Origin of the sequence: Streptomyces sp. NPDC048417, from assembly GCF_040651615.1 — a bacterium.
GTDB lineage: Bacteria > Actinomycetota > Actinomycetes > Streptomycetales > Streptomycetaceae > Streptomyces.
In genome coordinates, this window is the sequence record NZ_JBEZKI010000018.1 from 1 (window position 1) to 55778 (window position 55778).

The following is a 55778-nucleotide window of genomic DNA, read 5'->3' on the forward strand; positions in this document are numbered from 1 at the left end:
GGCTACGAAGCCGTCCCGATCGCCTACTACACCGGTTGCGACTCCGCACAGACGGCAGGCCACGACGCCAGCATCACCATGGCCGAGCTGACGCGTGCCGCTCACCGCACACCCTTCGCCGTCCTCGCCCCACCGGGGAGACGTGCACCCGCATACGCACGCACCTGGCCCGACGAGCGGGTCGGCGTTCTCCAGGCGTACGTGGCGCCCGACGCACAGCGGGGGAGGTGACCGCGTGTCCGCGACCGAGACCCTGCAGGTCGCCGCAGGCAGACGCCTGTATTTCCAACTGGGAACCACCCTGGTGGTACTTGCCGCCGCCGGCGCGGTGCTCGCCGCGCACCGGGCCACGCTGGACAGCGGCACCGACCGGCTGGCCGCCGCCGACGGGGAGTGGCTGGTCCTCGCCTGCCTCGCCGCCGTCGCCACATGGGTGTGCGCGGCAGTGGCGCAGCAGGGCGCGGTGGTCGAACGCCTGCCCAGAGGGCGGCTGGTGGCGGCGCAGTTCGCGGCCGGTGCCGCCAATCACCTCCTTCCGGCGGGGGCCGGAGCGGCGGTGGTCAATCTGCGGTTCCTGAGGCGGTGCGGGCTGTCCACTCGGCGCTCGGCGACCGCGCTGGGGGTGAAGGCGGCCGTGGGCGGGATCGTGCGGTGCGTGCTGGGCGTAGTGCTGCTGGTCGCCTCACCCGGCACGGTTCATCTCTCGGCTCGGATCCCGCATGTGCTGGTCCTGCTGCCGGTGGCGGCCGGAGCCGTCGTGCTGGCAGTCGCGATCAGCCGCCGCCTCCGACGAGTGGTGAGCCGGGCCTTCGCCGACGTACGCGACGTGCACCGGAGCCGGGCGCGGGCCTGTGCGTTGTGGGGCGGGTCGGTCGCGTTCGCTCTGCTGCACGCCGGGGTGGTCGTCGCCGTGGTCCATGCCATCGGTCTCGGCCTCCCCACCAGCCGGGTCGTCATGGCCTACCTGGTCGCCAGTGGCGCGGCGGCGCTGCTGCCCACGCCGGGCGGACTCGGATCGCTGGACGCGGCGCTCGCCTTCGCGCTCACGGAGGCCGGGGCGCCGGGATCAGCGGCGGTCTCGGCGGTGCTGGGCTACCGCCTGCTGACCGGATGGCTTCCGATGGTTCCCGGGCTGCTGGTCCTGGCACTGCTGGCCCGCCGCTCGGCACTGTGAACCGCCCGCCTGACTCGTGCTCCTCCTCCCGGTCCTGTGAGTCCGGTTTCTCAGCCCTGCGGATCCGGTTGCCGTTCCAGCCGGTACCCGTGCCCGCGCAACGTAGTGATCTCCGGCAGCCGGGTGGGCTGTTCGCTCGCCTGCGCCGCCTCGGTGAGCCTCCGCCGCAGGCTCGCCATGGTCACGTCCAGGGTCTTGGTGGAGCCGAACCAGTTCTCGTCCCACACCTCGGCCATCAGTGTCTCGCGCGAGACCGCCTCGCCGACCCGCTCGGCCAGCACCGCGAGCAGGTCGAACTCCTTGGCCCGCAGCGGGACGTCGACGCCGTGCAGTGCGCAGCGCCGGGCGGGGACGTCGACGACCAGGTCGCCCAGCCGCACCGGCTCCCGGGCCGGCGCGGCCACCGCGTGCCGCCGCAGGTGCGCTCGCAGCCGGGCGAGCAGCACGGTCAGGCTGAACGGCTTGACCAGGTAGTCGTCGGCCCCCGCGTCCAGCCCTGCGATGATGTCGATGTCGTCGGTCCGTGCCGTCAGGACGACGATCAGCAGGTCGGGGAGGCGGGCGCGCAGCTGCCGGGCGACGTCCAGGCCGTCCATGTCCGGCAGGCCCAGGTCCAGCAGCAGCACGTCGTACGGTCCCCGCGCTGCTTCCGTCAGCGCGCCGGCTCCGGTGCGGCACCACGTCGGAGCGTAGTCGTGGCCGCGCAGGCCGGTTTCCAGGTGGCGGCCGATGGTTTCGTCGTCCTCGACGACGAGGACGCGCAGTCGGCTGCGGTCCGGTGCGGCGGGCATGCGCATGGTCGACAGCCTAGGAGCCGCTGGGGCGAGGGGCTCGTCGCCGGTGTACGCCGTGTTCACAGGTCGCGGAGCTCTTCCACGGCGGGGCGGTGGCTGCCGCGGCTGCCGTTGAGGGCCGCGGCGAGGACGGCGGCGAGGGCGGCTGCCCCGGTGAGCGCCAGATAGACACCGGGGATCGACAGAGCCGCCGGCGGGGGATCGAAGACCCCCGTCAGGACCTTGACCAGCATTTCCGACAGGGCCCAGCCGATGAGGGCGCCTCCGGCCAGACCGCCGGCGGCCAGGAGCAGGGCCTCGGAGAGGACCATGCCGCGCAGGTGGCGTGGTTGCGCGCCGAGGACGGTCGCGATGGCGAAGGTGCGGCGGCGTTCGGCGAGTCCGAGGGCGAGGACGAGGCCGCCGGATCCGGCGGCGAGCAGCACGGCGAAGGCGAGCTCGATACGGGTGAGGCCGGCCAGGTCGACGGAGGTCAGGCTGGTGCCGACGGTGCCGCGGGTCTGGGTGAGGTCGGTGACGGTGGCCCGGGTACCGAGCTGCTTGCGCAGCTGGCCGGCGATCTGTGGCTGGTTCGTGCCACCGGTGTCGAGGAGGAAGGCCCCGACCGCGTCGCTGCCGGTGGCCTTGGCGATGTAGGAGGCGTTGGCGACGAAGAAGCTGTCCTTGGGGGCGGTGGGGAACTCCTTGGCGATACCGGCGTAGTGGAAGGGGACCGTGCGCAGGGCCTTGGTGCGGGCGTCCTGGATACGCAGGTTGAGGGTGTCGCCGGGGGAGAGCTGGAAGTCGTTGACGGTCTCGACGCTGACCAGGAGGTTGTCCGGGCGCTGCGCGAGGCGGCGCATCAGCTGGTGGGCGGTGCCGCCCGCGAAGTAGGCGTCCTGGAGGGAGGTGGCCTTGGCGATGGTGTCCGGTCGGACGCCGTAGAGGTCCTGGAGGTCGGAGCCGACGTAGGCGAAGCGGTGCTGGAGGGGTTCGGCGTGCCGTACGCCGGAGAGCTTCAGGCTGTTCCCGGCGGTGGGTGGGACCTGGGTGCCGGGTGGTTCGGTGACGGTGACGTCGGCGCCGTTGGTCAGCCGGGCGTCGACCTCGGCCTGCTGGTGGTAGGTGGCGTTGAAGACGGCGGTGGAGATCGCGAAGGAGACGGCGAGGGCGAGCAGGACCACCGACCGGGCGAACGGGCGGCGGCGCCGGGCCAGGACGGCCGCGGTGGTGCCGGCCAGGGTCGCGGTCAGCGGCCGGACCAGCCGGGCCAGGGCGGGTCGGCCGTGGGCGAGGGCGAGCAGGGTGAGGCGCCACAGCAGCAGGGCCGCGCCGATCCACAGCAGGGCGGGGCCGAGGAAGGCCCAGTAGGACACCGAGATGCTGGGCACGCCCTCGGGCGCGAGGACGAGCGCGTACTGGTTGGCGGAGGAGGCGCGGAAGACGAGCCAGGAGCCGATCAGGAGGGCGAAGTCCAGGCCGTAGCGCATCCACCAGGGCGACCGGGAGCGTCGTACGTCCTCCTGCTTGCGGGTGTCGGCGACGGTGACCGCGCGCAGGTCCCGGAGTGCGGGGACGAGGACGGCGCCTGCGGCCACCGCGGCTCCGAGGACGAAGGCGACTGCGTACCAGACTGACCAGGATCCCGCGCTCGCGCCGAAGGAGGCGGTGCCGAAGGCGAGGCGGCCGGTGAGGGCTGCGATGCCCAGTCCTGCCAGGCCGCCGAGGAGGCCGATCAAGGCGGCCTCCAGTCCGGCGAGAGCGGTGATTTGGCGGGGCCGCAGCCCGCGCAGTCGTAGCAGCCCCTGTTCCTGCCGGCGCCGTTCGCCGCCGGCCGAGGCGACTGCCACCGTGAGCGCGGCGGCCAGCACGCCACCCGGCAAGCCGAGGAAGAGGAAGAGGATCTGGGCGTACAGGGCGTCCTGGCGGGCGGAGTCCAGGGCGGCGCCGACGTTGTCGCCGACCAGGGCGGTGCCCGCGGAGCGGGCTTCGAGGTTGTGGGCGGCGCCGGTGACGGAGGTGTAGGCGGCGGCGGGATCGGAGGGCAGCCGGGTGTTGTCGCGGGTGGCGTGGATCTGGGTGGTGACGCCGGTGGCGCCGCGGGTCAGGGAGGCGAACTGGGCGGCGGGCAGCAGGACGACGTTGTCCGGGGGCGCGGTCGGCTGGGACTGGCTGGGCGCGCCGACGGTCTGGAAGAGGGAGTCGGCCTGGGGGAGGTCGACGACACCGTCCACCTTCACCTGGCGCGGTGCGGCGCCGGGCAGCTGGATGCCGATGGTGTCGCCGGGGGCGGCGTGCAGGTTGGAGGCGGTCTGCTGGGCCAGCAGGACGCCGGTGGCGGAGCCGGAGAGTGTGCGGATGGCGTCGGGGAAGCGGGTGCGGTAGCCGTCGGGCAGGCCGAGGGCCATGCCGGGACCCGTGGTCTGGGTGCTGCCCTGCACGCGAGCGGTGAAGCCGTTGGTGTGCGCGAAGCCGACGGGCAGGGCGGCGCGGGTGCCCGGGGCCCTGCCCACCAGGGACAGGACCGAGTTCGGGTCGGCGCCGGGCTGCACCTGGACCTGCCAGTCCACGGCGACCGAGCGCACAGCACGCTGGGTCATGGTCGCCTTCGACGCGGTGAGGAAGGAGCCGAGCGCGGCGACCAGGGCGACCGCGAGCGCGATGCCGGTCAGGGCGGCCAGGAGCCGTCCGGCGCGGTGGCGGGCCAGCCCGCGGGCCCATGCGGCGATCATGACACTTCCTCGGGTGCGAGAGGTGCGAGCAGCCGTCCGTCGCGCATGCTGCGCCGGACGGTGAGCCGGGCGGCGACGGCCGGGTCGTGGGTCGTGACGACGAGGGCCGCGCCGGTGTGGTCGGCGGCCGTCAACAGGGCGTCCAGGACGCGGGCGCCGGTGGCGTGGTCGAGGCGGCCGGTGGGCTCGTCGGCCAGGATCAGACGGGGCGCCTGGGCCAGGACCCGGGCGGCGGCCACCCGCTGGGCCTGGCCGCCGGAGATCTCCTCGGGGAGCCGGTCGGCCAGGTCCGCGGCGTCCACGAGGGCGAGTGCCGCGAGCGCGCACAGTCGCGCCTCGCCCTCCGGACGATCGGTGAGGACCAGGGGAAGGGCGGTGTTCTCGGCCACGTTCAGGGCGGGGATCAGGCTGTCGCCCTGGAAGACCAGACCGATGTCGTACGGCCCGAGGGAGGCGCCCCGGGTGACCGTGCCGCTGGTGGGCTGTTCGAGCCCCGCGAGCAGGTGCAGCAGCGAACTCTTGCCCGACCCCGAGGGACCGACGACAGCGAGCCGGTCCCCGGCCCGTATCTCCAGGTCGGCCCCGTGCACGGCCACCACCGACTCTACTCCCCGGCCGAAGGTCAGGGCCGCGTCCGCGCAGCTGACGAGCATCTCATCCGACGACATCGCGCGCCTCCCCGCGGTCTTGCGGCCGGGTGTCGGTGGCCTTCCCGTCCATCAGGGTGATCACCCGGTCCGCGACGCGGACGGCTTCCCGGCTGTGCGTGACGATCAGCACCGCGCACCCCTCCGCGGCCCGCTCCCGCAGCATCGACAGGACCAACTGCTCCGTCTCTCCGTCCAGTTCACCGGTCGGCTCGTCGGCCAGCAGAACGGCGGGCGCGTTGGCCAGCGCCACGGCCAGCCCGGCCCGCGCCAGCTCTCCACCGGACAGCTGGCGCGGCAAGGCGTGCGCCCGGGTGGCCAGCCCCACCCGGGCCAGCAGTTCCTCGGCCGGTACGCGGGTCCTGCGTCCCTGCGCCCGCTGCGGCAGACGGACGTTGTCCCGCACACTCAGGTGCGGCAGCAGGTTGCGGGTCTGCAGCAGGACGCCGACGTGCCGGGCCCGCAGCCGGGCCCGCTCGGTCTCGGGCCGGTGGCTGATCCGTACGCCGTCGACGTGGACCTCCCCGCCGGAGGGCTCGTCGAGTCCGGCAAGGCACGCCAGCAGGGTCGACTTGCCGGCCCCGGACGGGCCCACGACCGCGACCGTCTCACCGCGCCGTACCTTCAGGGACACCCCGCGCAGCGCGAGTGTCTCCTCCTCCCCGGCCCGGTAGAAGCGGTACAGCTCGCGGGCCGTGAGGACATCGTCGGAGCCGCCGCCGGTGTGTGTGCTGTCGGACATGGGGCTCACCGCCAGGTGAAGGAGTCGCTGACGGTGCGCCACGGATCGACGTTGTCCGCCTTGACCGGTCCGGACAGGGTCAGGTCCACCTCGTGCCCCGCGCGGTAGAACGCGTACCGCTCGAAGGCGTCCCGCACCACCTTTCCGGTGACCGGGTCCTTCGCCGAGTCCCCCTGGTAGGTGAGCAGGACCACCCGGCCGGCGTGCCGGGTCACCTCACTCACCTTGGGCGCGGCGAACTTCGGCACCTGGGTGCGGAGTTGGGGTACGACCGTGTTGGTGACCGAGCCGACCGTGGGTGCGCCGGAGGCGGAAACCGCAGCGATCTTCACGGTGTTGAGTTTGTCGGTGAACGCGGTGGTGCCGCCCTGGCCGGTGCGGGCCCAGCCCTCGGGCACCTTCAGGGTGAAGCCGGTGAAGGATCCGCCGGTCGGCCGGTAGGAGACGTACACCTGGTTGTCGGGGATGTCGCCGGGCGGGTTGGACTCGGTGGGCGCCGGCTTGTTCTGTCCGCTGACGGTGGTCGAACCGGACGCAGGGCTACCGGAGCCGGCGTGCGACCCGGAACCGGAACAGCCGGCGGTCACCGCCGCCACGACGCTCAGCCCGACGACGGCGTACGTCCTTGTGTGTGCTGCCATGGCCACTGCCCTCCAGGGGTGTCCTCGGACCGGACGGTCATGGCACCGACGCTAGGAAGCCGCCGGTTAACGCCCCGCTCGCCGAGGGTTAGACGACGGCAAAAGCGTGTGGCGCAGTGCATCCGCCCAGGTGAACGGCCCGCATGATGAGGACATGAGACAGCGCGTGGTGCGAGTCGCCCTGACCGTCGCTCTGGTCGCCGTCGTCCTCCTCGCCGTCCCGCTGGCCCTGGCGATCAGGTCGTCCCTGTACGCCGACCAGCGCGACACCCTGGAACGGTCGGCCCTGGCCGCGGCCGTACATGTGAGCCCGGACTACGTGACGGGCGATCCGGTGGAACTGCCCGCGCCCCCGTCTGGCGGGCATCTGGGCCTGTACGACCCTCAATTGCGACTGCGCGCGGGCAGCGGCCCCAGGTCTGGAGACACCCCGGTCCGGCAAGGCCTTGGCGGTGAGGTGGTACGCGGCCGGGCGGGCCCGGACCTCGTGGTGGCCGTACCCGTCTCCCACGCCGAGAAGGTGATCGGCGTCGTACGGGCCTCATCTCCCGCCGTTGCCGTACGGAACCGGGTCGCCGTCGCCTGGCTGCTGCTGCTCGGCGTGGCCGCGATTGCGCTGACCGTCGCTGTCCTTGTCGCCCGCCGTCAGGCCCGGGTGCTGGCCGCGCCGCTGGAGGACCTCTCCCGCCAGTGCCGGGCGGTGACCGAAGGCGACCTGAACGTACGGGCCGCCCGGAGCAGCATCGCCGAGATCGACCAGGTCGCCCGCACCCACAACGAGATGCTGCACAGCCTTTCGAAACTCCTGCGCCGCGAACGTGACTTCACAGCCAACGCCTCCCACCAGCTGCGCACCCCGCTCACCGGCCTGCAACTCGCCCTGGAGGCGGGCCTCGCCCAGGACGACGACGCCCGGCTGCGGCCCGTACTGGCCGAGGCGCTGGCCACCACACAACGCCTGCACCACACAGTGGAGGAGGTGCTGCGCCTGTCCCGCTCCGGAGAGATGGCTCGCCCCGCCGCCGGGACGGTCGCCGTACGACAGCTGCTGCGGGAGACGGAGGAGCGATGGCACGGCCTCTTCGCCCAGGACGGCAGACGCCTGGAGTGCGCCACCCAGGAGACACGGGCCGACATCCGGGTTCCGGGCGCGTCCGTCTCGGAGGTGCTCGGCATCCTGCTGGACAACGCCCGGGTGCACGGGCGCGGCACGGTCCGGGTGGCGGTGCGGGACCTGGAGGATGCTCTCGCCTTCGATGTGAGCGACGAGGGCGCCGTGACGGGCGAGTACCCCCGGCTCTTCGACCGTGGGCGCACCGGCGACGGGGAGGGGACGGGCATTGGCCTGGCTCTCGCCCGTGACCTGGCCGTCTCGCTCGGCGGCAGGCTCTCCCTGACCAACCGACACCCGGCCACGTTCACCCTGCTCCTTCCCGTCGACCAGGATGAGACACAGAGGACAGGGACACCGGGGTGAGACGGGCCGCGTACCGCGCCGAGAGGCCGGCCGGCGAAACGTAGGGACGTGCCACCGGAACTGGCCTCTGTCCTCGGTCAGGGCGGTGACGTGGTCGGCCTTGGTCACCGTCGTGCATTGACGATCAGGGCAGGGTGGCGGGACTGAGCGCCGGGGTGTCGTGGGCGGCGCGGGGGTGGGACAGGGCGAGGTAGCCGACCAGCGCGGCGCACACCAGCGCGGCGAGGATCGCCGTGGTGCCGAAGCCGACGCCGATACCGAGCGGTTTGTCCATGCCGAGCCAGTCGGCGAGCGAGGCGCCGAGGGGGCGGGTGAGGACGTACGAGGCCCAGAACGCGGCGATGGCGTTGAGCCCGGCGAAGCGGTGCAGCAGCCACGGCACGAGGATCGCCGCGCCGAACAGCAGCGCGGAGTGCACGAATCCGAGGTCGAGATAGAAGCCGGTGAGGTCGCCGGCGGCGGTGCCCAGGGCGAAGGTGAGCATCACGGTCAGCCAGTAGAAGACCTCGCGCCGGCGCGTGGTGACGGAGTGGATCGACAGCGTGCGCTCGGTCGCGTACCAGGCGGCGAAGCACCCGGCCAGGGCGATTGCGTACCCGGTCGTCGTGACCGGCAGGGGCACGTGCAGGCCGACGCGGAAGCAGTCGGCGGCGGCGGTGCCGAAGACCGCGATCATCGCGACGGTGAACCAGTACGGCGCGGGGTGGTAGCGGGAGGCGCGGAACTGCCACCAGAAGGCGCCCACCAGGGCGGCGGCGCTCGCCCCGGCGGACAGCCACAGGCTCCACTGGCCGAGGAAGTCGGAGGTGGCCTCACCCATGCCGGTGGTGAGGACCTTGACGATCCAGAAGAGCGCGGTGGCCGCGGCGACTTTCGTCGGCGCATTCACCGGTGTTTCCTTTTCCATTTCCGGCCCTCTGCTTCCCTGTGATTTATCTGTGTCGTTTTCCGGATGTTGTCCTTCCGGCGAGGTTAGAAATACGGGCGGGAGCGGCGCGTCAGCCGATGGTCGCTACTTTCCGCAGGTGTACGACCTTCGGTTGATGTCCCGTCGGCCTGTGTCCCGTAGCCTCGGACGCGTGATTTCGATCGGCCCGGAATTCCTGGAGCATGTACGTCGGCCGGCCCTGGCGCCCTTGCTGGTGTTCGGGCCGACCCTCGTCTGCGCCGCCATGGCGGTCCACGAATTGCTCTACAACCGCTCCAGTGCGGTGGACTGGACACTGGCGGCGGCAGTGATCGCGCCGCTGGTGTTGCGCCGCCGGGGCCCGGTCGCCGTGTTCTGGTGCTGCTGGCTGGTGGCCGTGCTGACGTGGGCCCTGGGCACGGTCTCGCTCGCCGAGCTGGCGGTCCTCGTCGCCCTGTACACCGTCGCCGCCGAGCGCGGCCTGCGGTACTCGCTGAGCGCGGCGGCCGCCGTCGCGGCCGGTGCCGGTGTGGTGGCGGTGCGGTTCGGGCCGCCGGGCAGTGTCAATGACGTCGTGGTGGTGCTCGTCGGCCTGGCTGCGGCGGCCTTCTTCCTGGGGACGACCGTGCGGGCGCAGAGCCGCTACCTGGCCTCCGTCGAGGACCGCACCCAGCGACTGGAGCAGGAGCGTGCCCAGCAGGCCCGGCTGGCCGCGGCGGCCGAACGCACCCGTATCGCACGGGAGATGCACGACATCGTCGCCCACGGGCTGGTCGTTGCCGTCGCCCTCGCCGAGGCCGCCGCGGCCACGACGGCGACCGATCCGGACGGCGCCCGCGACAAGATGCTCAAGGCCGCCTCGACCGGCCGGCAGTCCCTGACCGGCATGCGCCGCCTGCTCGGCGTCCTGCGGGCGGAGGACGGAGCCGACCGGGCACCGCAGCCGGACCTCGGCTCGCTCAAGACCCTGGTGGACGAGACCCGCCGCACCGGCCTGGACGTCCGGCTGACCGAGACCGGCACTGAGCAGCAGCTGGACGCCGAAGTGCAGACCACGCTCTTCCGGATCGTGCAGGAGTCACTCACGAACGTCGTCAAGCACGCGCCGGAGGCGTCGACGGTCGACATCGTCCTGCACCGCGATTCCTCCAGGGTCGCCTTCACCGTCACCGACGACGGCAGACCGGTCGCCGGCACCCGCCCGCGCACCGGCAACGGTCTGACCGGGATGCGGGAGCGAGTCGCCCTGTTCGACGGCGACCTGACCGTGGGACCCACCACCACGGGCTGGACGGTCTCCGGCGAGCTGAAGCTGAGCGAGCCGCGATGACCATCAAGGTCCTCCTCGCCGACGACCAGGCGCTCGTCCGCATGGCGTTCCGCAGCCTGCTCGGCACGATGCCGGACATCACGGTCGTCGCGGAGGCAGCAGACGGCCGGCAGGCCGTCGACCTCGTCCGGCGGACGACACCGGACGTGGTCCTCATGGACGTCCGCATGCCCGTGATGGACGGCATCGAGGCGACCCGCCGGATCGCGAGCGCCTCGCCCTGCCGCGTCCTCATCCTGACCACCTTCGACCTCGACGAGTACGCGTTCGAGGGGCTGCGGGCGGGGGCCTGCGGATTCCTCCTCAAGGACGTCGTCCCGGCCGTGCTGCACGCGGCGATCCGGGCCGTGGCCCGCGGCGATGCGGTACTCACCCCGCGCATCACCCGCGACCTCGTCGACCGCTTCGCCAAGGCCGCGCCCTGGCCGCGCGACGAGGTGGCCGGCGCGCTGTTCGCCCAGCTGACGGCCAGAGAACGGGACGTCTTCCACCTCATCGCGACTGGCCTGACGAACGCGGAGATCGCCCGGCACCTCCGTCTCACGGAGGCCACCGTCAAGACCCACATCACGCGCATCCTGGCCAAGCTGCAACTCCGGGACCGGGTCCAAGTGGTGATATTCGCCTACGAACACCAGCTGCGCCCGCACGGAGTCTGACCGCTCGCGCCCGCGAGCGGCGGTAAGAGACGGACGCCTTCCCGGTGGGTGATTTCACGCAAACCGCTTACCGACTACAACCTTGTAGACATCAGGTGAACTGTAGATGATCGATACGGGGCGTCCATTCGTCCCTGCCCTGAACGCGGAAGCGTGACCTCCGTGCCGGGGTGGTCGGGCGAACCTCCGGCTCGGCGGAACCTCGCCGTTCCAGCTTACCTCTACATGATGTAGTGGATGGCTCTCGGGTGGTCGGTCATATGTGGTTGCCGCCCGACGGAGGAGAAGCAGAGGAGGCAGTCCTTGACTGACACCCATCGTGGCGGAATGGGCGTCGAGATCCCTCGTCGTGCCGCGACGCACCTGGCGGCACCGCCCCCGACCCGGGCCCCAGCCCTCGGTGTCCCGGACTCCGGGCCCCAGCAATGGCATCGGGGTATGACGCTGGTGGCCACGATCAGCCTGTTCATCGGCACGCGCGCCGCCTGGACCACCGCGATGGCGTCGAGCCCGCCGATCGCCGCCGTCATCTCGGTCTGCTACGCCTCGATCCTCGTCTGCGCCGTTCTCGGCCTTCTCGTCCGCACCCGCCGGGCGCTGATCCGGGTCGACGCGGCCGTGCTGGTCACCGCCGTCGCCCTGGTCATCTGCGGCTACCTGCTCGACCACGCCGGCACCGACGAAGCCGCGCTGACCTCCCAGGCCGCGAACCAGATCCTGCACGGCCGACCGGTCTACGGCCAACCGTGGCCCTGGTTGTTCACCACGCACGGCGTCGGGATCACCAAGACCATGTCCGGCGGCGCCGACTACACGTACGGCTATCCGCCGTTGACCGCCCTGCTGGCCGCACCGGTGCACGCCGTCCTCCACTCGACAGCAGCCGCGACCCTGGTCCCCACCCTGGCGCTGCTGGCTTCCTCGGTCCTGCTGTGGTTCCTGCTGCCGGCGCCCTGGCGATCCGCCGGCACGGCCGTCTGTCTCGGCTTCGGCTTCCTGCCCCACTATGCCTACGCCGGCTACCCGGCCATCACGGCCCTCGCCCTGCTCGTCCCCGTCGTGGTCCGCTGGCCCAGCACGGGCGAGGGCGGCCACCTCGGGCCAGGAGGCGTCCTGCGGGGGGCCTGTCTGGGCGCCGCCTGCGCTGCCCAGCAACTCGCCTGGTTCCTCACTCCGTTCCTCCTGATCGGCCTGTACGCCGTCCGGCGCGGCGAACTCGGCCCCCGCCGCGCCCTCGCGGTCACCGCCCGCTACACGGCCACCGCCGCCCTCACCTGGTCCGCAGCCAACGCGTACTTCGCCGTCCAGGACTTCCCGGCCTGGCTGAACGGAATCCTGCTGCCGCTGGAGCAGAAGGCGATCCTGCACGGTCAGGGCGTGATGGGCATCTCCTACTACTTCACCGACGGCAGCAGCCGCCTCGACTACTACTCCTACGGCAGCCAGTTGCTCCTGCTCGGCCTGCTCGCGGCCTCGCTGCTGTACGTCCGGAGACTGGGCCCGGCTCTCACCGTCCTCCCGTGGGTTGCGTTCTACCTGGCCACGCGCTCCCAGGACGGCTACTTCCTGATGATGACCCCGCTGTGGCTGGCGGCCGCCGCCACCGTCCCGGCCGCCGCGTTCGCCACCGCCTGGCAGCCACGCCTGCCCCGCCTCACCGGCCGCCGCGCCAAGGCCGTCGTCGCGGCCGGGCTGCTCGCCCCCGCCCTCGCGTGCGTCGTGATCGCCGCCGCGAGCCCGCCGCCACTGCACATGAGCCTCGCGCCGCACTTCGCCAAACACGGGTCACGTGTCGGTGTCACCACCATCGACGTGCGGGCCGTCAACACTACCGGTACGGCACTTGAACCGCACTTCGCGAGCCGTACCGGCCAGGGCGCCTCCAACTGGTGGACGATCGCCTCAGGCCCCACCGTGCTGGCCCCGCACGCCTCCGCGGACTATCGGGTGGAGCCCGAGGGGGGGTTCCGCGCGATGCCCGGTGGCCACGGGCCCGGAACCTATCTCATCGCCGTCACCGGTACGCCGATGACGATCACGTCCGCCCACATCGCGGCCGCCACTTCCGGCGCCGGCACATGATCCGAGCCTCCTCGCCGGTCACTGCCGTGCGCGACATCCGGACCGTTGGCCCGTGGCGGGGAGGACCGGCCGAAGCGGAGCGCATCTCATTCTCCCCAGATTCTCAACCAGCGGCCCTGGGCGGGCCTACTGGCGACTGCCACGGCTCCCGCGAGGCCTTGGCGCAGGCCCTCGTCGGCCGGTTGGTCAGAGCCAGTCCCTGCGCTTGAAGATGAAGTACAGACTGGTGCATACGACCGCCATCAGGACGATTGCGAAAGGGTACCCGAGTGCCCAGTGCAACTCCGGCATCTCCCTGAAGTTCATGCCGTAGATCGTCCCGACGAGCGTCGGAGCGAACAGAATGGCCGCCCATGAAGAGATCTTCTTGATCTCCTCGTTCTGTTCGAACCCCGCTTCGGCCAACGCCCGCATCTCCGCGTTCTGTTGCTGGGTGACCAGGGTCGCGTTGACCGTGAGGATCTCCGTGAGGGCCTGGCGGAAGCCGTCCACGCGTTCGCTGATGTGGGTGACGTGGTCGGCGACGTCGCGGAGGTAGCGCTGGAGTTCCTCGTCCGTGTCGTACTTGGCGAAACCGGCGATCAGGCTGTGCAGCATGCCGACCAGGGGCCGGGTGGCGCGCTGGAACTCGACCATCTCGCGGGAGAGTTCGTAGATACGGCGGGAGACTTCCGGGTCGCCGCGGAAGACCTCCGTCTCGATCTCGTCGATGTCGTTCTGGACGCCCTCGACGACCGGGGCGTAGCCGTCGACCACCGCGTCGAGTATGGCGTACAGGACCGCCTCCGGGCCGAGCTTCAGCAGGTCGGGGCTGTCCTCCATGCGGTGGCGGACCGCCGAGAGATCCGGTGCCGCGCCGTGCCGGACCGTGATCACGAAGTCCGGGCCCACGAAGACGTGCAGCTCGGCGAAGTCCACCTCCTCCGGTGCGTCCAGATAGCGGGCGGCGCGCAGGACCACGAAGAGCGTGTCGCCGTACCGCTCCAGCTTCGGGCGCTGGTGTGCCTCCATCGCGTCCTCGACCGCGAGCGGATGCAGGTCGAACTCGGAGGCCAGGGAGAGGAGTTCGTCCGAGGTGGGGCGGGCCAGGCCGATCCATGCCATGCCCGCGGGCTGGTCGCGCAGCTCGCGGTACGTCTGCGCGAGGGTCGCCGGCGTCGACACCCGCACCCCGTCGCGGTACAGCGCCGCCTCCACCACGCTGAGCGGCTCACCCGGTGTCGGCGCCGCGGCGCCCGGCTCCGGCAGTTCGGCCGTGTCCCGCTCCGGCGGCAGGGCGCGGCGCCAGACGGACCTTCTGGTGCTCCGGCCGTTCCTGCCGTTCCCGGAGTTCTTCGAAACCGGGCTGGGGCGTCGCTCGGACATCGCGGCCGCCTCTCGAGGGGGACTGCATCGGCGTGATCGGTGTGATCGTAGTGATCAGGCGTGATCAGTGGGTCTCGGAGCAGGATATACGGGGCATACGGGCCCGACGGAGGGAATCAAGGACGGGATTCGGTGAGAGAAGCGGACAGGATCTGTCCCCGAACGACGTTAACGTGCGCGATATGGCGAAGACGTCACCCGGCCCGGTGCTCGGCACCCGCGCCCTCAACCGTGCCACCCTCGACCGTCAGCTGCTGCTGCGCCGCTCACCCCGGTCGGTGAAGGAGGCCGTGACGCATCTCGTCGGCCTCCAGGCGCAGAACGTGAAGCCGCCGTACTACGCCCTCGCCGCCCGCCTCGACGGCTTCGACCCGGAGCGGCTCTCGCGGCTGATGGCGGACCGGGAGGTGGTCCGGATCGTCACCCTGCGGTCGACCATCCACACCCACACCGCCGACGACGCCCGCACCCTGCGCCCGCTCGTCCAGCCCGCCCGGGACCGCGAGCTGACCGCCTTCCGCAAGGGCCTGACCGGCGTCGACCTGGACCGGCTCGCCGCACTCGCCCGTGACCTGGTCGAGGCCGAGCCGCGCACCATGGCCGAGCTGCGCCAAGCCCTTCTCGCCGAGTGGCCCGACGCCGACCCGCAGTCCCTGGCCGTCGCCGCCCGCTGCGGACTGCCCCTCGTCCAGGTCCCCCCGCGTGGCCTGTGGGGCCGGTCCGGGCAGGTCGCCCTCACCACCGCCGAGCACTGGCTGGGCCGCCCCGCCGCACCGGCCCCGGCGCCGGACGACACCGTGCTGCGCTATCTCGCCGCCTTCGGCCCGGCCTCCGTCAAGGACATGCAGACCTGGGCCGGACTCACCCGGCTGCGCGAGGTCTTCGAACGGCTCCGGCCCCGCCTCCTCGCCTTCCGGGACGAGAACGGCGTCGAACTCTTCGACCTGCCCGACGCACCCCGCCCCGACGCCGAGACGCCCGCCCCGCCGCGCTTCCTCCCCGAGTGCGACAACCTTCTCCTCTCGCACGCCGACCGCACCCGGGTCGTCCCGCCCGAGCACCGGGGCCGCCTCTGGCAGGGCAACCAGCCCCACCGGACCCTGCTCGTGGACGGCTTCCTGGCGGGCCTGTGGAAGCCGGTGGACGACACCCTGGTCATCGAGCTCTTCGGGCCGCTGAGCCGGGCCCAGCGAACCGCCGTGCTGGAAGAAGGCGAGCGGATGCTGGCCGTCCTGCACCCCGCGACGTCGTACGACATCCGGTTCGGGACCGTCGCGGCCCGGTGATCTCCCGGTTCGGTCCGCTCGGCCCGGTCGTCGTGACGCCTTCCGCGCCGCTCGTTCGGAGTACATTCACACGGGGCCTCTACAGTCGGGGCCATGGAACTGCGGCAGCTCAGCTACTTCGTCGCCGTCGCCGAGGAGCTGCACTTCGGGAGGGCCGCCGATCGGCTGCACATCGTGCAGTCCGCGGTGAGCATGCAGATACAGCGGCTCGAACGGGAGCTGGGCGCCGAGCTGTTCGACCGTTCGCCGCGCCGGGTCCGGCTCACCGGCGCGGGGGAGCGGCTGCTGCCCGAGGCACGGGCGGTGCTGGCGGCGGCCGAGAAGGCCCGGGCCGCCGTCGCCCCGCCGGCCGGCCTGCGGATCGGCACCAGCACGGGGCTCGGCGCGCACCTGGACCGGGTGCTGGCCGCGTTCGCACACCACGCGCCGGACGTGCCCGTCGAGCTGTACTCGCTGCCGGTCGCCGAACGGCTCGCCCGGGTCGCGGGCGGGCGGCTGGACGCCGCGTTCGTACGCGCCGTGGAGCCGGTGCCCGGCGTACGGGTCCATCCGCTGTGGGCCGACCCCCTGGTGGCCGCCCTCCCCGCCGGCCACCCCCTCGCCGGACGCCCGGAGATCGGCGTCGGCGAACTGGCCGGGCTGCCCCTCGCGCTCACCGAGCGCCGTAACAACCCCGCCCTGGTCGACCTGGTCGTCGGTGCCTGCCGTGACGCCGGCTTCGAGCCGGTGCCGGGACCGTCGTCCGGCTCCCTCCAGGACACCCTCGCCAGCATCGGCACCGGCCTGCTGTGGACGGTCGTGTACGCGTCCCACGCGCGCGTGCTGCGCAGCCCGAGGGTGGCCTTCGTACCGTTCCGGGCGCCCGGCCTGGCCCTGGCGACCGGCCTCGCCGTGTCCGCCGTCGCCCCGCCCCCGCACCTGGACGCCCTGCTGCTGGCCTGCGACGATCACGAACGCTGATCGCTGTGGTCGTGATCTGCTTCTTGGCCGAGGACGTACCGCGCGATGGAGTGGACCCACCGAACAGGAAGCGCACTCGGAGGAGTTCACAGATGCCGATCGTCACCATCCAGCAGGGCCCCCGCGACACCGAACTCAAGCGGGACCTCGTCAGGCGGGTCACCGACGCCTTCGTCGACGCCTACAAGATCCCCGCCGAGACCGTGCAGGTGTGGATCCACGAGGTCCCGGCGGACAGCTGGGGCGCGGCGGGCACGCTCACCGCCGACAAGTAGCCGGGCCGGGGCATGGATAGGGGGCGCTGCGGGCTGCTCGTGGTAGCCCGCAACGCCCCCTGGTCACTCACCTGAGGGATGCTCAGGAGGTCTTCTGGTTACGAGTTGACCTGTGTGGTCACCAGGTTCGAGAAGGTGGTCAGCCGGGTGTAGACACCCGGGTAACCGGCCTCCGCGCACCCCTCTCCCCAGGAAGTGATCCCTGCCAGGACGCCCCCGATGAGCAGGGGACCGCCGCTGTCGCCCTGGCAGGTGTCTACGCCGCCGGAGGTGTATCCGGCGCAAACCATGTCGGTCTGGACGAAGTCCGAACCGTAGGAGCTCTTGCAGCTGGTGTCGGACACGATCGGGACGGTCGCGGTCCGCAGCTGGTTGGAGGAGCTGCCGTTCTCCGAGGTGGTGCCCCAGCCGAGGATGCGGGCCGTGGTGCCGGCCGCGTACACGCTGGTCTGAGAGGAGCTGACGTACGACGCCGGGGTGTACGACATCGCCGTCGAGAGGGTGAGGACCGACACGTCGTCGCCATTGGTGGCGTCCGTGTAGTCCGGGTTGATCCAGATCTTGCTGACCCGGCTGACCGTGCCGTTGGTGCCGTTCAGGTTCGTACGGCCGCCGACGACGCGGACGCCGCTGGTGGTCTCGCCCTCCATACAGTGGGCGGCGGTCACCACCTTGGTGGCCGACACCAGGGTGCCGCCGCAGAACTGGCTGCCGGACGCGTCCGTGATCTGCATCATGAACGGGTACGCGGTGGTCGTGGTCGTCGTGCCGCCGACGATCGGCTGCGGGGCGGCTGACGCGGTGGGGGACGCGATCAGCGCGGTCGCTGCGGCGGCAGCCGTCGCCGCCAGGACGGCGGCGGTCTTTCTGGCGCGGTTGAGCCCGAACATGAGTCTCCTCAGTGGGGGTTGCCGGTGGGGGGTCGCGCGGGTGTGGGGGGTGCACGGGGGTCGCGGGACCGACCCCCGTATGCCCGGGCGAGCGGCACATCCATAAGCTAGAACCCGGAACCCCACCCTCCCAATGAGGGAACCCCCTAGGGGGATGGGGGAGGGAAAACCCTCGGTCCGCCTCAGTTAACCGGGAGCGCTCTCACTTCGCGCGCCGCCCTGCCGCCAAACGGACTATGTCCACGCGCGATCGGATGCCCAGCTTGCGGTAGACCCGGGTGAGCGTCGCCTCCACCGTCTTGACGCTGATGAACAGGCGGGCGGCGATCTCCCGGTTGGTGGCGCCCTCCATGACCAGCGCGGCGACCTGACGCTCCATCGCGGCCAGTCCCTCCAGGGCCGCGACCGGCTCGGCCGGCGCCCCGACCGCCGGCTCGGGCTCGGACTCGGGCGCCGAGACGGCCTCGTCCACCTGACGCAGCCACGGCAGCGCCCGGCACCGCCGGAACAGGCGGGTCGCCTCGTCGTACGCCGTGGGGGAGCGCCGCTCGCGCAGCGAGGCCAGGGCGAACGCGGCCCGGGCCTCCTCCAGGCCGTAGCCCAGTTTGGCGAACCGGTCCTGAGCCGAGGTCAGCTGGGCGACGGCCGCCTCGTGCTCCCCGCGCGCCGCCCGGACGAGCGCCTCGGCCCGGTCGAGCACGGCGAGAACACTCTCCCGGCCGAGTCTGAGGGCGTGCTCCCGGGTGATGTCGATGACGTCCTGGGCCTCGGCCGTCTCACCCACCCGGACCAGCGCCTCGGCCAGGTCGCCCTGCCAGCGGCCGCGTGCCGGGTCGGTGATGCCGAGGCTCTGTTCCAGCTCCCGCACCCGGCGCAGCGAGCGTACGGTGCCCGCCGGGTCGCCCGCCACCAACTGGGCGTATCCGAGGGCGCCCAGGGCCCGGGACAGGTACATGGTGTCGCCGTCCTGCTCGGCGTGGTCCACCGCCTCCCGGGCCAGCGCGAGACCCCGGTCCACGTCACCGCCGGAGGCCTCGGCCAGTGAGGTGAGCATCGCGGAGGCGGTCTCGCCGATCCCGCAGTCGTGGGCCAGGTGCAGGCCCTCCCGGGCCAGGTCGAGGGCCCGGCCGCAGTGCCCGGAGCGCAGCTCGGTCTCGGCGAGCCCGCGCAGGAAGTGCACCTCGCTCTCCACCTGGCCGCGCCGGCGCACCTCGCGCAGCAGCGCGGTGACCGTGGCCCGGGCGTCGGCCAGCTGGTCGCCCATCACCAGCCAGCGGAACCGGGCGCTGCCGGCCCCGTTGTGATGGCATGACACGCTCGGGTCCTGTGGCTCCTTCAGGGCGCGCTTGATGGTGGCGGGTGCGGCCGGATGGCCCATCAGGGTCTCGACCTGGGCCTGCAGGGACAGCGCGAGCAGCTCGGTGCGCCGGTCGTCGCCGCGGGCCGCGAGGTCGGCGGAGTGCGCGGCCGCCTGCCGGGCCTCGGTGAAGTCGCCCTCCACGATCAGGGCTCGCCAGGCCAGCTGGTAGTGGACCAGGCCGAGCAGCCGCGGGTCGTCGCCGGCGTCGGCGAGGGCGTGCGGGAAGGCCGCGTCGACCTCGGTCATGGTGTGGCCGGCCGAGTCGATCACCAGGATCCAGGCCCGCACCCGGTCCGCGGGCCGGGTGGCGCGGGTGAGTACCTCACGGGCGATGTCCTGGGCGAGGTCGACCTCGCCGGCGCTGATCGCGTCCTCGGCGGCCAGCAGCCGGCGCTCGTCCGGGCCGGGTCTGTTGTCACCGGGGGTGTGCCGGGCGGAGAGCAGGCCGAGCTGTGCGGCCACCGAGGGTGCTCCCCGGTCCCGGGCCTGGGTCGCGGCCTCGGCGAGCCGGGCGGCCACCTCGGGGTCGGTACCGGTGGCGGCCAGGGCCAGATGCCGGGCCCGTTCGATCGGGTCGGAGGCGGCCGTGGACAGCGCCGCGTGCGCGGCCCGGCGCTCCTGCGCGGGCGCCTCGGCGTACAGCGCGGCGGAGATGAGGGGGTGGGCGAAGCGTACGGCCGGCCCCTCCGGCTCGGTGGCCAGCAGCCCCAGTTCGGCCGCCTGGGCGCACTCGGCCTCCGCGTTCTCCCGGCCGGCCGCGTGCAGCAGGGCGTGCGTGGGCCGGGCGCCGGCGCTGGCCACCAGGAGGGTGCGGCGGGCCTCGACGGAGAGCATGTCCAGGCGGGTGAGGACCAGGGCGCGCAGCGAGGTGGGCACCGGCAGCGGCTCGCCGGGCCGGGGCGGGGTGGGGTTCTCGGCGAGGGCGCGGCCGAGTTCCAGGGCGAACAGCGGGTTGCCGCCGCTGGTGCGGTGGATCTCCCGGACCGCGGCCCGGGTCAGCGCGGCGTGGCCGCGGTGGTCGAGGAGGTCGGCGACCTGCCTGCGGGTGAGCGGGCCGAGGCGGACGGCGACGGTGTCCGGGGGTGACGCGCGTAGGTGACGGTCGTACTCCTGGCCCTCCGTGCGGACCGCGCAGAGCAGTTGGACCGGGGTGCCGCCGAGGCGGCGAGCGGCGAAGCCGAGGAGTTCGGCGCTGGCCGGATCCAGCCACTGGAGGTCGTCGGCGACGATCAGCACGGGGCCCTCGGCGGCCAGCGCGCGCAGCGCCGACAGGACCGCGAGGCGCAGGGCGAGGCCGTCGCGTTGGAGGGTGGATTCGCCGCGGCCGGTGAGTGCCGACTCCAGGGCGGTGCGCTGGGCGCCGGGCAGCCGGGGCGCGACCTCGTCGAGGACCAGCCCGAAGAGGTCGGCGAGGGCCAGGAACGGAAGATGGGATTCGGACTCGGTGGCCGAGCAGCGCAACACGGTGCGGGCGGCGCCGGCGTATTCGGCGTCCAATGCCCCCAGGACGGTCGATTTCCCTATTCCGGCGGGCCCGTGCAGGAGCACGCTGCCGCCCGAGGCGAGCTGTTCACGGGCGGCCGAGAGCAGCTCCGCCCGGCCGATGACCAGGTCGGGGCGGCATCGGGCAGGCTCCTGGAAGTCCCGTCGCACGGTCACCGCTCCCCTCGTGTGTCGTGTTCGGGCCAAATTCTAGGCAACGAACCCTGAAATCCGGCCGAACGGCATGGTGAGGGAAATAACAGCGGCCTTGCATCGGGCAATTCAAAGCGCGCATGCATGAATGGAATGGGTTCCCTCCGCTACGGCAACAACCCCGTCCGACGAGCCGCCGACACCGCCTCCCCTCGGGTGTGCGCGCCCAGTTTCCGCATCGCCGAGCGCAGGTACCCCTTGACCGTCTCGGGCCGCAGCCCGAGCCGCTCGGCCACCGCCGCGTTGGTGGCGCCGGCCGCCACCCAGGCCAGCACATCCAGCTCCCGGGGCGCCAGCGTCCCCTCGGCCGCAGGTGCCGGGGTGGCCAGCAGCCCGCAGGCGGCGAGCAGTTCGGCGCGCAGTTCGGGGTCGGAGATCCGCGGGGCCAGCGCCCGCAGGGCGGCATGCGCCTCCCGCACCTGCTCCCAGGCGCCCCCTGGATCCGTTACGGCGGCGGGCTCCGGCCGCGCGGCCGCCAGCAGGCCCCGGGCCTCGTCCCGTACGACGAGGGCCTGCTCCACGTCCCGGGCCGCCGCCACCGCCGCGCCCAGAGTGCGGTCGCCCAGCGGCTGGGCGGTGCGCAGCGCGCCGTACAGCACGCCCCGCACCCGGCGCCGTACCACCACGGGCACCGCGAGGACCGAGCGGATGCCCTCGGCCGCCACCGGGATGTCGTACTCGTGGCTGATCTGCCGGGAGACGGAGTAGTCGGTGACCGCGCACGGACGGGCCAGCATGACCGCCTTGCCGCCCAGGCCATTGCCGGAGGTGATCGCCAGCGAGCGCAGGGCGGCCGTGTTGGCGCCGGTCAGCTCGCTGATCCGGACCTGTGGCCGGTCGGCGTCGACCAGCCCGCCGAAGGCGATCGGGAGCCCGGTGGCGCGCCGGAGTCTGGCCAGCGCACCGCGTATCTCCACCGCCCCCGCGACCTCTGCTGCCACCTGTCCTGCCCCTTCGACCCCGGCCTCGTGCTGCCTGCACCCCCGTTCGGGGGTAGTGAGACCTGCATCACGGATTACACGATGCCAGAGAGCCGCCCGGCAATGGTCCGGTACCGAAGGAGACGCGTATGACGAGTGCGACGGAGGACTTCCGCAGGGCACGGGACTTCCTGCTGGAACACCGTACGGACTATGCCACCGCTTACGAGGGCTTCGCATGGCCGCGTCCGGACCACTTCAACTGGGCGCTCGACTGGTTCGACGTCATCGCCGAGGGCAATGACCGCACCGCCCTGCACATCGTCGAGGAGGACGGCACCGAGACGAAGCTGTCCTTCGCCGAGCTGTCCGAGCGCTCCGACCGGGTCGCGAACCATCTGCGGGCGCGGGGCGTCGAGCCGGAGGACCGCATCCTCGTCATGCTCGGCAACCAGGCCGAGCTGTGGGAGACCGCGCTGGCCGCGATGAAGCTGCGGGCCGTCGTCATCCCGGCCACCCCGCTGCTCGGCCCGGCCGACCTGCGCGACCGCGTCGACCGGGGCCGGGTGAAGCACGTCATCGCGCGCACCGAGGACGCCGCCAAGTTCGCCGAGGTGCCCGGGGTGTACACCCGGATCGCGGTGGGCGGGCCGGCGGAGGGCTGGGAGGCGTACGAGGACGCGTACGTGGCGTCCTCGGAGTTCCTGCCGGACGGGCCGACGCTCGCCGACGACCCGCTGATGCTCTACTTCACCTCGGGCACCACCGCCCGCCCCAAGCTGGTCGAGCACACCCACACCTCGTACCCCATCGGGCACCTGGCCACCCTGTACTGGATCGGCCTCAAGCCCGGCGACGTCCATCTGAACATCTCCTCTCCGGGCTGGGCCAAGCACGCCTGGTCGAACCTGTTCGCGCCGTGGAACGCGGAGGCGACCGTCTTCATCCACAACTACAGCCGCTTCGACGCGGGCCGCCTGATGGCCGAGATGGACCGGCACGGGGTGACCTCCTTCTGCGCTCCGCCGACGGTGTGGCGGATGCTGATCCAGGCCGACCTGACCCAGCTGCGCACCCCGCCCCGTGAGGTGGTGGCGGCCGGCGAGCCGCTCAACCCCGAGGTGATCGAGCAGGTGCGGCGGGCCTGGCACGTCACCGTCCGGGACGGGTTCGGGCAGACCGAGACGGCCGTACAGGTCTCCAACAGCCCCGGGCAGCCGCTGAAGACCGGCTCGATGGGCCGTCCGAGTCCCGGATACCGCGTCGAGCTGCTCGACCCGGTGTCGGGCGCGCCGGGGGCGGCGGAGGGCGAGATCGCCCTCGACCTGTCGGCGCGGCCGGTGGGCCTGATGACCGGGTACCACGGGGACGCGGACCGTACGGCGGAGGCGATGGCCGGCGGCTACTACCGCACCGGTGACATCGGCGCCCGGGACGAGGACGGCTACATCACCTACGTCGGCCGCGCGGACGACGTGTTCAAGGCGTCCGACTACAAGATCAGCCCGTTCGAGCTGGAGAGCGCGCTCCTCGAACACGAGGCGGTGGCCGAGGCGGCCGTCGTCCCGGCGCCGGACGAACTGCGGCTCGCCGTGCCCAAGGCGTACATCGTGCTGGCGGCGGGCTGGGAGCCGGGCCCGGACACCGCGAAGGTGCTCTTCGAGCACTCCCGTCAGGTCCTGGCGCCGTACAAGCGGGTCCGGCGGCTGGAGTTCGCGCCGCTGCCCAAGACCGTGTCCGGCAAGATCCGCCGGATCGAACTGCGTGCGGCCACGGCGGCCGGGTCCCCGGACGAGTACCGCGAGGAGGACTTCCGGTGAACACCTCGTACACACACGGCACGAGCGGGACCGTGCTGCTCGGCGACACCATCGGCGCCAACCTCGACCGGGCCGTCGCGGCCTGGCCGGACCGCGAGGCGCTCGTCGACGTGCCGTCCGGGCGGCGCTGGACGTACGCCGAATTCGCCGCGGACGTGGACCGGTTGGCGTACGCGCTGCTGGCGAGCGGGGTCGCCAAGGGTGACCGGGTGGGGATCTGGGCGATCAACTGCGCGGAGTGGGTGCTCGTCCAGTACGCCACCGCCCGGATCGGCGCGATCATGGTGAACATCAACCCGGCCTACCGCACCCATGAGGTCGAGTACGTCCTCAACCAGGCGGGGATCTCCCTGCTGTTCGCCTCCCTCAGCCACAAGAGCAGCGACTACCGGGCGATGGTCGAGGAAGTCCGGTGCGGGTGCCCGCAGTTGCGGGAGACCGTGTACATCGGCGACCCGACCTGGGACGCGCTGCTGCGGCGCGGGACCCCCGACCGGTACGAGGAGTTCCGGACACGCGGGAGTGAGCTGTCCTGCGACGACCCCATCAACATCCAGTACACGTCGGGCACGACCGGCTTTCCCAAGGGCGCCACCCTCTCCCACCACAACATCCTCAACAACGGTTACTTCGTCGGAGAGTTGATCTCCTACACCGAGCAGGACCGGATCTGCATCCCGGTGCCCTTTTATCACTGTTTTGGCATGGTTATGGGGAATTTGGCCGCCACGTCGCATGGTGCCTGCATCGTGATCCCGGCCCCGTCCTTCGACCCCGCGGCCACTCTGGAGACGGTCCAGCGGGAGCGCTGCACCTCGCTGTACGGCGTCCCGACCATGTTCATCGCGGAGCTGAACCTCCCCGGCTTCGCCTCGTACGACCTCTCCACGCTGCGCACCGGCATCATGGCGGGCTCGCCCTGCCCGGTGGAGGTGATGAAGCGGGTGGTCGCGGAGATGCACATGGCGGAGGTCTCCATCTGCTACGGCATGACCGAGACCAGCCCGGTGTCCCTCCAGACCCGTATCGACGACGACCTGGAACACCGCACCGGCACGGTCGGCCGGGTGCTGCCGCACCTGGAGGTCAAGGTCGTCGATCCGGCCACCGGGGTCACCCAACCCCGGGGCTCGGCAGGCGAGTTGTGCACCCGCGGCTACAGCGTGATGCTCGGCTACTGGAACGAGCCCGAGAAGACCGCGGAAGCCGTCGACCCCGGGCGCTGGATGCACACCGGCGACCTGGCGACGATGCGCGACGACGGGTACGTCGAGATCGTCGGCCGGATCAAGGACATGATCATCCGGGGCGGCGAGAACATCTACCCGCGTGAGATCGAGGAGTTCCTCTACGCCCACCCCAAGATCCGTGACGTCCAGGTGGTCGGGGTGCCGCACGAGAGGTACGGCGAGGAGGTCCTGGCCTGTGTCATCCCGCACGACCCGGCAGAGCCGCTCACCCTGGAGGAACTGCGGGCCTTCTGCGAGGGCCGGCTGGCCCACTACAAGGTGCCGAGCCGGATCCAGATCCTGGAGACCTTCCCCATGACGGTGTCGGGGAAGGTGCGGAAGATCGAGCTGCGGGAGAAGTACAGCACCCCGTAAGCGGCAGCGCCCCGCAGGGGCGCGGGGCTGTGTCGACATGCGGCCACCGCCGCGCGGGCGCGACCGGCCCCCAGGGGCCCGCGGACGAGTCAGCTTCCCGCGGAGCCGAGTTCGTCGGCGGGCCCGTTCATGGGCTGCGGCGTCCCCGTGAGGTCCAGCACGAAGAGCGGTATCCCGAGCGCGTCGGCCCGCTCACGCGCGTCCTCGGCGTACCCCGCGAGGGAGAAGTAGACGCATCCGGAGTCCTCCGTCATCGCCGTCAGCCACAGGCACTCCACGTCCCGCAGTGAGGCCGGCCGCACGGTCGGGTCCACCTGGGCGACCAGACCGCGCGCGGCCAGGCCGATGCCGGACGGCGGCCGCTGGTCGGCGCGGCGTATGTCCCGGTAGCCGAGCCACCGCAGATAGAGCGCGGCGGCGGTGACCGCGTCCCGGGCGGTCCGGATCGTGACCGGCTGGAAGGGCGGCCGCGGCTCGGGAGCCGGCGCGGGCGCGGACTCGGTCCCGGCGATCGGCACGCGCAGCACCGCCCCGCACGGGCAGCCCAGCTCCGGCCGCGGCCACTGGTCCCGGCGGCCGCAGGAGCCGCAGCTCACCGTCACCCAGTCCTCGTCCCAGGCGCGGTGCGCCACCGGCGTCGGCGCGGCCGTGTTGTCGAGGGCCGGGGTGACCGGGGCGCCGCAGGCGCAGGGGTAGGACGGCGCGCTGTAGACGTGCTCGCGCGTACAGGCCGGACAGCGCACCGGCACGCTCTCGGACATGGCCCCACCCCAGGCGTCGCGTCGCTTCTCCTCCCATGCTGCTCCTGCCGGGGCCCGGTTGTCCGTCCCTTGACGACGTTCGCCCCCGCGCCTACATTGATTTCAGATAGTAGAAGTTATTTTCCGCAATGTGGAAACCGTAAGGGATCTGCCGCGGAAGCATCCGGAAGATTTCAGATCTGGAGACGTGCTCACCGCGGGGCGCGACGGGAGCAGGCATCCGACAGCCGAAGCAGGAGTACTCGATGGCTCGAATGACCGCTGCCCGCGCGGCAGTTGAGATCCTCAAACGCGAGGGCGTCAGCGCCGCGTTCGGGGTGCCGGGCGCGGCGATCAACCCGTTCTACGCGGCGCTCAAGGCCGCCGGCGGCATCAACCACACCCTCGCCCGCCATGTCGAGGGCGCCTCGCACATGGCCGAGGGCTACACCCGGACCCACCCCGGCAACATCGGCATCTGCATCGGCACGTCCGGCCCGGCCGGCACCGACATGATCACCGGGTTGTACTCGGCCACCGGCGACTCCATTCCGATCCTCTGCATCACCGGCCAGGCGCCGACCGCGGTGATCCACAAGGAGGACTTCCAGGCCGTCGACATCGCCTCGATCGCGGGGCCGGTGACGAAGATGGCGGTCACCGTGCTGGAGGCGGCCCAGGTCCCCGGCGTCTTCCAGCAGGCCTTCCACCTGATGCGCTCCGGCCGCCCCGGCCCGGTCCTGATCGACCTGCCGATCGACGTCCAGCTCACCGAGATCGAGTTCGACCCGGAGACCTACGAGCCGCTCCCGGTCTACAAGCCGGCCGCGACCCGTGCCCAGATCGAGAAGGCGATCGGTCTGCTGAACGCGTCCGAACGGCCGCTGATCGTCGCGGGCGGCGGGGTCATCAACGCGGATGCCGCCGAACTGCTGCTGGAATTCGCGGAGTTGACGGGAACCCCGGTCGTGCCCACTCTCATGGGCTGGGGCGTGCTTCCGGACGACCACGAGCTGAACGCCGGCATGGTCGGCCTGCAGACCTCGCACCGCTACGGCAACGCGACCTTCCTGGAGTCCGACTTCGTCCTCGGCATCGGCAACCGCTGGGCCAACCGCCACACCGGCAACCTGGACGTCTACACGGCCGGCCGGAAGTTCGTGCACGTCGACATCGAGCCGACCCAGATCGGCAGGATCTTCGCCCCCGACTACGGCATCGCCTCCGACGCGAAGGCCGCTCTGGAGCTCTTCGTCGAGGTGGCAAGGGAGGCGAAGGCGGCGGGCAGGCTGCCCGACCGGAGTGAGTGGGCCGCCGCGGCCCAGGAGAAGAAGGCGACCCTCCAGCGCCGTACCCACTTCGACGACATCCCGATCAAGCCGCAGCGCGTCTACGAGGAGATGAACAAGGTCTTCGGCCCGGAGACCCGGTACGTCTCCACGATCGGCCTCTCGCAGATCGCCGGTGCCCAGATGCTGCACGTCTTCAGGCCGCGGCACTGGATCAACTGCGGGCAGGCGGGCCCCCTCGGCTGGACGATCCCCGCCGCGCTGGGCGTGGCCAAGGCCGACCCGGAGGCCTCCGTCGTCGCCCTCTCCGGCGACTACGACTTCCAGTTCATGCTGGAGGAGCTGGCGGTCGGCGCGCAGCACAAGATCCCGTACGTCCACGTCCTCGTCAACAACTCCTACCTGGGCCTGATCCGTCAGGCGCAGCGGGCGTTCGACATCGACTTCCAGGTCAACCTGGAGTTCGAGAACATCAACTCGCCGGAACTCGGCGTCTACGGCGTCGACCATGTGAAGGTCGTCGAGGGCCTGGGCTGCAAGGCGATCCGGGTGACCGACCCGAACGAGCTGGGCGCGGCCTTCGAGCAGGCCAAGAAGCTGGCGCAGGAGCACCAGGTGCCGGTGGTGGTGGAGGCGATCCTGGAGCGGGTCACCAACATCTCGATGTCCACGACCAACGACATCGGCAACGTCGTCGAGTTCGAGGAGATCGCGACCGAACCGGGCCATGCGCCGACGTCCATCAGGACGCTGAAGGTCTGAGCCGCCGCACAACAGCTGGAGCACGACAACCGGGGCACAACAAAGCGGGCGGTCCATCCCGAGGGATGGGCCGCCCGCTTCGCGCTGTGGGTGACACGGGGCCCGCCGCCCCCGTGCCGGCGAGCTCCGTGTGCAGTGAATATGCCCCCCGGCTGGGGCGGTTGAAGCATCCTGAACAAAATTCAGAGCTTGATTTGAGGATTCGCCATCCGCTTTACCTGGGTTCAGGGGCTTTCGGGATGCTCGGTGAGCCCCGGCCAGTCGTCCGGTCCGCCGCCCTGCCACTCGATGAGGTCGCTCTCCTCGACCTCGATCCGGTCCAGATCGGCCATCCGCAGGATCTCGACCACGTCGTCGAGATGCGAGGCGATCCCCAGGGTCACCGCCCCCTCGGTGACCCGTCGGGAGCCGTCCAGGGCGGGAGCGTGCACGACGATATGAGGGAACTCCGTCGGTGGGTGCGCTGTCATGCCTTCAGCGTGCTGCGGCCGGGGCGGATGCGCACGCCGAAGCGCCGGAGCGAAGGACGCGGACGGTTCCGCATCCGGCGCTCCGGCGCTCGGGGGCTTCATCGGGTGTGGCCGTCCGACGGCGCGAGGCTGGGCGCGACAGATCGTTCGCGCCGCCGGACGGGGTCCGCAACGGCTGGGACCGCGGCGGGTGCGACGGAGCCGGGGCGCGCTTCCCTCTGGTCGAGAAGGGCGCTCGGTTCCTTCACCACCGCACTGGCTCGCACGCCGCCGCGGTCCTTGCCACGCCCGCGCACCTCCGGCCGGCCACCCCTCATCCGGGCCGTCCGGCTGTGCGCGGGCCGTCTGTGTCAGTCCTCGCGCAGGGCGTGGACCGCCTCCGCCACGCGCTTGCCGTACTCCGGGTCGGCGGCGTGGAAGTGGGCCAGGTTCTTCTCGATCACGTCGTCGCGGGAGACCTGCGAGAGGCCGCCGGCGATGTTGGCGACCAGACGCCGCTTCTCCTCCTCGGACATCAGCCGGTACAGCTCGCCTGCCTGGGAGAAGTCGTCGTCCTTGGTGTGCGGCAGGGCCTCGTGGGTGCCGGTGTGACCGGTGACGGCCGGCGGGGCCGCCAGCGGACGGCCGGTCTCCACCGGGCCGTCGTACGAGTTCGGCTCGTAGTTCTTGGCGTGCCGGCCCTGCGGGTTGGCGGCCATGAGGCCGTCCCGGCCGTAGTTCTGCGCGGTCGTCGCCTTAGGCGCGTTGACGGCCAGCAGGGTGTGGTTGACGCCCAGCCGGTAGCGGTGCGCGTCCGCGTAGGCGAAGAGGCGGCCCTGGAGCATCTTGTCGGGGGAGGGGCCGATGCCCGGCACGAAGTTGTTCGGGGCGAAGGCGGCCTGCTCGACCTCGGCGAAGACGTTGTCCGGGTTGCGGTCCAGGACCAGGCGGCCGACCCGCTGGAGCGGGTAGTCCCGGTGCGGCCAGACCTTGGTCAGGTCGAAGGGGTTGAAGCGGTACTCCGCCGCCTCGGCCGCGGGCATGATCTGGACGTGGAGGGTCCAGGACGGGTTGACGCCCCGCTCGATCGCCTGGAGCAGGTCCGTCTGGTGCGAGTGGGGGTCCTTGCCCGCGAGTTCCGCCGCCTGCTCACCGCTGAGGCTGCGCACGCCCTGGTTGGTCTTGAAGTGGTACTTGACGAAGAAGGCCGCGCCCTCGGCGTTCGTCCACTGGTAGGTGTGCGAGCCGTAGCCGTTCATGTGGCGGTACGACGCCGGGATGCCGCGGTCGCCCATCAGCCAGGTCACCTGGTGCGTGGCCTCGGGGGAGTGCGCCCAGAAGTCCCAGACGTTGTCCGGCTCCTGACGGCCCGTGAAGGGGTCGCGCTTCTGCGCGTGGATGAAGTCCGGGAACTTGATGGGGTCCTTGATGAAGAACACCGGGGTGTTGTTCCCGACGAGGTCGTAATTGCCCTCTTCCGTATAGAACTTGACGGCGAAACCGCGCGGGTCGCGGACGGCGTCGGCGCCGCCGAGGGAGTCCGCGACCGTCGAGAAGCGCAGGAAGACCTCGGTGCGCCTGCCGACCGTGCTCAGGAAGTCGGCGTGGGTGAAGCCGGTGACGTCGTCGGTCACCTCGAAGTAGCCGTACGCGCCGCTGCCGCGGGCGTGCACCACTCTCCCCCACTGCCTTAAGGGTGTGGGAGGTGCCCCCACCGGGATCCGCTCGCGGTTGAAGCGCGCGAGCTTCTCCAGGAGGTGCTGGTCCTGGAGGAGGAGCGGGCCGCCGACGCCGGCGGAGGCGGAGTTCTGGTTGTCGGCGACCGGGGCGCCGGACTCGGTGGTGAGCACGCGCTTCGACATCGTGGACCTTCCGTGCGGGTGTCAGCGGAAATCCATTTCCACTTTGTGGAGCCTAGGATCGGGTCGGCTGGGGCGTCAACAGTCTGTTGAATTGGTTTCCGGGCGGCGGCGCCGCCTGGGCGCGACAGGACAGTTGTCAGCGACGGCGCCGCCCGGAAGTCATGGGGGTGCGGCTCAGACCTGGGCGCCGGAGAGGCGCTCGACCGCGCGCAGCAGCGCGGAGTGGTCCAGGCCGCCGTCGCCCTGCGCGCGCAGGGAGGCGACCAGCTGGGCCACCACGGCACCCACCGGCAGGGCGGCACCGACGTTGCGGGCCGCGTCGGTCACGATGCCCATGTCCTTGTGGTGCAGGTCGATCCGGAAGCCCGGCTTGAAGTCGCGGTTCAGGAAGTTGTCCTTCTTCCGCGCCAGCACGGTCGAGCCGGCCAGGCCGCCGCCCAGCACGTCCAGCGCGGCCGTCAGGTCCACGCCGGACTTCTCCAGGAAGACCACGGCCTCGGCGCACGCCTGGATGTTCACGGCGACGATCAGCTGGTTGGCGGCCTTGACGGTCTGGCCGGAGCCGTGCGGACCGCACAGCACGATGGTCCTGCCCAGCGCCTCGAAGATCGGCTTCGCGGTGTCGAAGTCGGCCTGCTCGCCGCCGACCATGATGGACAGCACGGCCTCGATCGCCCCGGCCTCGCCGCCGGAGACCGGCGCGTCCAGGACGCGGATGCCCTTGTTCCCGGCGGCCTTCGCCAGGTCGACGGAGGTCTGCGGGGTGATGGACGACATGTCGATCAGCAGCGCGCCGGGCTTCGCGTTCTCCAGGATGCCGTCCGGGCCGTAGGCGATGGCCTCGACCTGCGGCGACGCGGGCACCATCGTGATGACCACGTCGGCGTCCCTGACGGCCTCGGCGATCGAGGAGGCCGCGGTGCCGCCGGCCGCCGCCAGCCGGTCCAGCTTGTCCTGCTCCAGGGTGAAGCCGGTGACGTCGTAGCCCGCCTTGACCAGGTTCTCGGACATGGGGGAGCCCATGATGCCGAGGCCGATCCAGGCGATCGCCGGGCGGGTCGGGTTGGAGGAATGGGTGCTCATGATGGAGGTGCCTCTCTCAACTGCCTTGCGAAGTCGGGGGGTTCAGCGGGCGTCGCGCGGGAGCCGGTCGAAGGCCTCGGCGCTCGGGCGGTCGCCCGGCTTGTACTCCAGGCCCACCCAGCCGTCGTAACCGGCCTTCCGCAGCTGGTCGAGCAGCTCCTCCAGGGGGAGCGAACCGGTGCCCGGGGCGCCGCGGCCGGGGTTGTCGGCGATCTGCACGTGGCCGGTCTTCGCCGCGTACCGCTCGATCACCGACGGCAGGTCCTCGCCGTTCATGGACAGGTGGTACAGGTCCATGAGGAAGCGCGCGTTGCCGAGTCCCGTGGCCGCGTTGACTTTGTCGACGACGCCGATGCCGGCGGGTGCGCTCACCAGCGGGTACCGGGGCGACTCGGGCCGGTTGAGGGTCTCGATCAGGAGCACCGCGCCGATCCGGTCGGCCGCGCGGGCCGCGAGTGCCAGGTTCTCCAGGGCCAGCGCGTCCTGCTCGGCCGGGTCCACGCCCTCGACGCGGTTGCCGTACAGCGCGTTGAGCGCCTTGCAGCCGAGCGACTGCGCGAAGCCGGCCGCCACGTCGATGTTGGCGCGGAACTTCGCGGACTCCGCGCCCGGGATCGACAGGGCGCCCCGGTCGGGGCCGGGCAGTTGCCCGGCGTAGAAGTTCAGGCCCGTCAGCTGTACGCCCGCGTCCTCGATCGCGCTCTTCAGCGCGTCGAGCTCGGACCGCTCGGGGGTGGGGGAGTCGACCCAGGGCCACCACAGCTCGACCGCGCCGAAGCCGGCCGCGGCGGCGGCCGCGGGGCGCTCCAGCAGCGGGAGTTCCGTGAAGAGGATCGACAGGTTGACGGTGAAGCGCTGCTCTGCGGCTGCGCTCGATCCAAAACCTGGCATGGGGGTCGGCGCTCCCTTCCGCTTGTCTGTATTTCCGTATGACGGAAGTTGGTTTCTGCTTAATGGAAGACTGCCTGTGGCCGGGGAGGGCTGTCAAGAGCGCCCGCGCAAATCCCGCGCCCTACCCTGAAGGCATGGCACGGTCCAACGACGAGGTCGCCGCCCTGCTCCAGGAGTACGCGGACCTGATCTCGATCACCGGCGGAGACGCCTTCAAGGCGCGGGTCTACGAGAAGGCCGCCCGGGCGGTCGGCGGTCACCACGCCGATGCCGCCACGCTCGACCTCAAGGGGCTCCAGGAGATCCCGAACGTCGGGAAGTCGATCGCGCAGAAAGTCCTGGAGTTCTTCGACCAGGGCAGCGTGTCGGCCGTGGAGGAGCTGCGGGCGAAGATCCCGGCGGGGGTACGGCGGCTGACCGCCATCCCCACCCTCGGCCCGAAGAAGGCGATGGCGGTCTACGAGGAGCTGGGCATCTCCTCGGTCGAGGAACTGGCCGACGCCATCCACCAGGAGCGGCTGCGCGATCTCAAGGGCTTCGGGCCGAAGACCGAGGAGAACATCCTGCACGGAATCGAGCTGCTCCGGTCGGCCGGGGGCCGGGTGCGGATCGACGTCGCCATGGACCTGGCGGAGAGCATCGTCGGCGCGCTGTCCGCGGTGACCGGCTGCGAGAAGTGCACGTACGCCGGGTCACTGCGCCGGTTCCGCGAGACGATCGGTGACATCGACATCCTCGTCGCGGCCAGGAAGTCCGCGCCGATCATGCGGGCGTTCACCGAACTGCCCTACGTCACCGAGGTCATCGGCCAGGGCGAGACCAAGACCTCCGTCCGCACCGGCAAAGGGCTCAACGTCGACCTGCGGGTCGTACCGCCGGACTCCTGGGGCGCGGCGCTCCAGTACTTCACCGGCTCGAAGGCCCACAACATCCGCACCCGCGAACGGGCCGTGCACCACAAGCTCAAGCTCTCCGAGTACGGGCTCTTCGACGTCGAGAGCGGCGAGAAGATCGTCTCCGGGACCGAGGAGGAGGTGTACGCCCGCCTCGGCCTGCCCTGGATCCCGCCGACCCTGCGCGAGGACAGGGGCGAGATCGAGGCGGGGTCGCGGGACGAGCTGCCGGAGCTGGTCACCGAGGCCGATCTCCGCGGCGACCTGCACACCCACACCGACCTCACCGACGGGCTCGCTCCGCTGGAGGAGATGGTGGAGGCGGCGGCCCGGCGCGGCTACGCCTACTACGCGGTCACCGACCACGCGCCCGACCTGGCCATGCAGCGCATGACCGACGAGCGGATGCTGGCCCAGCGCGAGCGGGTGCGCGAGCTCGACGGCACCTATCCCACCCGGGGCCGGCGCGGCGGGCTGCGGCTGCTGCACGGCACCGAGCTGAACATCGGCCCCGAGGGGGAGGTGGACTGGCCGGACGACTTCCTGGCCGGGTTCGACCTGTGCGTGGCGTCGATCCACTCGCACTTCAAACAGAGCCGCGAGGCCCTGACCCGGCGGCTCGTCCGGGCCTGCGAGAACCCGCACGTCCACATCATCGGCCACCCCACCACCCGCCTCATCGGCAAGCGGCCCGGCATCGACGCCGACCTCGACGCGGTCTTCGCCGCGTGCGCCCGCACGGGTACGGCCCTGGAGATCAACGCCCACCCGGACCGCCTCGACCTGCGCGACGAGGACATCCTGCGGGCCCGGCGGCACGGCGTGAAGTTCGCCGTGAACAGCGACGCCCACGCCGTCCCCCATCTGGACGCCATGCGGTACGGCATCGGCACCGCCCAGCGCGGCTGGCTCACCAAGGACGACGTGATCAACACCTGGCCGGAGCGACGACTGCGGAGCTTCCTGCGCAAGCGTGGTTGAGCCGGGAGGCCGTCACCACGTCGCGGTCGACGCCTTCCGAGCGGCCCGCCGTCTTCGGTACGCCGCCTCCCGGCCCGTCGCCTCGTGGCCGGGGCGAGGGCGATCATGTACGGCGCATCCGGGCCGGTCCAGGGCTGATCCACCGGACAAACTGCCTGACAGACGGCCGGGCGGCGGGGCGCCTCGGTCGGCTAGGGTCGGCTCGTGGCGGACGCAGCGGCTCCGCCGCGGTGGAACTGACTGGCCCAGGGTGTGTCGCGGCTGTGCAGCGGTCGGCCGAAGTGCAGGTCAGGGACGTTTTCTGGGGGCGCAATGCGATTGAGAGTGGAGTTCACGACCGAGCCCTTCGATCTGGACGAGGCACCCGCGCACGCGCTGGTCGCCCGTGAGGTCATCGAGGGTGCTCAGCTGGACGCGGTGGATGTCGGGCCGTTCGGGAACACGGCCGAGGGCGGCGCCGACGCCGTGCTCACCGCCGTGGACGCGCTGCTGCGTCAGACCCTGGAGGCCGGGGCCACCCGGATCTCGCTCCAGGTCAACGTGGTGGGGGAGGACGGCGACAAGTGACCGGAAACGCGGACGAGCCCTTCATCACGGCGGTGAAGCCGCTGGTCGACGCCATGGGCGGGGAACTGCTCCCGCCCGACGAGGCCGGCGCCGACGACGTCGTGCTCGCCTGGGAGGGCGTCGACGTGGTCGCCGTACGGCTGCCGCAGCTCGCCGACTCCCTCGACCACATCCTGGCCGCCATGGAGCGCAAGCAGGGCAAGCCGCTGGCCGACCTGGACCGCAAGGCGAAGCAGGAGGTCGTGCGCATACTGGAAGCGCGGGGCGCCTTCTCCGTACGGCACGGTGTGGAGACCGTGGCGGGCGCGCTCGGAGTGAGCCGCTTCACCGTCTACAACTACCTCAACCGCGAGAAAGAGGGCTGATCCGCGGGGCGCGTCCCGGGGGTTGTTACGCGGAATTTTCAACAAAGTGTTGACGCTGGGTTCCGGAGGGCGTTAGCTAACGGCAGCCCGTTCAGCACGAAGGCCGCCTACGGCCACGGAGGCTCCCGTGACGTCGACTTCCACGCCCCCGGGTCTGGCCCGGTTCAATGTTCTGGAGGAGCACGCGGCCTTCGCCGCCCTCCACGAGGCGTGTGCCTCCACCGCATGGGCCCGGCGACTGCTCGCCGCCCGCCCCTACACCACCCCCGAGGCCCTCTGCTCCGCCAGTGACGCGGCCATGGCCGAGCTGAGCCCGGCCGACCTGGCGGAGGCCATGGCCGGACACCCGCCGATCGGCCGCCCCAAGCCCGGCGACCCCACCTCGGCCCGCGAACAGTCCGGAATGGCCGGCGCCGCCGAAGCACTCAAGGCGGAGATGCTCGAACTCAACCTGGCGTACCAGGAGAAGTTCGGCCATGTCTTCCTGATCTGCGCCACCGGACGCAGCGGCGAGGAGATGCGGGACGCGGTCAAGGAGCGGATCGGCAACGCGCCCGAGCAGGAGCGGGAGATCGTCCGCACCGAACTGGGCAAGATCAACCGCATCCGGCTCGCCCGACTCGTCGCAGAGGACGCCTGACACCATGAGCACCAGCACCACCGCCTCCGTGTCCACCCACATCCTGGACACCTCGCTCGGCCGCCCCGCCGAGGGCGTCGCCGTCCAGTTGTCCGCCCGCCGGGGCCGTGACGCGAACTGGCAGGCGCTCGGCGGCAGTGCGACCGACACGGACGGCCGGTGCAAGGACCTGCCGGCGCTGCCGGAGGGGACCACCCACGTACGGCTCGACTTCGCCGTGGAGCCGTATTTCGAGAAGAAGCAAGCCGATGCGCAGCAGGACGCCCCCGCGAATCGGGACAGCGGACCGGCCGTGTTCTTCCCGGAGGTGGCGATCACGTTCGCCGTCGTGCCGGGCGAGCACTACCACGTACCGCTGCTGCTCAACCCGTTCGGCTACTCCGTTTACCGAGGGAGCTAGCTAATGACCGCCAATTCCCGCCCTGCCCACTCCGTCATCCTGGGACAGAACCAGTACGGCAAGGCCGAGAACCGGGTCGTGAAGATCACGCGGGACGGTGCCACCCACCACATCAAGGACCTGAACGTGTCGGTGTCGCTCTCCGGCGACATGGACGAGGTCCACTACTCCGGCTCCAACGCCAACGTCCTGCCGACCGACACCACCAAGAACACGGTGTTCGCGTTCGCCAAGGAGCACGGCATCGAGTCGGCCGAACAGTTCGGCATCCACCTGGCCCGGCACTTCGTGACCAGCCAGGAGCCGATCAAGACGGCCCGGATCCGGATCGAGGAGTACGCCTGGGAGCGCATCGAGGCCTCCGACGCCACCAGGTTCATCGGCGCGGACGAGGTCAAGCACTCCTTCGTACGCAAGGGGCAGGAGACCCGGCTCACCCAGATCACCTACGACGGTGAGTCCTGGGAGGTGATATCCGGCCTCAAGGACCTGGTCGTGATGAACTCGACCGACTCCGAGTTCTGGGGCTACGTCAAGGACAAGTACACGACCCTCCCCGAGGCCTACGACCGCATCCTGGCCACCCAGGTAACCGGCCGCTGGCGGTTCAACTGGACCGACGACGAGCAGAAGATGCCCAACTGGGAGAAGTCCTACGAGCAGACCAGGAAGCACATGCTCCAGGCCTTCGCCGAGACGTACTCCCTCTCGCTCCAGCAGACGCTGTACCAGATGGGCTCGCGCATCCTCGACAACCGCGGCGAGATAGACGAGGTCCGCTTCTCGCTGCCCAACAAGCACCACTTCCTCGTCGACCTGGAGCCGTTCGGACTCAAGAACGACAACGAGGTGTACTACGCCGCCGACCGGCCCTACGGCCTGATCGAGGCGACCGTTCTCCGGGACGGCTGCGAGGCGAAGATCCCGGTGGACCTCACCAACCTCTGATCCACTCCGCATTCTCGGCACCCGCGGCCGGTGACGCCCTGCGCTCCGGCCGCGGCACTCAAATCCCCGGGGTCCTGCCGTGCCCTCACCTCAAGTCCACTGAGCGAAAAGGACGAATCATGGCAGCAGACCAGCGCACCGTCATCGAGAACTGTTCGATCGCGACCGTCGACGCCCACGACACCGAGTACGCGAGCGGGTACGTCGTCATCGCCGGCAACCGTATCGAGTCGCTCGGCGCCGGCAGGGCACCCGAGGGCCTGGAGAACGTCGTACGCCGGATCGACGCCACCGGTCATCTGGTGACGCCGGGCCTGGTCAACACCCACCACCACTACTACCAGTGGATCACCCGGGGCCTGGCCACCGACCACAACCTCTTCAACTGGCTGGTCGCGCTGTACCCGACCTGGGCGCGCATCGACGAGCCGATGGTGTACGCGGCCGCCCAGGGCTCGCTCGCGATGATGGCCCGCGGCGGTGTCACCACGGCCATGGACCACCACTACGTCTACCCGAAGGACTCCGGCGACCTCTCCGGCGCCATCATCCGCGCCGCCCGCGAGACCGGCGTCCGCTTCACCCTCGCCCGCGGCTCCATGGACCGCAGCGAGAAGGACGGCGGCCTGCCCCCGGACTTCGCCGTGGAGACCCTCGAAGGCGCCCTCGCCGCCACCGAGGCGACCGTCAAGGAGCACCACGACCCCTCCTTCGACGCGATGACCCAGGTGGCCGTCGCCCCCTGCTCGCCGTTCTCCGTCTCCACCGAACTCCTGCGGCAGGGTGCCGAGTTGGCCCGCCGTCTCGGGGTACGGCTGCACACGCACGGCTCGGAGACCGTCGAGGAGGAGCAGTTCTGCAAGGAACTGTTCGGGATGGGCCCGACCGACTACTTCGAGTCCACCGGCTGGCTGGGCGAGGACGTGTGGATGGCGCACTGCGTCCACATGAACGACTCCGACATCGCCGCCTTCGCCCGCACCAGGACCGGTGTCGCCCACTGCCCGTCGTCCAACGCCCGCCTCGCGGCCGGCATCGCCCGCGTCCCCGACATGCTCGCCGCCGGCGTCCCGGTCGGCCTCGGCGTCGACGGCACCGCGTCCAACGAGTCCGGCGAACTCCACACCGAACTGCGCAACGCGCTGCTGATCAACCGCCTCGGCGCGCACCGGGAGGCCGCCCTCAACGCCCGCCAGGCGCTGCGCCTCGGCACCTACGGCGGCGCCCAGGTCCTGGGCCGGGCAGGCCAGATCGGCTCCCTGGAACCCGGCAAGCTGGCCGACCTGGTGCTCTGGAAGCTGGACACCCTCGCCCATGCCTCCATCGCCGACCCGGTGACCGCCCTGGTCTTCGGCGCGGCCGCCCCGGTCACGGCCTCCTTCGTGAACGGCCGTCAGATCGTCGAGGACAACCGCCTGCTGCACGTCGACGAGGACGCGATCGCCCGCTCCACGCGGGCCGAGGCCCAGCGGCTGGCACACATCGCCGCACAGTAACTCCCCTTCTCCGTACGGCACTTGAGGTACGGAACTCGACGTACGGCAACTCAGCGGTACGGCACTTCAGCTCCGGCCAGGAGGGACGGCTCCCGGCCGGCAGCCGTGGACCCCAGCGGGGTCCACGGCGGCCGTCTCCTGGGCGCGTGCTTCCTCGCGCGCGCCCAGGAACGGTCACCCGTCCCCCCTCGGTCCCTCCCCCACTCTCGGCTTCGCTCGAGCGGGAGGTGCCCCCATGACCGACAACGCACCACCTCCCTGAAACCCGCGTCAGAGCCGACGCGTACCCGACCGGAGGAGAGCCGCCGTGTCCTCGCACCCCGTCGACGAGAAACTCCCGCCCCTGAAAATGGCCACCACGGGCCTCCAGCACGTGGCCGCGATGTACGCCGGAGTCGTCGCCCCGCCCCTGATCGTCGGCGCGGCCATCGGCCTGTCCGGCGCCGAACTGACCTTCCTCACCGGCGCCTGCCTCTTCACCGCGGGCCTCGCCACCTTCCTCCAGACCCTCGGCGTCTGGAAGATCGGCGCCCGGCTGCCCTTCGTCAACGGCGTCACCTTCGCCGGGGTCGCCCCGATGACCGCGATCGCCGCCTCCACCCACGACAAGTCCGACGCCCTGCCGGTCATCTTCGGCGCGGTGATCGTCGCCGGCCTCCTCGGCTTCCTCGCCGCCCCCTTCTTCAGCAAGGCGGTCCGGTTCTTCCCGCCCGTCGTCACCGGCACGGTCATCACCCTCATCGGCGTCTCGCTGCTCCCGGTCGCCTTCGGCTGGGCGCAGGGCCCCGACCCGGCGGCGCACGACTACGGGGCGGCCAAGTACCTGGGCCTGGCCGCCGCGACCCTTCTCGTGGTCCTGCTCCTGCGCCGTTTCACCCGGGGCTTCGTCAAACAGATCGCCGTGCTGATCGGCCTGGTCGCCGGCACGGTCGTCGCCCTGCCCTTCGGCCTCACGGACTTCGGCCCGGTCGCCGACGCGGACGTCGTCGGCTTCCCGGCCCCCTTCCACTTCGGCGCCCCGCAGTTCCACATCGCCGCGATCCTCTCCATGTGCGTGGTGATGGTGGTCTCGATGACCGAGTCGACCGCGGACATGCTGGCGCTGGGCGAGATCGTCGAACGCCCCGCCGACGAGCGGACGATCGCGGCCGGGCTGCGCGCCGACACCCTCGGCTCGGCGATCAGCCCGCTCTTCAACGGGTTCATGTGCAGCGCCTTCGCCCAGAACATCGGCCTCGTCGCGATGACCCGGATCCGCAGCCGGTTCGTGGTCGCGGCCGGCGGCGGTTTCCTGGTGCTGATGGGCCTGTGCCCGATGGCGGCCTCGCTGATCGCCGTCGTACCCCGGCCGGTGCTGGGCGGCGCGGGCGTGGTCCTCTTCGGCTCGGTGGCGGCCAGCGGCATCCAGACCCTGGTCAAGGCAGGCCTGGACAGGGACGAGAACGTGCTGATCGTCGCCGTGTCCCTCGCCGTCGGCATCGTCCCGATCACCGCGCCGGACTTCTACCACGCCTTCCCGGAGACCGCCCGGATCGTCCTGGACTCGGGCATCTCGACGGGCTGCGTGGCGGCCGTACTGCTCAACCTCGTCTTCAACCACCTGGGCCGGCGGGGCGCGGAAGCGACGGACACGGCCTCCGAAGCCCCGGAGGCCCTGGGAGCCGTGCCGCTCGTGCCGCCTCGGTCGCTCTCGTAACCGCCCCCGTACACCTTCCACTTGAGGGGGTTGGCCAGGCCGAGGCCGCCCGCCCCGAGAAACACTCGCTGGGAGGTTTCCACCCGGCTGACGTCACTGTGGGCGGCCTCCTGCTTCATCGCCCACGCGCGGGCGCCGAGGAAGGCGTCGAGGTAATCCTGCCGGCCACCGCCGTCCGCGGTGGTGGCCGCATGCCTGCGGGCCCGTCCGCGGACGCGGCCGAAACCGGCAAAGGCAGTTGAGCGTGGCGCGGCAACTCGGGAATGCCACGGCCGCCGTCACGCATCCGAATTCACCCGGCGGCCCGGATCGCCTGGCACGGGCTGAGCGCGGGGAGCCGGCCGGTCAGGTACGAGCGGGGCGGGACACCCATCAGGGCACGGAAATCGGTCGTCATGTGCGACTGGTCGAAGTAGCCGGTGGCGGCGGCCAGTTCGGACCAGCCCGCGCTGCCCGCCCGCGCGGCGAGGGTGCGCACACGGTCGATGCGGGCGTAGTGCTTCGGGGAGACACCGATGCCGTCGGTGAACAGGTTCCGCAACTGGCGTTCGCTGACCGCCAGTTCCCGGGCCACGTCCCGTACCTGGGCGGGTGCCCGGTTCAGCCGCACCGACAGGGCCTCGACGCCCGCGCGCAGCAGCGCCGTCCGGGCCGGATCCGTCTGCTCCGACAGCATCCCGGGCAGCACCTCGGTGATGCGCGGCAGCGCCTCCCGCGGGTCCAGCCACCGCACCTCACGTGCGAACCGACGGGCCGCCCCGCCCGGCAGGGCGTCCAGCGGCACCACTCGGCCGACCAGCCCCGCGGCCGGAACACCCAGCAGAGGCCGGGCGGTTCCCGGAGCGAGGCGCAACTCCACACACTCGATGTGCGACTTGCCCTCGTGGTAGGTCGCCCGCACCCGCGGCCCGACGGCCAGGACGTCACGCCGTCCGTCCCCCGTCACCCGCAGCACCACCTTGGTCACCGCGTCCGGCAGCTGGACGAACGTCCCCTCGGGCGGTTCGGCGAAGGACATGGTCCGCACCTCGGCGACCCACGGGCGCAACCCCTCGGGCGGGGCCGGAAGCGACTGGGCGTTGGTCATCGGCACGATTCCACGGTAAGCGAGCCGCGCCACCGTCCGGGCGGCCCGGCCGTGCCGGAATTTCCAAGAGCCGGCCACCCGGACCCGCCCATCGTGGTCCGCATGATTCTGGTGACGGGTGCCACGGGCACCATCGGCAGTGACGTCGTACGACAGTTGGCCGCCCGCGGCAGGAAGGTGCGCGCGCTCACCCGCGACCCGGCGAAGGCGCGGGTGCCCGCCGGGGTGGAGGTGGTACGCGGGGACTTCGGCGATCCCGCCTCCCTGGACGCCGCGCTGTCCGGGGCGACGGCCGCGTTCCTGCTCCGGCCGCCCGGTCCCGACGGGGGAGAGGACGCGGCGCTGGTCGCCGCGGCACGGACGGCGGGCGTGGAGCGGCTGGTGAAACTCTCCGCCATCGCCACCGGCGATCCCGCCTCCGGCCCCTCCGCGCAGTGGCATGTCGACGGCGAGCGGGCGGTGCGGGACAGCGGGCTCGCCTGGACGGTCCTTCAGCCGTCGTCGTTCGCCTCCAACACGCTGACCTGGACGCAAGCGCTCGGAGCGGGCCAGCCGGTGCCCAACATGACCGGGAACGGCGCCTCGGGCGTGATCGACCCGCGCGACATCGCCGAGGTGGCGGTGCGGGCCCTGCTCGACGCCGGGCACGCCGGGCGGACGTACGTCCTGACCGGTCCCGAGGCGATCACCGTGCCCGGCCAGGCCGCCGTGCTCGCCGAGGTCCTCGGCCGCCCGGTTCCGACCCGGGACCTGTCCCCGGACGAGATCCGCGACTTCCTCCGCACGGCCTGGGGCATGGACGGGGCCCGGGCGGAAGGCGTCCTGACCGGCTTGGCGTTCGTCCGCGCCGGAGGCAACGCGTCGGTCACCGAGGACGTGGCCGAGGCGCTGGGCCGCCCGGCCCGAACCTTCCGCACCTGGGCCGATGACAACAGGGGCCTCTTCGAGGCGAGTTGAGTACTCCGGCGCAGGGCCCGCAGCGGCCGTGGTACCGGCTCACCGGTTCCGCGGCCGCAGTATCGCCGCCGCCAGCACCAGGGCGGCCACCGCGATTCCGGTCGCCGCCCGGAACGCCAGCCGGTAGCCCTCCGCCGTGGCGGGGATCAACTCCGCACCCCGGTCGAGGAGTCCGCCGGTGCGGCTCGCCGCCAGGGTGCTCAGTACCGCGAGCCCCAGCGAACCGCCCACCACCTGCGTGGTGTTGAACAGCCCGGACGCCAGGCCCGCGTCCTCCTCACGCGCCCCGGACATCGCCAGCCCGGTCAGCGCCGGCATCGCCGCGGCGAACCCCGCGGCGAGCAGCAGCAGCGGCGGCAGCACGTCGACGGCGTACGAGGCGCCGACCGGCATCCGGCTCCACAGGGCCGTCCCCGCCACGATCAGCGTCAGACCGCAGAGCAGGACCCGGTACGCGCCGTAGCGGGCGATCGTCCGCGCGGACAGCCCGAGCATCAGCAGCCCGATCGCGACCGGCGCCGGCAGGAAGGCCGTGCCGGTCGCCAACTCGCCATACCCGAGGACGCGTTGGAGGTACAGCGCGCCGAGGAACTGGAAACCGTACATGGTCGCGATCATCAGCACCTGTACGGCGTTGGCGCCGGCGAGCAGCCGGGAGCGCAGCAGCCGCAGCCGCAGCAACGGGCGACGGGCGCGTGCCTGGCGGAGGGTGAACGCCGTGAACAGGGCGACCGCCAGGGCCGTCAGGAGGAGGGTGGCCAGCGGGCCGCGGCCGCCGGCGCCGACGATGACGTAGACCGTGAGCATCAGGGCGCCGGTGACCAGCGCGGCGCCCGGGAAGTCGGCGCCCTGGCGCAGTCCGGCGCCCCGCTCAGGGGCGAGGACCCGGGTGGCCGCGAACCAGGCGGCCAGCCCTGCCGGCAGGTTGATCAGGAAGATCCAGTGCCAGCTCAGCGCCTGGGTGAGCGCCCCGCCCAGAAAGGTGCCGAGCGCGCCGCCCGCCGCGCCGACCGCGCTGAACACCGCGATGGCCCGGCCCTGTTCACGCGGCTCCGGATAGAGGGCGACCAGCATGCCGAGCACCACCGCGGAGGTCATCGCCCCGCCCACGCCCTGCATCGCCCGCGCCGCGATCAGCACCCCCTGCCCGGTCGCCACCGCGCACAGCAAGGAGGCGGCCGTGAACAGCGCGAGGCCCGTCGTGAACATCCGCTTGCGGCCCAGCAGGTCGCCGAGACGCCCCGCCAGCAGGAGCAGCCCGCCGAACGGGATCAGATACGCGTTGACGACCCAGGCCAGCCCGGGACCGCTGAAACCCAGGTCGCGCTGGATGGCCGGCATCGCCACCGTGACGATGTTGCCGTCGAGGACGGTCATCAGGATCCCCGTGCACAGCACGGCGAGGGACGCCCAACGGGGGTATGTTCGTGAGAGCGCCACCGGGGCCGCCGGTGTCGGTGTCGGTTTTCCGGTCGTGGTCGACATGGCCTCTGGGCCTCCGCAATCGCCGTAGAACTCACCAGACAGGTGAACAGGAACAGTTCGTGCACAAGGTGCATGACTTGTAACGGAGTTCATGGTGAGTGACCATGGGGGGAGACGTAAGGAGGCAGCTCGATGTCCCAGAGGAACACCGGTGTGACCGTCCAGGTCGTGAACGCGGGCGCCTGCCCGGTCCGCGAGGTTCTTGACAGGGTCGCCGGCAAGTGGAGCGTCCAGATCCTGGTCGCGGCCTCGCACGGCCCCATCCGCTTCACCGAACTGGAGCGCGGCATCGAGGGCATCAGCCGCCGGATGCTGACCCTCACCCTGCGCAACCTGGAGCGCGACGGGCTGGTGATCCGCACCGTGTATCCGACCGTGCCCCCGAAGGTGGAGTACGGACTCACCCCGGTGGCCCTGGAACTGCACGAGACGCTGCAGCGGCTGACCGACTGGGCCGAGCACAACCGCGGCTACATCGCGCAGGCGCGGGCGGCCTACGACGCCGAGCACCAGCCCGAACTGCTCGACGTGTAGACGGCGTTGACGGCGTAGACGGGTTGGACCGTTCGGGGGCGGTCCGCCGGACCCTCAGAAGCCGAACAGGTCCGGAGCCGAGGTGAGTTCCTTGAAGGCCTCGCTCGGACGGTCGATCAACCGCCTGGCCTTGAGGTCAAGCAGCCCGCCGACCGCCTCCACCTCGGCGGCCAGGGTGCCGTCCGCCTTGGTGATCGACTGGAGTATCCGGAACGTCTTGCCCTCGCCCCACTCGAACACGCAGGTCACATCGACCTCGTCACCGGCGAGCAGCTCCCGTTTGTACCGGATGGTCGTCTCCAGCGCCACCGGGCCCACGCCCCGCCCGATCAGGCCAGCCTGGGTGATCCCGGCGGCCTGGAGCAGCGACCAGCGGGCGTGCTCGGCGTAGTTGAGGTACACCGCCTGGTTCAGATGGCCCTGCACGTCGGTCTCGTAGCCACGGACCGTGACGCGGACGGAATACGGTTCGCTCACGACTTCCCCTTCTCGTGTACGACGTCTGGTGTACGACGCCTCGTGCACGACTTCTCGTGTACGACGTCTCGTGTACGACGCACTGATCCTTTGTCGGCATCCTGGCACGCCCGTCACACCCGGCGCGGCGATGCCAGCAGATAGCGCGTGCGAGTCCGTGGCTCCGTGTACTCGCCGGTCTGCCACCCCGCCCGCTCCAGGGTGTCCGCGCACGCCCGCAGGGGCTCGCCCTCCGGCGCGTACACGGCGACCGCCTCGGGCTGCGGAGTGGCCCGCACCCGGTAGCCGGCGGTCGCGGGTCCCTCGGACGGGTGCCCGGCCGCCTCCAGGGCGAGCGCGGCGGCCCGCACCAGATGCGTGCGCTCCCATCCGCACGGCCGGTCCGTGGCGCCGTCGGGGTTGGTCATCCGGCGCAGCTCCAGGAGCCCCTGCCAGGCGCTGTGCACCTCACGCGCGCGGGCGGGCCCGTCATCGACGGCCTCCTCACCGCCGACCCGCGCGGCGAACACCCCGTCCGGCTCGGCCAGCGCCACCGCCGGGGGCTGCGGCGCCGCCGCCTCCCGTATCCGATGCCCCGCAGGCGTCAGGAAGTGGTCGTGCGGCGGCCGCGGGTGCCGAAAGGCGAGCCCCCGCTTCACCAGCGCCGCCAACTGCGCCTGCGTACCCCGCAGCCGTCCGCTGACCGGATCGGCGGCATCGATGACCCGCCGCTGCGCGGCAGCGGGCGGTCGGGTCACGGCGTGCTCCTCTCCGGCGTCGATCCGTACGGACGCGTACCGATCCGTGCTTCGAAGGCTACGACCGCGCACTGACACTCGACCGGTCGAAGATCATCGCCTGCCGCCTGCCGCCTGCCGCCTGCCGCCTGCCGCCTGCCGCCTGCCGCCTGCCGCCTGCCGCGTGCCGTGTGCCGCCTGCCGTTACCGGATCGGCTCGGCCGGTCGGATGTTCCACCCCGCGATCACCGGGCGGTCGTGTTCCGTGCCGAGGCGGCACAGCGTTCCGGTCGCCAGCTGGAAGAGGGCGCCGTCGGAGGGGGGCAGGCCCAGGCGGCGGGCGGTGAGGACGCGCAGGAAGTGGCCGTGGGCCACCAGCAGCACGACCCCCTCCGTGTTGGCGAGGGCCGCTTCGACCTTGGACAGCATCCGGTCGGCCCGCTCTCCTACCTGCTCCGGGGTCTCCCCGGGGTGCTCCGGCGGACCGGGCGCGACCCCGTCGGTGAAGAGGAACCACCCCGGCCGGGTGCGCTGGATCTCCACGGTGGTCACGCCCTCGTAGCCGCCGTAGTCCCATTCCCGCAGGTCGGCGTCGACCCGGGCATCGGACACGCCGATCAGCTCGGCGGTCTCCCGGGCCCGCTGGAGCGGGCTGACGAAGGCGGCGCCGATGCGGTGCGACCGGATCAGCGGCACCAGCCGCCGCGCCTCCTCCCGCCCGTGCTCGGTGAGGGGCACGTCGGTCCACCCGGTATGCCGTCCGGACCGCGACCACTCGGTCTCACCGTGCCGGACGAGAAAGACATCAGCCATACGTCAGAGGCTATGAGCCCAGCGTTCCAGTTCGGCGAACTCACGCGCCCGTAGGCCGTGGCGGGGGTCGACCGGAAGGAGTAACGCGGGGCCGTCGTGGTGCTCGGCGACATGGCAGACGTCCAGCACGGTCACCATGTCGTCCACCCACACGAACGGCCGCCCCGCCGCCCACGCCACCACGGTCCGCGTCTTCCAGTACAGCCCGTCCGGATCCTTGGCGAACAGCTCGGGCCACTCGATGACGGGCAGTTCGGGCAGTCCGACGGCCGGCCCGATCATCTCGTTGGCCTCATGCATCCAGGTGGTGGCCCAGGCCAGCTCGTACGGCAGCGCGAGCAGCCGCGCCCCGTGTCCCGGGTGCAGCCGCACCCGCAGCCCGCGGCGGAGTCTGCGGGAGCCGGGTGTCTGGCGGGCGGACCAGTTCGCCGGGTGCAGCCTGTGGGTCACGTACCCGCGATGCCGAAGCAGCCGGGCCCGGAACGGGTTGAGGGGTCCGTCGACGTCGAGGAGGAGCAGGGGACGCTGGGTCATGGGGATGGGTTACCCCGGTTGCCCGGCCCGGGCACGGCTCCGGCGAGCCCTACTGCCGGTACCCGCTCAGGAACCGCCCGATCCGGCCGATCGCGGTCTCGAGGTCGTCCGCGTACGGGAGGGTGAGGATGCGGAAGTGGTCCGGGGTGGGCCAGTTGAAGCCGGTGCCCTGGACGACCTGGATCTTCTCCTGGAGGAGCAGGTCCAGGACGAACTTCTCGTCGTCGTGGATCGGGTGCACCTTGGGATCGATCCGCGGGAACGCGTAGAGCGCGCCCTTGGGCTTGACGCAGCTCACGCCGGGGATCTCGTTGAGCTTCTCCCAGGCCACCGTGCGCTGCTCGTGCAACCGGCCGCCGGGGGCGACGAGTTCGCGGATGGACTGGCGGCCGCCGAGCGCGGCCTGGATGGCGTACTGGGCGGGCGCGTTGGCGCACAGCCGCATGGAGGCCAGCATGGTGAGGCCCTCCAGGTAGTCCTTGGCGTGCTGCCTGGGACCGGTGACCACCAGCCAGCCGGAGCGGAAGCCGGCCACCCGGTAGGTCTTGGACAGGCCGCAGAAGGTGAGGACGACCAGGTCGGGGGCGAGAGCCGCGACCGAGTGGTGGACGGCGTCGTCGTACAGGATCTGGTCGTAGATCTCGTCCGCGAAGACCATCAGGCCGTGCCGGCGGGCCAGGTCGAGGATGCCCTCCAGGATCTCCTTGGGGTACACCGCGCCGGTCGGGTTGTTCGGGTTGATGATGACCACGGCCTTGGTGCGGTCCGTGATCTTCGACTCCATGTCGGCCAGGTCCGGGTACCACTCCGCCTGCTCGTCGCAGAGGTAGTGCACCGCCTTGCCGCCCGCGAGGGTGGTCACCGCCGTCCAGAGGGGGAAGTCCGGGGCGGGGATCAGGATCTCGTCGCCGTCCTCCACCAGCGCCTGTACGGCCATGGAGACCAGCTCCGAGACGCCGTTGCCGAGGAAGACGTCGTCGACGCCGACCTCTAGGCCGAGCGCCTGGTAGCGCTGGGCCACGGCCCGGCGGGCGGAGAGGATGCCGCGCGAGTCCGTGTAGCCGTGTGCCTGCGGGAGCATCCGGATCATGTCCTGGAGGATCTCCTCCGGCGCCTCGAAGCCGAACACCGCGGGGTTGCCGGTGTTCAGGCGCAGCACGCTGTGCCCCGCCTCCTCCAGCGCGTCGGCGTGCTCGATCACCGGCCCGCGGATCTCGTAACAGACCTCGCTGAGCTTGTTGGACTGCCGGAACTCCATGCGCCCCTCCGGAAACTCGTGTTGCTTGGTTTTACCAAGTAGCAGCTTGGAAAGTCCAACACCTTGTCTAGACTGCGTCGCATGTCACCTCGCCGAAGCTACGACCAGTACTGTTCCGCGGCCCGCGCCCTCGACGTGGTGGGCGACCGCTGGACCCTGCTGATCGTCCGGGAGCTGCTCGCCGGTCCCCGCCGCTACACCGACCTGCACGCGGACCTGCCGGGGGTCAGCACGGACGTCCTCGCCTCCCGGCTGAAGGACATGGAGCGGGACGGGGTCACGACCCGGCGGCGGCTGCCCCCGCCTGCTGCGGCGTACGTCTACGAACTCACCGCGCGCGGGCGGGAGTTGCTCCCGGTGCTCCAGGCGCTGGGAAGGTGGGGGGAGCCCGAGCTGGGCGAGCGCCGGCCCACCGACGCGGTCCGCGCCCACTGGTTCGCGCTGCCGCTGCTGCGGGCTCTGGACGGCGAGGGACTGGTCGAAGTCCGGCTGGGGGAGGGGGACTTCCATCTGTACGCCGGCGCGACGGACGGCCCGGTGTACGGCGACGGTCCAGCGCCGCGCGAACCCGACGCACGGCTCGTGCTCGACGTCGGGACCTGCACGGCCCTGGCCCGGGGGGAGTTGGGCCTGGCGGACGCGATCCGGGCCGGGCGGGTGACGGTGACCGGGGACGGCGCGCTGGCCAAGGGGCTGCGGGACGCCTGAAACGGCGACCGGGCCCGCCGCGAACGGGGGCCCGGTCACCGGTTACGTCAGGTCAGGCGCCCGGCGGCACCCGGTACGGCCGTCCCGGTCCTCGGGTCAACGCGTATCCGCCGATGCCGGCCAGCGCGGCCAGCACCCCGCCGATCCCGGTCCACACCCAGCGGTCGGTCCACCAGCCCGAGGACCAGCCGTCGTCCGAACCGAAGCTGGAGAGCACCGCCGCCTTGCTGTCGTCGTCGCTCTTCTCGGAGCTGACCGCGATGCCGGGGACCAGTGGCTTCGCCAGCGACCCGTCCACCGCCGCCGAACCGCCGATGTCCTTCGAGTCCACCTGGACCTCGGCGCTCACCGGCTGACCGAGGTCCGCGTTGCCGAGGTCCACCACCGTCAGCCGGACGTAGTACGTGCCGGGCAGCGGGTCGTTGGCCCACGGCTCCGACCAGGCCCGCACGGTGCGCGTCACGCAGGCCAGCTGTACCGACTCGGCGCCCTGTGCGGCCGTGCGGGTCGCCGCGCCGTACTGGCAGGCCTGGCGGCGCCGCAGCCCGTCGTACACGTCGATCTGCCAGGTCTGCGCCGCGTGCGAGTCGGGCAGCTTCACCGTCGCCTTGACGTCGGGGCGCTGGCCGGCGTCGGCGGGAAAGGACCAGTACAGGTAGTCGCCCGTCGATCCGGTGGCGGTGGCCTGCTGGCCCTGGTCGAGTTCGGTCGCCGTACGGAAGGAGGTGCCCGCCTGGGTGGGCGCGCCGCTGTCCGCCGAGGAACTGGGAGAAGGGGAGGCGTCGTCGGCAGACGCCGGGCCCGCGGCCAGGCCCACCGCCAGCAGGGCGGCGCTCAACACACGTGTGATCGACATCAGTTGGTCCTCCAGACCGCTACCCGCCAGCGCGACACCCAGCCCCACACCAGACCCGCGAGGAAGCCGGTCAGCACCAGCGCCCCGAGCAGCCACCAGCCGCGGCCGAGACCGAAGGAGGCGACGTCGGACGCCTTCGACGGCCCGTCCACCACATCCACCGTCAGTTCGACGGGCAGGCCCGGGCTGGTCTTCACGCCGGACGTCGCCGAGAAGGAGTTGGTCACCTGGAGACAGACGGTCTCCGCGGTGGTGTCCTCGTCGTCGTCGCTCTCGGCCTTCGGGTACCGCAGACCGGTCGAGATGACGTCGGTACGGCCGGTGCCCGACGCCTCGCCCCGCACGATCTCGCGTCCGTGCACGGTCACCGCGCGCAGCAGCACGCCGTAGTCCGGGTTGACGGCCCGGTCGGCCGCGACGCTGACCGAAGCCCGCAGCTCCTGGCCGGGGTTGACGTCGACCTTGTACCAGCGCTGCTGCCCGAACTCCTCGCGGTCGGTGTACAGCCCCGACTTCAGCGCGGGCGCCGAGGAGCACTGGCCGGTGCCGTCCGTGGCCACCGGTGTCACCACCGGATCGGCGGCCCGGTGAACCAACTGCCCTACCCGGTCGGTCAGTTCCTCCTTGTGCTGGACGGAGGTGTAGGTGCCGCCGGTCGCGTCCGCGATGCAGCTCAGCTGGTCCCGGGTCTTGGCGTCCGGCACCAGGCCGAGCGTGTCGATGGTCAGCCCGACGCCCTTGGCGGCGATCTCGCGGGCCACCTCGCAGGGGTCCAGCGGCTGGCAGGTGTCCTCGCCGTCGCTGATCAGGACGATACGGCGGGTCCCGGTACCGCCCTCGAGATCGTCGGCCGCCTTGAGGAGTGCGGGGCCGATCGGGGTCCACCCGGTCGGCGTGAGCGTGGCGACGGCGGTCTTCGCCTCGGTGCGGTCCAGGGTGCTGACCGGGTAGAGCTGCGCGGTGTCCTTGCAGCCGGTCTTCTTGTCGTTTCCGGCGTAGTTGGCGCCCAGCGTGCGGATGCCGAGCTGGACCCCTTCGGGTGTCGCGTCCAGCACCTCGTTGAACGCCTGCTTGGCCGCGGCCATCCGCGTCCCGCCGTCTATGTCCGCCGCCCGCATGGAACCGCTGACGTCCAGCACGAGCTCCACCTTGGGAGCAGCCTGGCCCGTCTCGTCCGTCTCGTCGGCGACCGCTCCGCCGGGGAACGCGATCCCGGCCGCAAGGGCGGCGAGCAGAGCGCAGACTCCTGCCGCCGTCCGTTGTGTTCTGATCATCGGCGGATCCTATTGATCAGAGGCGCCGGGCTCCAAAACGAGGTCCGGACGCCGAAACGCGAGCGGCTGGCAGGCCAACGGAGGGTGGCGGGCAGGCAGGTGAGCGCTCACCGTCCGTCGGCGAGCGGATTCGGCAGTGCCGCCCACTGGTCCCCGGGCACCTCGGGCGACAGCCGCATCAGCGTCAACGCCTTCGCCGGCAGCGGGCCTTCGAGGAGGGCTGTCAGGTCGGGGGTGGCGGGAAGGTCCCGTACGGCCGTCTCCAGAGCCGTCGCCAGGGCCGGTCCCGAACCCGCCGTGCCCGCCAGGGCGCCCGCGACCAGGGAGCCGAACAGCTTGCGGCGCAGAGTCGTTTCGTCGTCCGTGACCAGGCGTCCCGTCAGCTCGGGCGGGGCGATGCTGTGCCGGGCCAGACGAGCCGGGCTGAGGCGGATGTCGGCCAGGTCGCGGTAGACCAGCCGCAGCGGCGCACCGGTCCCGGACAGCACCACGAGGAGGTTCTGGCCGTGTGCCTCCAGGGCCACGCCCAGGTCCAGCAGCCGCAGCCCCACCGTCAGGGCGAGCCGGGCGAACCCGGCCAGCCAGGACGGCGATGCGGGCAGCCCGGTGCCGGCCAATGCGGCCACCGGCAGGACCCGCTCGCCCGGCGCCGCGTACACCTCGGGCGACTCACGCAACACGGCCGCCAGATCGGGGGAGCCGGCGGTCGCCGCGCCCAGGGTGCGGGTGATGTGCAGGAGCCCGTCCGTGCGGGACGCCAGATCCGTGGCGAAGGACGACAGGGTCGCGGCCGCGTCGATCGAGTACGTCGAGATGTCCCGGACGGACGAGGTCAGCCGGGCGCTGAGCGCGGTCTTCACATGCGGTCCGTCGGGCAGGGCGAGGGTGCGCAGGGACATCAGGGGGTGCGCGGTCCGCCAGGGCTCGCTGGGGCCGCCCTTGAGGACATGGGCGGTCTGCCACGGATGCACCGGGATCAACAGCCGGCCCGCATCGCGGAGTTCGCCCGGCCACTCGCCGGTCAGCAGACATTCCCCGGCCGCCACCGGGACCGTCTCCAGCCGCACCACCGGCCGGTGCTCCGGCCCGTACGCGAGCTGCTCCGCCGCCGAGAAACCGGGCCGGGAACGGCAGTTGGGGTGGAAGGGGTGCCCGTCGACCACCCGCTGCTCCCACTCCCAGTCCCTCCCCCAGCCTTCGGCCGGGGGGACCCCCACGGGCCACTCCTTCGGAGGGAACTCCCGGTTCGCCCGCGAGAGCGCCAACGACGCGGCACTGTGCCCCAGTTCGGCCGCGAACCCCGCCGAGTGCGGCCACCCCAGATCGGTCATCAACCGCGCCGGATCGTCGTACGACACCCCGTCCAGACGTACGGCGGTCACATACGCGTCGGTGGCGTACGGATCCGCGCGCGGGCCGTGCAGCGCGCGCCCGTCGGCCAGCCACAGGGCCAGGCTGTGCGCCCCGCGCACCCGGCGCGCCACCCACGGCAGCGGCTCGTGCGCCAGCGCCCGCCACAGCCGGGTCAGCACCGCCGCCCGCGCACCGGGCAGCTCGGCCGTGTACCCGGACACCAGGTCCGGCCGCGCCTCGGCCAGCTCCGTCGCGAGCTGTGTCTCGATGGGGGAGGGACGGTGCACGGGAGGGCTCCTCGGAGGACGGGTACGAGGGTCATGATGGCTGATTACGGCAGACATACTGATCGTGATCGGACTGTGGACGTAGCGAACGAATGGAACGCGTGGATCTCATGCCCCCCAGCGACGGTGTCGGCGAGCGCGCCGACGCGTACGCTGCCGCGCCCCTGCTCAACTGCCTGCTGCGGGAGGTGGCCGAGCCGCTCCCGGACACCGCGGCCGAGCCGCTCCCGGACACCGCGGACGGGCCGCTCCCGGACACCGCGGACGGGCCGCTCCCGGACACCGGGGACGGGCCGCTCCCGGGCGTCGGGCAAGGGAAGCCGCGGGTCTACCGGCTGCCCGGCGGCGGTCGGCTGCTGCGGGTGCGCGGCGCGCGCCGGCCCGCCGCGCCCGAGGTGTACGCGGCCGGCCGCTGGCACCGTATCGGCCACACCGAGCTGGTGAAACTCGTCGCCGAGGAGCTGCGCGCGCACACGGGGCTGTCCAACGGCGACCTGCCGGCCGAGATGATCGACAGCCGGGACGTGGTCGCCGCGCTGCTCACGGCACGCGCCCGGGCGACGGCGCCCGACGACCCGTATCTGCGCTCGGAGCAGTCCCTCATCACCGGCCATCCCTACCACCCCGCCCCGAAGGCCCGCGGCGGCGGCCCGGTCACCGCCTGGTTGCCGTACGCGCCCGAGGCGTACGCCCGGTTCCCGCTGGTGCTGCTCGGGGTGCGCGCGGACCAGGTGGCCGAGGAGGGCGACATGTCGGCGCTGGACGCGCTGGCCGCCGCACCGCCGGGCTACCGGCTGCTGCCGGCCCACCCGTGGCAGCTCGACCTGGCCGCCCGTGAGCTGGCCCCGGCCTTCGCCGACGGGCGGCTGGTGCGGCTGCGGGAGACGGACTTCGCGGTCTGGCCGACGGCCGCGATCCGCACGGTCTACGAGCCGGAGCGCGATCTCTTCCTGAAGTTCAGCCTGGACGTCCGGATCACCAACGACATCCGTCGGCTGTGGGCGCACGACCTGCGGAAACTACGCCGGACGGACACGGCCGTGACCGCCGCCTTCGCGGCGATGGGCGGGCCCGCGGCCTGGCTCGGCGACCGCGGCTACCGCACCGCCCGCTTCGCCTTCGAGGCACTCGCGGTCGTCGTCCGGGACGGGCTGCGCGGGTCGCTGCCGCCCGGGGTGACCCCGCTGCTCGCGGCCGGCCTGGTGGAGGGCTTCGAGGGCAGCCCCCTGGCCGCGACGGCGGATCCGGGGGCCTGGTGGCAGGCGTACCTGCGCGCGGTCGTACCCCCGGCGCTCACGGCCTTCGCCGACCACGGCGTCGTCCTCGAAGCGCATCTGCAGAACACCCTGGTCGCCGTCGACGCGGACGGTACGCCGGTGCAGGCGCTGTACCGGGACGCCGAGGGCGTCAAGCTGCTGGCCGACGTGGACCGGGCCGCCGGGTGGGAGCGGCTGGTGTACTGCCTGGTCGTCAACCATCTGATCGAGGTCGCCGCCGCGCTCGCCGAGCGCCACCCCGGGTTCGATCCATGGCCCGCGGCCCGCCGGGAGCTGGCCCGGCATCCGCTTCCGGAGGTGGCCGGGCTGCTGGCGTCGCCGACCCTGCCGGGCAAGACGAACCTGCTGCTGCGCTGGACCGGGGCGGACGGCGCCGACGCGCGCTATCTGCCGTTGCCGAACCCCTTGGCCTGAAGTCGTGGCGGTCGCCGGGCCGGCCCGGCGGATCCGCCTAGGATCATGGTGCCCGATCCCCGGCTGGTGAGGAGCCCCAACGGCCATGGCCGACGCGCATGTTGTCGTCATCACGGGTGGCGGAACCGGCATCGGTGCCGCCACCGCCCGGTTGCTGCGGGCCGCCGGGCACCAGGTCGTCATCGGCGGGCGGCGGCCCGAGCCGCTGCGGCGACTGGCCGACGAGACGGGCGCCCTGGCGCATCCCGGCGATCTCTCGGACCCGGCGGCGGTCCAGGACCTGATCGACACCGCGGTCGCCCGCCACGGCCGGATCGACGGACTGGTCCTCAACGCGGGCATCGGCCGCAGCGGCGCGGTCGGGGACCTCTCGGACGAGACCTGGGACGAGGTGCTGCGCACCAACCTGACCGGGCCCTTCCTGACCCTCCGCGCGGCCCTCCCGCACCTGCTCCGGGCCCGCGGCGCGGTGGTCGCGGTCGCCTCGGTCGCGGCGCTGCGCAACGGGTGGGGCAACGCCGCGTACGCCACCTCGAAGGCCGCGCTCCTCCAGCTGTGCCGCTCGGTGGCCGTCGACTACGGCGGCCAGGGGGTGCGGGCCAACACCGTGTGTCCCACCTGGGTGCGCACCGAGATGGCCGACGGGCGGATGGCCCGGTTCGCGGCGGAGGAGGGCATGGCCGGCGGGGTCGAGGAGGCGTACACGGAGGCCACGCGGCTGGTGCCCAGCGCCCGCCCCGGCGACCCGGCCGAGGTCGCCGAGGCGATCGGCTGGCTGCTGTCGCCCGCGGCCTCCTTCGTCAACGGCGCGACCCTCACGGTGGACGGCGGGATCACCGCCCTCGACCCGGGAACGGTGCCGTTCGGCTTCCGCGTCGAGAGCCGGGGCGGGGACGCCGGGCACTGAGCACCGGAGCGCGGAAGCCATCCGCACATCGATGTCGGCGACGTCAACTCTGGGGCGCTGGTGCGGCGCCCCCCAGCGCGGCCCGACGGCTCTGTCCCGGCGTTCGCCCGGGCCGAGCCGTCTTCCCGTGCCGTACTCACGGGGGTCTCTGCCGCTCAGGGCCGGTGCGCGGTCGAGCGGGGCGCGCCTTCGTCGTGGGGGACTTCGTCGCCCAGGAGGCCGAGGCCGAGGCCGCGCATGCGGGGCGCCTCACGACCTCCTCCACCGCGGCCCGAGGAACGGCGAGGCGTCGACTACGACGACGCCCTTCTTCGTCACCACGAACATCGTGTTGATCACCCCTGGGTCACGAAGTAGGCACCACCCCCCAGGTCCTGGACGACGAACCCGGACTCCGGGATGTCCGGACCCAGAGCGGTCGGGTACAGGCGCGAACTCGG

The 55778-nt window shown here is 71.9% G+C and carries 49 protein-coding genes and 2 pseudogenes; 25 read left to right on the forward strand and 26 right to left on the reverse strand.

Annotated elements, in window-relative coordinates; genetic code table 11:
• Together AB0D59_RS27105 and AB0D59_RS27110 are read left to right on the forward strand one after the other, a co-directional pair.
• Positions 1 to 231 (forward strand): annotated as a pseudogene (locus AB0D59_RS27105) (hypothetical protein); the annotation flags it as partial.
• A 4-nt stretch (positions 232 to 235) separates the two neighbouring features.
• Positions 236 to 1174, forward strand: coding sequence for a lysylphosphatidylglycerol synthase transmembrane domain-containing protein (locus AB0D59_RS27110; protein ID WP_362570364.1), 939 nt, complete (start codon positions 236 to 238; stop codon positions 1172 to 1174).
• 50 nt (positions 1175 to 1224) lie between these two features.
• Here AB0D59_RS27110 and AB0D59_RS27115 read toward each other — a convergent pair whose 3' ends face one another.
• From AB0D59_RS27115 to AB0D59_RS27135, 5 genes are read right to left on the reverse strand one after another with little or no spacing between them, the layout of a single operon-like run.
• On the reverse strand, positions 1225 to 1971 hold the full coding sequence (locus AB0D59_RS27115) for a response regulator transcription factor (protein ID WP_362570367.1): 747 nt from the start codon (positions 1969 to 1971) through the stop codon (positions 1225 to 1227).
• Positions 1972 to 2027: 56 nt separating this feature from the next.
• Positions 2028 to 4679: an FtsX-like permease family protein gene (locus tag AB0D59_RS27120; RefSeq protein WP_362570370.1), complete on the reverse strand. Its 2652-nt coding sequence runs from the start codon at positions 4677 to 4679 to the stop codon at positions 2028 to 2030.
• Positions 4676 to 5347, reverse strand: coding sequence for an ABC transporter ATP-binding protein (locus tag AB0D59_RS27125; RefSeq protein WP_362570372.1), 672 nt, complete (start codon positions 5345 to 5347; stop codon positions 4676 to 4678). The genes AB0D59_RS27120 and AB0D59_RS27125 overlap by 4 nt, the downstream gene beginning before the upstream one ends.
• Positions 5334 to 6068: an ABC transporter ATP-binding protein gene (locus AB0D59_RS27130; RefSeq protein ID WP_362570374.1), complete on the reverse strand. Its 735-nt coding sequence runs from the start codon at positions 6066 to 6068 to the stop codon at positions 5334 to 5336. Before AB0D59_RS27130 ends, AB0D59_RS27125 begins: the two co-directional genes overlap by 14 nt.
• Positions 6069 to 6073: 5 nt before the next feature.
• Positions 6074 to 6709, reverse strand: a complete 636-nt coding sequence (locus AB0D59_RS27135; RefSeq protein ID WP_362570377.1) for a hypothetical protein — start codon at positions 6707 to 6709, stop codon at positions 6074 to 6076.
• A 154-nt stretch (positions 6710 to 6863) separates the two neighbouring features.
• Here AB0D59_RS27135 and AB0D59_RS27140 point away from each other — a divergent pair, with 154 nt between their 5' ends.
• A complete protein-coding gene (locus AB0D59_RS27140) occupies positions 6864 to 8186 on the forward strand; it encodes a HAMP domain-containing sensor histidine kinase (protein WP_362570380.1) in 1323 nt (440 codons plus the stop codon).
• 124 nt (positions 8187 to 8310) lie between these two features.
• Here AB0D59_RS27140 and AB0D59_RS27145 read toward each other — a convergent pair whose 3' ends face one another.
• Positions 8311 to 9075 carry a hypothetical protein gene (locus AB0D59_RS27145; protein ID WP_362570382.1) on the reverse strand — a complete coding sequence of 255 codons (765 nt, stop codon included), beginning with the start codon at positions 9073 to 9075 and terminating at the stop codon, positions 8311 to 8313.
• A 190-nt stretch (positions 9076 to 9265) separates the two neighbouring features.
• Between AB0D59_RS27145 and AB0D59_RS27150 the strand changes: the two genes are divergently transcribed.
• The 3 genes from AB0D59_RS27150 to AB0D59_RS27160 all read left to right on the forward strand — a co-directional run bounded on the left by AB0D59_RS27150 (position 9266) and on the right by AB0D59_RS27160 (position 13164).
• The gene (locus AB0D59_RS27150; protein ID WP_362570385.1) at positions 9266 to 10423 is read left to right on the forward strand and encodes a histidine kinase; all 1158 of its coding nucleotides are present in this window, start codon (positions 9266 to 9268) and stop codon (positions 10421 to 10423) included.
• Entirely contained in the window at positions 10420 to 11082 is a 663-nt protein-coding gene (locus tag AB0D59_RS27155) for a response regulator transcription factor (RefSeq protein WP_362570388.1), read from the forward strand. Before AB0D59_RS27150 ends, AB0D59_RS27155 begins: the two co-directional genes overlap by 4 nt.
• A 438-nt stretch (positions 11083 to 11520) precedes the next feature.
• The gene (locus AB0D59_RS27160) at positions 11521 to 13164 is read left to right on the forward strand and encodes a hypothetical protein (protein WP_362570391.1); all 1644 of its coding nucleotides are present in this window, start codon (positions 11521 to 11523) and stop codon (positions 13162 to 13164) included.
• A gap of 186 nt (positions 13165 to 13350) precedes the next feature.
• Here the strand turns inward: AB0D59_RS27160 and AB0D59_RS27165 are convergent, their stop codons facing one another.
• Positions 13351 to 14529: a magnesium and cobalt transport protein CorA gene (locus tag AB0D59_RS27165; protein WP_362570394.1), complete on the reverse strand. Its 1179-nt coding sequence runs from the start codon at positions 14527 to 14529 to the stop codon at positions 13351 to 13353.
• Positions 14530 to 14711: 182 nt separating this feature from the next.
• Here AB0D59_RS27165 and AB0D59_RS27170 point away from each other — a divergent pair, with 182 nt between their 5' ends.
• From AB0D59_RS27170 to dmpI, 3 genes are all read left to right on the forward strand, one after another.
• Complete coding sequence (locus AB0D59_RS27170; RefSeq protein ID WP_362570397.1) at positions 14712 to 15815, forward strand: winged helix DNA-binding domain-containing protein; 1104 nt, start codon at positions 14712 to 14714, stop codon at positions 15813 to 15815.
• A gap of 93 nt (positions 15816 to 15908) precedes the next feature.
• Positions 15909 to 16775, forward strand: a complete 867-nt coding sequence (locus AB0D59_RS27175; RefSeq protein WP_362570400.1) for a LysR family transcriptional regulator — start codon at positions 15909 to 15911, stop codon at positions 16773 to 16775.
• A gap of 50 nt (positions 16776 to 16825) precedes the next feature.
• On the forward strand, positions 16826 to 17050 hold the full coding sequence (gene dmpI / locus AB0D59_RS27180) for a 4-oxalocrotonate tautomerase DmpI (RefSeq protein ID WP_362570912.1): 225 nt from the start codon (positions 16826 to 16828) through the stop codon (positions 17048 to 17050).
• 98 nt (positions 17051 to 17148) lie between these two features.
• Here dmpI and AB0D59_RS27185 read toward each other — a convergent pair whose 3' ends face one another.
• From AB0D59_RS27185 to AB0D59_RS27195, 3 genes are all read right to left on the reverse strand, one after another.
• Positions 17149 to 17940: a serine protease gene (locus AB0D59_RS27185; RefSeq protein WP_360475257.1), complete on the reverse strand. Its 792-nt coding sequence runs from the start codon at positions 17938 to 17940 to the stop codon at positions 17149 to 17151.
• 202 nt (positions 17941 to 18142) lie between these two features.
• Entirely contained in the window at positions 18143 to 20959 is a 2817-nt protein-coding gene (locus tag AB0D59_RS27190) for an AAA family ATPase (RefSeq protein ID WP_362570403.1), read from the reverse strand.
• A 143-nt stretch (positions 20960 to 21102) separates the two neighbouring features.
• Positions 21103 to 21936: a helix-turn-helix transcriptional regulator gene (locus AB0D59_RS27195; RefSeq protein WP_362570406.1), complete on the reverse strand. Its 834-nt coding sequence runs from the start codon at positions 21934 to 21936 to the stop codon at positions 21103 to 21105.
• A 128-nt stretch (positions 21937 to 22064) separates the two neighbouring features.
• Here AB0D59_RS27195 and AB0D59_RS27200 point away from each other — a divergent pair, with 128 nt between their 5' ends.
• Positions 22065 to 23735 carry an AMP-binding protein gene (locus AB0D59_RS27200; RefSeq protein ID WP_362570408.1) on the forward strand — a complete coding sequence of 557 codons (1671 nt, stop codon included), beginning with the start codon at positions 22065 to 22067 and terminating at the stop codon, positions 23733 to 23735.
• Entirely contained in the window at positions 23732 to 25339 is a 1608-nt protein-coding gene (locus tag AB0D59_RS27205) for an AMP-binding protein (RefSeq protein ID WP_362570411.1), read from the forward strand. Before AB0D59_RS27200 ends, AB0D59_RS27205 begins: the two co-directional genes overlap by 4 nt.
• An 89-nt stretch (positions 25340 to 25428) precedes the next feature.
• Here the strand turns inward: AB0D59_RS27205 and AB0D59_RS27210 are convergent, their stop codons facing one another.
• The gene (locus AB0D59_RS27210) at positions 25429 to 26100 is read right to left on the reverse strand and encodes a hypothetical protein (protein ID WP_362570414.1); all 672 of its coding nucleotides are present in this window, start codon (positions 26098 to 26100) and stop codon (positions 25429 to 25431) included.
• A gap of 245 nt (positions 26101 to 26345) precedes the next feature.
• Here AB0D59_RS27210 and gcl point away from each other — a divergent pair, with 245 nt between their 5' ends.
• A complete protein-coding gene (gcl, locus tag AB0D59_RS27215) occupies positions 26346 to 28130 on the forward strand; it encodes a glyoxylate carboligase (protein WP_362570417.1) in 1785 nt (594 codons plus the stop codon).
• Positions 28131 to 28354: 224 nt separating this feature from the next.
• On the opposite strand, the gene AB0D59_RS27220 is transcribed toward gcl, so the two are convergent.
• The 4 genes from AB0D59_RS27220 to AB0D59_RS27235 form a co-directional block, all read right to left on the reverse strand.
• A complete protein-coding gene (locus AB0D59_RS27220; protein ID WP_362570420.1) occupies positions 28355 to 28600 on the reverse strand; it encodes a hypothetical protein in 246 nt (81 codons plus the stop codon).
• Positions 28601 to 28950: 350 nt separating this feature from the next.
• Positions 28951 to 30441 carry a catalase gene (locus AB0D59_RS27225; protein WP_362570423.1) on the reverse strand — a complete coding sequence of 497 codons (1491 nt, stop codon included), beginning with the start codon at positions 30439 to 30441 and terminating at the stop codon, positions 28951 to 28953.
• A 174-nt stretch (positions 30442 to 30615) separates the two neighbouring features.
• Complete coding sequence (locus AB0D59_RS27230; RefSeq protein WP_362570426.1) at positions 30616 to 31524, reverse strand: 2-hydroxy-3-oxopropionate reductase; 909 nt, start codon at positions 31522 to 31524, stop codon at positions 30616 to 30618.
• Positions 31525 to 31566: 42 nt separating this feature from the next.
• On the reverse strand, positions 31567 to 32415 hold the full coding sequence (locus tag AB0D59_RS27235) for a TIM barrel protein (protein ID WP_362570429.1): 849 nt from the start codon (positions 32413 to 32415) through the stop codon (positions 31567 to 31569).
• A 134-nt stretch (positions 32416 to 32549) separates the two neighbouring features.
• On the opposite strand from AB0D59_RS27235, the gene polX reads away from it, so the two are divergent.
• The 8 genes from polX to AB0D59_RS27275 all read left to right on the forward strand — a co-directional run bounded on the left by polX (position 32550) and on the right by AB0D59_RS27275 (position 40401).
• A complete protein-coding gene (gene polX / locus AB0D59_RS27240) occupies positions 32550 to 34289 on the forward strand; it encodes a DNA polymerase/3'-5' exonuclease PolX (RefSeq protein WP_362570432.1) in 1740 nt (579 codons plus the stop codon).
• 312 nt (positions 34290 to 34601) lie between these two features.
• On the forward strand, positions 34602 to 34856 hold the full coding sequence (locus AB0D59_RS27245; protein ID WP_360475219.1) for a hypothetical protein: 255 nt from the start codon (positions 34602 to 34604) through the stop codon (positions 34854 to 34856).
• Positions 34853 to 35221 (forward strand): helix-turn-helix domain-containing protein, encoded by a 369-nt coding sequence (locus AB0D59_RS27250; RefSeq protein WP_362570435.1) that lies wholly within the window; start codon positions 34853 to 34855, stop codon positions 35219 to 35221. The genes AB0D59_RS27245 and AB0D59_RS27250 overlap by 4 nt, the downstream gene beginning before the upstream one ends.
• Positions 35222 to 35348: 127 nt before the next feature.
• The gene (gene uraD, locus AB0D59_RS27255; protein ID WP_362570438.1) at positions 35349 to 35861 is read left to right on the forward strand and encodes a 2-oxo-4-hydroxy-4-carboxy-5-ureidoimidazoline decarboxylase; all 513 of its coding nucleotides are present in this window, start codon (positions 35349 to 35351) and stop codon (positions 35859 to 35861) included.
• A 4-nt stretch (positions 35862 to 35865) separates the two neighbouring features.
• Complete coding sequence (uraH, locus tag AB0D59_RS27260) at positions 35866 to 36261, forward strand: hydroxyisourate hydrolase (protein WP_362570441.1); 396 nt, start codon at positions 35866 to 35868, stop codon at positions 36259 to 36261.
• A gap of 3 nt (positions 36262 to 36264) precedes the next feature.
• Positions 36265 to 37209 carry a factor-independent urate hydroxylase gene (pucL, locus tag AB0D59_RS27265; protein WP_362570444.1) on the forward strand — a complete coding sequence of 315 codons (945 nt, stop codon included), beginning with the start codon at positions 36265 to 36267 and terminating at the stop codon, positions 37207 to 37209.
• 119 nt (positions 37210 to 37328) lie between these two features.
• Positions 37329 to 38705: an 8-oxoguanine deaminase gene (locus tag AB0D59_RS27270; RefSeq protein ID WP_362570447.1), complete on the forward strand. Its 1377-nt coding sequence runs from the start codon at positions 37329 to 37331 to the stop codon at positions 38703 to 38705.
• Between the two features lie 307 nt (positions 38706 to 39012).
• A complete protein-coding gene (locus AB0D59_RS27275; protein ID WP_362570450.1) occupies positions 39013 to 40401 on the forward strand; it encodes a nucleobase:cation symporter-2 family protein in 1389 nt (462 codons plus the stop codon).
• 35 nt (positions 40402 to 40436) lie between these two features.
• On the opposite strand, the pseudogene AB0D59_RS27280 reads toward AB0D59_RS27275, so the two are convergent.
• Together AB0D59_RS27280 and AB0D59_RS27285 are read right to left on the reverse strand one after the other, a co-directional pair.
• Positions 40437 to 40622: pseudogene (locus AB0D59_RS27280) on the reverse strand (chitosanase); the annotation flags it as partial.
• A gap of 71 nt (positions 40623 to 40693) precedes the next feature.
• Complete coding sequence (locus AB0D59_RS27285; RefSeq protein ID WP_362570915.1) at positions 40694 to 41488, reverse strand: helix-turn-helix domain-containing protein; 795 nt, start codon at positions 41486 to 41488, stop codon at positions 40694 to 40696.
• A 93-nt stretch (positions 41489 to 41581) separates the two neighbouring features.
• Between AB0D59_RS27285 and AB0D59_RS27290 the strand changes: the two genes are divergently transcribed.
• A complete protein-coding gene (locus AB0D59_RS27290) occupies positions 41582 to 42445 on the forward strand; it encodes an NAD(P)H-binding protein (protein WP_362570453.1) in 864 nt (287 codons plus the stop codon).
• Between the two features lie 39 nt (positions 42446 to 42484).
• On the opposite strand, the gene AB0D59_RS27295 is transcribed toward AB0D59_RS27290, so the two are convergent.
• Positions 42485 to 43930 carry an MFS transporter gene (locus AB0D59_RS27295; RefSeq protein WP_362570456.1) on the reverse strand — a complete coding sequence of 482 codons (1446 nt, stop codon included), beginning with the start codon at positions 43928 to 43930 and terminating at the stop codon, positions 42485 to 42487.
• A gap of 132 nt (positions 43931 to 44062) precedes the next feature.
• On the opposite strand from AB0D59_RS27295, the gene AB0D59_RS27300 reads away from it, so the two are divergent.
• The gene (locus AB0D59_RS27300) at positions 44063 to 44464 is read left to right on the forward strand and encodes a helix-turn-helix domain-containing protein (protein WP_362570459.1); all 402 of its coding nucleotides are present in this window, start codon (positions 44063 to 44065) and stop codon (positions 44462 to 44464) included.
• 54 nt (positions 44465 to 44518) lie between these two features.
• Here the strand turns inward: AB0D59_RS27300 and AB0D59_RS27305 are convergent, their stop codons facing one another.
• The 5 genes from AB0D59_RS27305 to AB0D59_RS27325 form a co-directional block, all read right to left on the reverse strand.
• Positions 44519 to 44941, reverse strand: a complete 423-nt coding sequence (locus AB0D59_RS27305; protein ID WP_362570462.1) for an acyl-CoA thioesterase — start codon at positions 44939 to 44941, stop codon at positions 44519 to 44521.
• Positions 44942 to 45054: 113 nt separating this feature from the next.
• On the reverse strand, positions 45055 to 45678 hold the full coding sequence (locus tag AB0D59_RS27310; protein WP_362570465.1) for a hypothetical protein: 624 nt from the start codon (positions 45676 to 45678) through the stop codon (positions 45055 to 45057).
• A 183-nt stretch (positions 45679 to 45861) separates the two neighbouring features.
• The gene (locus tag AB0D59_RS27315) at positions 45862 to 46470 is read right to left on the reverse strand and encodes a histidine phosphatase family protein (RefSeq protein ID WP_362570468.1); all 609 of its coding nucleotides are present in this window, start codon (positions 46468 to 46470) and stop codon (positions 45862 to 45864) included.
• Between the two features lie 3 nt (positions 46471 to 46473).
• On the reverse strand, positions 46474 to 47004 hold the full coding sequence (locus AB0D59_RS27320) for a hypothetical protein (protein ID WP_362570471.1): 531 nt from the start codon (positions 47002 to 47004) through the stop codon (positions 46474 to 46476).
• Between the two features lie 49 nt (positions 47005 to 47053).
• Complete coding sequence (locus tag AB0D59_RS27325; protein WP_362570473.1) at positions 47054 to 48262, reverse strand: pyridoxal phosphate-dependent aminotransferase; 1209 nt, start codon at positions 48260 to 48262, stop codon at positions 47054 to 47056.
• 81 nt (positions 48263 to 48343) lie between these two features.
• On the opposite strand from AB0D59_RS27325, the gene AB0D59_RS27330 reads away from it, so the two are divergent.
• Positions 48344 to 48970 carry a winged helix-turn-helix transcriptional regulator gene (locus AB0D59_RS27330; RefSeq protein WP_362570476.1) on the forward strand — a complete coding sequence of 209 codons (627 nt, stop codon included), beginning with the start codon at positions 48344 to 48346 and terminating at the stop codon, positions 48968 to 48970.
• A gap of 52 nt (positions 48971 to 49022) precedes the next feature.
• Here the strand turns inward: AB0D59_RS27330 and AB0D59_RS27335 are convergent, their stop codons facing one another.
• The 3 genes from AB0D59_RS27335 to AB0D59_RS27345 all read right to left on the reverse strand — a co-directional run bounded on the left by AB0D59_RS27335 (position 49023) and on the right by AB0D59_RS27345 (position 52740).
• On the reverse strand, positions 49023 to 49826 hold the full coding sequence (locus AB0D59_RS27335; RefSeq protein WP_362570479.1) for a hypothetical protein: 804 nt from the start codon (positions 49824 to 49826) through the stop codon (positions 49023 to 49025).
• On the reverse strand, positions 49826 to 51100 hold the full coding sequence (locus AB0D59_RS27340; RefSeq protein ID WP_362570482.1) for a VWA domain-containing protein: 1275 nt from the start codon (positions 51098 to 51100) through the stop codon (positions 49826 to 49828). Before AB0D59_RS27340 ends, AB0D59_RS27335 begins: the two co-directional genes overlap by 1 nt.
• A gap of 107 nt (positions 51101 to 51207) precedes the next feature.
• The gene (locus AB0D59_RS27345) at positions 51208 to 52740 is read right to left on the reverse strand and encodes an IucA/IucC family siderophore biosynthesis protein (protein WP_362570485.1); all 1533 of its coding nucleotides are present in this window, start codon (positions 52738 to 52740) and stop codon (positions 51208 to 51210) included.
• 92 nt (positions 52741 to 52832) lie between these two features.
• Here AB0D59_RS27345 and AB0D59_RS27350 point away from each other — a divergent pair, with 92 nt between their 5' ends.
• Both AB0D59_RS27350 and AB0D59_RS27355 read left to right on the forward strand, forming a co-directional pair.
• Positions 52833 to 54431: an IucA/IucC family protein gene (locus AB0D59_RS27350; protein ID WP_362570488.1), complete on the forward strand. Its 1599-nt coding sequence runs from the start codon at positions 52833 to 52835 to the stop codon at positions 54429 to 54431.
• A gap of 85 nt (positions 54432 to 54516) precedes the next feature.
• A complete protein-coding gene (locus AB0D59_RS27355; RefSeq protein ID WP_362570491.1) occupies positions 54517 to 55338 on the forward strand; it encodes an SDR family oxidoreductase in 822 nt (273 codons plus the stop codon).
• The last annotated feature ends 440 nt before the right edge of the window (positions 55339 to 55778 follow it).

What these genes read in the sequence shown, in the direction of transcription:
- AB0D59_RS27125 (WP_362570372.1), bottom strand. Translation starts at nt 5,347, where the DNA reads ATGTCGTCGGATGAGATGCTCGTCAGCTGCGCGGACGCGGCCCTGACC.
- AB0D59_RS27320 (WP_362570471.1), bottom strand. Translation starts at nt 47,004, where the DNA reads ATGACCCAGCGTCCCCTGCTCCTCCTCGACGTCGACGGACCCCTCAAC.
- uraH (WP_362570441.1), top strand. Translation starts at nt 35,866, where the DNA reads ATGAGCACCAGCACCACCGCCTCCGTGTCCACCCACATCCTGGACACC.
- AB0D59_RS27355 (WP_362570491.1), top strand. Translation starts at nt 54,517, where the DNA reads ATGGCCGACGCGCATGTTGTCGTCATCACGGGTGGCGGAACCGGCATC.
- AB0D59_RS27340 (WP_362570482.1), bottom strand. Translation starts at nt 51,100, where the DNA reads ATGATCAGAACACAACGGACGGCGGCAGGAGTCTGCGCTCTGCTCGCC.
- AB0D59_RS27210 (WP_362570414.1), bottom strand. Translation starts at nt 26,100, where the DNA reads ATGTCCGAGAGCGTGCCGGTGCGCTGTCCGGCCTGTACGCGCGAGCAC.
- AB0D59_RS27135 (WP_362570377.1), bottom strand. Translation starts at nt 6,709, where the DNA reads ATGGCAGCACACACAAGGACGTACGCCGTCGTCGGGCTGAGCGTCGTG.
- AB0D59_RS27335 (WP_362570479.1), bottom strand. Translation starts at nt 49,826, where the DNA reads ATGTCGATCACACGTGTGTTGAGCGCCGCCCTGCTGGCGGTGGGCCTG.
- AB0D59_RS27160 (WP_362570391.1), top strand. Translation starts at nt 11,521, where the DNA reads ATGACGCTGGTGGCCACGATCAGCCTGTTCATCGGCACGCGCGCCGCC.
- AB0D59_RS27175 (WP_362570400.1), top strand. Translation starts at nt 15,909, where the DNA reads ATGGAACTGCGGCAGCTCAGCTACTTCGTCGCCGTCGCCGAGGAGCTG.
- AB0D59_RS27200 (WP_362570408.1), top strand. Translation starts at nt 22,065, where the DNA reads ATGACGAGTGCGACGGAGGACTTCCGCAGGGCACGGGACTTCCTGCTG.
- pucL (WP_362570444.1), top strand. Translation starts at nt 36,265, where the DNA reads ATGACCGCCAATTCCCGCCCTGCCCACTCCGTCATCCTGGGACAGAAC.
- AB0D59_RS27185 (WP_360475257.1), bottom strand. Translation starts at nt 17,940, where the DNA reads ATGTTCGGGCTCAACCGCGCCAGAAAGACCGCCGCCGTCCTGGCGGCG.
- AB0D59_RS27170 (WP_362570397.1), top strand. Translation starts at nt 14,712, where the DNA reads ATGGCGAAGACGTCACCCGGCCCGGTGCTCGGCACCCGCGCCCTCAAC.
- AB0D59_RS27325 (WP_362570473.1), bottom strand. Translation starts at nt 48,262, where the DNA reads ATGGAGTTCCGGCAGTCCAACAAGCTCAGCGAGGTCTGTTACGAGATC.
- AB0D59_RS27220 (WP_362570420.1), bottom strand. Translation starts at nt 28,600, where the DNA reads ATGACAGCGCACCCACCGACGGAGTTCCCTCATATCGTCGTGCACGCT.
- AB0D59_RS27315 (WP_362570468.1), bottom strand. Translation starts at nt 46,470, where the DNA reads ATGGCTGATGTCTTTCTCGTCCGGCACGGTGAGACCGAGTGGTCGCGG.
- AB0D59_RS27245 (WP_360475219.1), top strand. Translation starts at nt 34,602, where the DNA reads ATGCGATTGAGAGTGGAGTTCACGACCGAGCCCTTCGATCTGGACGAG.
- AB0D59_RS27130 (WP_362570374.1), bottom strand. Translation starts at nt 6,068, where the DNA reads ATGTCCGACAGCACACACACCGGCGGCGGCTCCGACGATGTCCTCACG.
- AB0D59_RS27350 (WP_362570488.1), top strand. Translation starts at nt 52,833, where the DNA reads ATGGAACGCGTGGATCTCATGCCCCCCAGCGACGGTGTCGGCGAGCGC.
- AB0D59_RS27270 (WP_362570447.1), top strand. Translation starts at nt 37,329, where the DNA reads ATGGCAGCAGACCAGCGCACCGTCATCGAGAACTGTTCGATCGCGACC.
- AB0D59_RS27230 (WP_362570426.1), bottom strand. Translation starts at nt 31,524, where the DNA reads ATGAGCACCCATTCCTCCAACCCGACCCGCCCGGCGATCGCCTGGATC.
- AB0D59_RS27300 (WP_362570459.1), top strand. Translation starts at nt 44,063, where the DNA reads ATGTCCCAGAGGAACACCGGTGTGACCGTCCAGGTCGTGAACGCGGGC.
- AB0D59_RS27140 (WP_362570380.1), top strand. Translation starts at nt 6,864, where the DNA reads ATGAGACAGCGCGTGGTGCGAGTCGCCCTGACCGTCGCTCTGGTCGCC.
- AB0D59_RS27165 (WP_362570394.1), bottom strand. Translation starts at nt 14,529, where the DNA reads ATGTCCGAGCGACGCCCCAGCCCGGTTTCGAAGAACTCCGGGAACGGC.
- AB0D59_RS27285 (WP_362570915.1), bottom strand. Translation starts at nt 41,488, where the DNA reads ATGACCAACGCCCAGTCGCTTCCGGCCCCGCCCGAGGGGTTGCGCCCG.
- AB0D59_RS27225 (WP_362570423.1), bottom strand. Translation starts at nt 30,441, where the DNA reads ATGTCGAAGCGCGTGCTCACCACCGAGTCCGGCGCCCCGGTCGCCGAC.
- AB0D59_RS27115 (WP_362570367.1), bottom strand. Translation starts at nt 1,971, where the DNA reads ATGCGCATGCCCGCCGCACCGGACCGCAGCCGACTGCGCGTCCTCGTC.
- AB0D59_RS27155 (WP_362570388.1), top strand. Translation starts at nt 10,420, where the DNA reads ATGACCATCAAGGTCCTCCTCGCCGACGACCAGGCGCTCGTCCGCATG.
- gcl (WP_362570417.1), top strand. Translation starts at nt 26,346, where the DNA reads ATGGCTCGAATGACCGCTGCCCGCGCGGCAGTTGAGATCCTCAAACGC.
- AB0D59_RS27120 (WP_362570370.1), bottom strand. Translation starts at nt 4,679, where the DNA reads ATGATCGCCGCATGGGCCCGCGGGCTGGCCCGCCACCGCGCCGGACGG.
- AB0D59_RS27330 (WP_362570476.1), top strand. Translation starts at nt 48,344, where the DNA reads ATGTCACCTCGCCGAAGCTACGACCAGTACTGTTCCGCGGCCCGCGCC.
- AB0D59_RS27295 (WP_362570456.1), bottom strand. Translation starts at nt 43,930, where the DNA reads ATGTCGACCACGACCGGAAAACCGACACCGACACCGGCGGCCCCGGTG.
- AB0D59_RS27235 (WP_362570429.1), bottom strand. Translation starts at nt 32,415, where the DNA reads ATGCCAGGTTTTGGATCGAGCGCAGCCGCAGAGCAGCGCTTCACCGTC.
- polX (WP_362570432.1), top strand. Translation starts at nt 32,550, where the DNA reads ATGGCACGGTCCAACGACGAGGTCGCCGCCCTGCTCCAGGAGTACGCG.